The organism is Duganella sp. AC917 (assembly GCF_979258245.1).
In genome coordinates this window covers 2,922,891-2,979,240 of sequence record NZ_OZ409848.1, presented here as the reverse complement: position 1 = coordinate 2,979,240, position 56,350 = coordinate 2,922,891, and the positions used below count along the sequence as shown (strand labels likewise).

At 62.1% G+C, this 56,350-nt stretch carries 51 protein-coding genes and 2 tRNA genes (2 of these 53 only partly in view); 32 read left to right on the top strand and 21 right to left on the bottom strand.

What is annotated here, in order from left to right:
- Positions 1-151, top strand: partial view of a PilZ domain-containing protein gene (locus ACZ0BA_RS12815; RefSeq protein WP_463451649.1) — the 3' portion only. It extends 134 nt beyond the left edge of the window; only the last 151 of its 285 coding nucleotides appear in the window; the start codon falls outside the window, past its left edge; it ends in the stop codon at positions 149-151.
- Here the strand turns inward: ACZ0BA_RS12815 and ACZ0BA_RS12810 are convergent.
- Positions 148-1,332, bottom strand: coding sequence for a citrate synthase family protein (locus ACZ0BA_RS12810; RefSeq protein ID WP_463451648.1), 1,185 nt, complete (start codon positions 1,330-1,332; stop codon positions 148-150). The genes ACZ0BA_RS12815 and ACZ0BA_RS12810 overlap by 4 nt on opposite strands.
- A 90-nt stretch (positions 1,333-1,422) precedes the next feature.
- Between ACZ0BA_RS12810 and ACZ0BA_RS12805 the strand changes: the two genes are divergently transcribed.
- From ACZ0BA_RS12805 to ACZ0BA_RS12795, 3 genes are all read left to right on the top strand, one after another.
- Positions 1,423-2,817: a CoA transferase gene (locus ACZ0BA_RS12805; protein ID WP_463451647.1), complete on the top strand. Its 1,395-nt coding sequence runs from the start codon at positions 1,423-1,425 to the stop codon at positions 2,815-2,817.
- Between the two features lie 74 nt (positions 2,818-2,891).
- Positions 2,892-4,274, top strand: coding sequence for a flagellar filament capping protein FliD (gene fliD, locus ACZ0BA_RS12800; protein ID WP_463451646.1), 1,383 nt, complete (start codon positions 2,892-2,894; stop codon positions 4,272-4,274).
- Positions 4,275-4,367: 93 nt separating this feature from the next.
- A complete protein-coding gene (locus tag ACZ0BA_RS12795; protein WP_463451645.1) occupies positions 4,368-5,480 on the top strand; it encodes a polyamine ABC transporter substrate-binding protein in 1,113 nt (370 codons plus the stop codon).
- A 269-nt stretch (positions 5,481-5,749) separates the two neighbouring features.
- Here the strand turns inward: ACZ0BA_RS12795 and sixA are convergent, their stop codons facing one another.
- Together sixA and ppk1 are read right to left on the bottom strand one after the other, a co-directional pair.
- The gene (sixA, locus tag ACZ0BA_RS12790) at positions 5,750-6,217 is read right to left on the bottom strand and encodes a phosphohistidine phosphatase SixA (protein ID WP_463451644.1); all 468 of its coding nucleotides are present in this window, start codon (positions 6,215-6,217) and stop codon (positions 5,750-5,752) included.
- A gap of 71 nt (positions 6,218-6,288) precedes the next feature.
- Positions 6,289-8,388, bottom strand: coding sequence for a polyphosphate kinase 1 (gene ppk1, locus ACZ0BA_RS12785; protein WP_463451643.1), 2,100 nt, complete (start codon positions 8,386-8,388; stop codon positions 6,289-6,291).
- A gap of 316 nt (positions 8,389-8,704) precedes the next feature.
- Here ppk1 and pstS point away from each other — a divergent pair, with 316 nt between their 5' ends.
- The 7 genes from pstS (at position 8,705) to phoR (ending at position 15,425) form a co-directional block, all read left to right on the top strand.
- Complete coding sequence (pstS, locus tag ACZ0BA_RS12780) at positions 8,705-9,751, top strand: phosphate ABC transporter substrate-binding protein PstS (RefSeq protein WP_463451642.1); 1,047 nt, start codon at positions 8,705-8,707, stop codon at positions 9,749-9,751.
- Between the two features lie 151 nt (positions 9,752-9,902).
- Complete coding sequence (gene pstC / locus ACZ0BA_RS12775; protein ID WP_463451641.1) at positions 9,903-10,910, top strand: phosphate ABC transporter permease subunit PstC; 1,008 nt, start codon at positions 9,903-9,905, stop codon at positions 10,908-10,910.
- The gene (gene pstA, locus ACZ0BA_RS12770) at positions 10,907-11,797 is read left to right on the top strand and encodes a phosphate ABC transporter permease PstA (RefSeq protein ID WP_463451640.1); all 891 of its coding nucleotides are present in this window, start codon (positions 10,907-10,909) and stop codon (positions 11,795-11,797) included. The genes pstC and pstA overlap by 4 nt, the downstream gene beginning before the upstream one ends.
- A 41-nt stretch (positions 11,798-11,838) precedes the next feature.
- Positions 11,839-12,642: a phosphate ABC transporter ATP-binding protein PstB gene (gene pstB / locus ACZ0BA_RS12765; protein WP_463451639.1), complete on the top strand. Its 804-nt coding sequence runs from the start codon at positions 11,839-11,841 to the stop codon at positions 12,640-12,642.
- A gap of 32 nt (positions 12,643-12,674) precedes the next feature.
- Entirely contained in the window at positions 12,675-13,391 is a 717-nt protein-coding gene (gene phoU, locus ACZ0BA_RS12760) for a phosphate signaling complex protein PhoU (RefSeq protein ID WP_090320873.1), read from the top strand.
- Positions 13,392-13,399: 8 nt separating this feature from the next.
- Positions 13,400-14,089, top strand: a complete 690-nt coding sequence (locus ACZ0BA_RS12755) for a response regulator (RefSeq protein ID WP_315401530.1) — start codon at positions 13,400-13,402, stop codon at positions 14,087-14,089.
- Positions 14,090-14,111: 22 nt separating this feature from the next.
- Positions 14,112-15,425 carry a phosphate regulon sensor histidine kinase PhoR gene (gene phoR / locus ACZ0BA_RS12750; RefSeq protein ID WP_463451638.1) on the top strand — a complete coding sequence of 438 codons (1,314 nt, stop codon included), beginning with the start codon at positions 14,112-14,114 and terminating at the stop codon, positions 15,423-15,425.
- Positions 15,426-15,701: 276 nt separating this feature from the next.
- On the opposite strand, the gene ACZ0BA_RS12745 is transcribed toward phoR, so the two are convergent.
- The 5 genes from ACZ0BA_RS12745 to ACZ0BA_RS12725 form a co-directional block, all read right to left on the bottom strand.
- Complete coding sequence (locus ACZ0BA_RS12745) at positions 15,702-17,585, bottom strand: AI-2E family transporter (RefSeq protein ID WP_463451637.1); 1,884 nt, start codon at positions 17,583-17,585, stop codon at positions 15,702-15,704.
- A gap of 184 nt (positions 17,586-17,769) precedes the next feature.
- On the bottom strand, positions 17,770-18,066 hold the full coding sequence (locus ACZ0BA_RS12740; RefSeq protein ID WP_463451636.1) for a hypothetical protein: 297 nt from the start codon (positions 18,064-18,066) through the stop codon (positions 17,770-17,772).
- A gap of 130 nt (positions 18,067-18,196) precedes the next feature.
- Positions 18,197-18,538 (bottom strand): YkvA family protein, encoded by a 342-nt coding sequence (locus tag ACZ0BA_RS12735; RefSeq protein WP_463451635.1) that lies wholly within the window; start codon positions 18,536-18,538, stop codon positions 18,197-18,199.
- A gap of 110 nt (positions 18,539-18,648) precedes the next feature.
- Positions 18,649-19,524, bottom strand: a complete 876-nt coding sequence (locus ACZ0BA_RS12730) for a lysostaphin resistance A-like protein (RefSeq protein ID WP_463451634.1) — start codon at positions 19,522-19,524, stop codon at positions 18,649-18,651.
- Positions 19,525-19,574: 50 nt separating this feature from the next.
- The gene (locus ACZ0BA_RS12725) at positions 19,575-20,369 is read right to left on the bottom strand and encodes a MipA/OmpV family protein (protein WP_463451633.1); all 795 of its coding nucleotides are present in this window, start codon (positions 20,367-20,369) and stop codon (positions 19,575-19,577) included.
- Positions 20,370-20,537: 168 nt separating this feature from the next.
- Here ACZ0BA_RS12725 and ACZ0BA_RS12720 point away from each other — a divergent pair, with 168 nt between their 5' ends.
- Complete coding sequence (locus tag ACZ0BA_RS12720) at positions 20,538-21,200, top strand: glutathione S-transferase family protein (RefSeq protein ID WP_463451632.1); 663 nt, start codon at positions 20,538-20,540, stop codon at positions 21,198-21,200.
- Positions 21,201-21,269: 69 nt separating this feature from the next.
- Here ACZ0BA_RS12720 and ACZ0BA_RS12715 read toward each other — a convergent pair whose 3' ends face one another.
- Positions 21,270-21,800, bottom strand: a complete 531-nt coding sequence (locus ACZ0BA_RS12715; protein ID WP_463451631.1) for a phasin family protein — start codon at positions 21,798-21,800, stop codon at positions 21,270-21,272.
- Positions 21,801-21,959: 159 nt separating this feature from the next.
- Positions 21,960-23,279, bottom strand: a complete 1,320-nt coding sequence (locus tag ACZ0BA_RS12710; RefSeq protein WP_463451630.1) for a M24 family metallopeptidase — start codon at positions 23,277-23,279, stop codon at positions 21,960-21,962.
- A gap of 74 nt (positions 23,280-23,353) precedes the next feature.
- Between ACZ0BA_RS12710 and ACZ0BA_RS12705 the strand changes: the two genes are divergently transcribed.
- Positions 23,354-24,133, top strand: coding sequence for an alpha/beta fold hydrolase (locus ACZ0BA_RS12705; RefSeq protein WP_463451629.1), 780 nt, complete (start codon positions 23,354-23,356; stop codon positions 24,131-24,133).
- Between the two features lie 49 nt (positions 24,134-24,182).
- Here the strand turns inward: ACZ0BA_RS12705 and ACZ0BA_RS12700 are convergent, their stop codons facing one another.
- Positions 24,183-27,500 (bottom strand): discoidin domain-containing protein, encoded by a 3,318-nt coding sequence (locus ACZ0BA_RS12700; RefSeq protein WP_463451628.1) that lies wholly within the window; start codon positions 27,498-27,500, stop codon positions 24,183-24,185.
- A gap of 158 nt (positions 27,501-27,658) precedes the next feature.
- Between ACZ0BA_RS12700 and ACZ0BA_RS12695 the strand changes: the two genes are divergently transcribed.
- From ACZ0BA_RS12695 to ACZ0BA_RS12665, 7 genes are all read left to right on the top strand, one after another.
- Positions 27,659-28,579: a patatin-like phospholipase family protein gene (locus ACZ0BA_RS12695; protein ID WP_463451627.1), complete on the top strand. Its 921-nt coding sequence runs from the start codon at positions 27,659-27,661 to the stop codon at positions 28,577-28,579.
- A 46-nt stretch (positions 28,580-28,625) separates the two neighbouring features.
- Positions 28,626-29,036 carry a GlcG/HbpS family heme-binding protein gene (locus ACZ0BA_RS12690; RefSeq protein ID WP_463451626.1) on the top strand — a complete coding sequence of 137 codons (411 nt, stop codon included), beginning with the start codon at positions 28,626-28,628 and terminating at the stop codon, positions 29,034-29,036.
- A gap of 425 nt (positions 29,037-29,461) precedes the next feature.
- Positions 29,462-29,878, top strand: a complete 417-nt coding sequence (locus ACZ0BA_RS12685; RefSeq protein WP_463451625.1) for a type II toxin-antitoxin system HicB family antitoxin — start codon at positions 29,462-29,464, stop codon at positions 29,876-29,878.
- Between the two features lie 256 nt (positions 29,879-30,134).
- Complete coding sequence (carA, locus tag ACZ0BA_RS12680; protein ID WP_463451624.1) at positions 30,135-31,298, top strand: glutamine-hydrolyzing carbamoyl-phosphate synthase small subunit; 1,164 nt, start codon at positions 30,135-30,137, stop codon at positions 31,296-31,298.
- The gene (gene carB, locus ACZ0BA_RS12675; protein ID WP_463451623.1) at positions 31,299-34,529 is read left to right on the top strand and encodes a carbamoyl-phosphate synthase large subunit; all 3,231 of its coding nucleotides are present in this window, start codon (positions 31,299-31,301) and stop codon (positions 34,527-34,529) included.
- A gap of 91 nt (positions 34,530-34,620) precedes the next feature.
- On the top strand, positions 34,621-35,097 hold the full coding sequence (gene greA / locus ACZ0BA_RS12670; RefSeq protein WP_090320927.1) for a transcription elongation factor GreA: 477 nt from the start codon (positions 34,621-34,623) through the stop codon (positions 35,095-35,097).
- Positions 35,097-35,579: a DUF4149 domain-containing protein gene (locus ACZ0BA_RS12665; RefSeq protein WP_463451622.1), complete on the top strand. Its 483-nt coding sequence runs from the start codon at positions 35,097-35,099 to the stop codon at positions 35,577-35,579. The genes greA and ACZ0BA_RS12665 overlap by 1 nt, the downstream gene beginning before the upstream one ends.
- Before the next feature lie 69 nt (positions 35,580-35,648).
- Here ACZ0BA_RS12665 and ACZ0BA_RS12660 read toward each other — a convergent pair whose 3' ends face one another.
- Positions 35,649-36,119: a YhbY family RNA-binding protein gene (locus ACZ0BA_RS12660; protein ID WP_090320933.1), complete on the bottom strand. Its 471-nt coding sequence runs from the start codon at positions 36,117-36,119 to the stop codon at positions 35,649-35,651.
- 43 nt (positions 36,120-36,162) lie between these two features.
- Here ACZ0BA_RS12660 and ACZ0BA_RS12655 point away from each other — a divergent pair, with 43 nt between their 5' ends.
- The 6 genes from ACZ0BA_RS12655 to ACZ0BA_RS12630 all read left to right on the top strand — a co-directional run bounded on the left by ACZ0BA_RS12655 (position 36,163) and on the right by ACZ0BA_RS12630 (position 41,572).
- A complete protein-coding gene (locus ACZ0BA_RS12655) occupies positions 36,163-36,855 on the top strand; it encodes an RlmE family RNA methyltransferase (protein WP_463451621.1) in 693 nt (230 codons plus the stop codon).
- A 210-nt stretch (positions 36,856-37,065) separates the two neighbouring features.
- The gene (gene ftsH, locus ACZ0BA_RS12650; RefSeq protein WP_218147367.1) at positions 37,066-38,949 is read left to right on the top strand and encodes an ATP-dependent zinc metalloprotease FtsH; all 1,884 of its coding nucleotides are present in this window, start codon (positions 37,066-37,068) and stop codon (positions 38,947-38,949) included.
- Between the two features lie 82 nt (positions 38,950-39,031).
- Positions 39,032-39,871, top strand: coding sequence for a dihydropteroate synthase (folP, locus tag ACZ0BA_RS12645; protein ID WP_463451620.1), 840 nt, complete (start codon positions 39,032-39,034; stop codon positions 39,869-39,871).
- 41 nt (positions 39,872-39,912) lie between these two features.
- The gene (gene glmM / locus ACZ0BA_RS12640; protein WP_463451619.1) at positions 39,913-41,265 is read left to right on the top strand and encodes a phosphoglucosamine mutase; all 1,353 of its coding nucleotides are present in this window, start codon (positions 39,913-39,915) and stop codon (positions 41,263-41,265) included.
- 82 nt (positions 41,266-41,347) lie between these two features.
- Positions 41,348-41,424: transfer RNA gene (locus tag ACZ0BA_RS12635), tRNA-Pro, on the top strand.
- 71 nt (positions 41,425-41,495) lie between these two features.
- Positions 41,496-41,572: transfer RNA gene (locus ACZ0BA_RS12630), tRNA-Arg, on the top strand.
- Between the two features lie 41 nt (positions 41,573-41,613).
- Here the strand turns inward: ACZ0BA_RS12630 and ACZ0BA_RS12625 are convergent.
- The 3 genes from ACZ0BA_RS12625 to ACZ0BA_RS12615 form a co-directional block, all read right to left on the bottom strand.
- Positions 41,614-41,820: a hypothetical protein gene (locus ACZ0BA_RS12625; RefSeq protein WP_463451618.1), complete on the bottom strand. Its 207-nt coding sequence runs from the start codon at positions 41,818-41,820 to the stop codon at positions 41,614-41,616.
- A 22-nt stretch (positions 41,821-41,842) separates the two neighbouring features.
- Complete coding sequence (locus ACZ0BA_RS12620) at positions 41,843-42,073, bottom strand: hypothetical protein (protein WP_463451617.1); 231 nt, start codon at positions 42,071-42,073, stop codon at positions 41,843-41,845.
- An 804-nt stretch (positions 42,074-42,877) separates the two neighbouring features.
- Positions 42,878-44,830, bottom strand: coding sequence for a CocE/NonD family hydrolase (locus tag ACZ0BA_RS12615; RefSeq protein ID WP_463451616.1), 1,953 nt, complete (start codon positions 44,828-44,830; stop codon positions 42,878-42,880).
- 319 nt (positions 44,831-45,149) lie between these two features.
- Here ACZ0BA_RS12615 and ACZ0BA_RS12610 point away from each other — a divergent pair, with 319 nt between their 5' ends.
- Complete coding sequence (locus ACZ0BA_RS12610; RefSeq protein ID WP_463451615.1) at positions 45,150-45,737, top strand: FxDxF family PEP-CTERM protein; 588 nt, start codon at positions 45,150-45,152, stop codon at positions 45,735-45,737.
- A 54-nt stretch (positions 45,738-45,791) separates the two neighbouring features.
- On the opposite strand, the gene ACZ0BA_RS12605 is transcribed toward ACZ0BA_RS12610, so the two are convergent.
- A complete protein-coding gene (locus ACZ0BA_RS12605) occupies positions 45,792-46,685 on the bottom strand; it encodes a LysR family transcriptional regulator (protein WP_463451614.1) in 894 nt (297 codons plus the stop codon).
- Between the two features lie 103 nt (positions 46,686-46,788).
- On the opposite strand from ACZ0BA_RS12605, the gene ACZ0BA_RS12600 reads away from it, so the two are divergent.
- Positions 46,789-47,646, top strand: a complete 858-nt coding sequence (locus ACZ0BA_RS12600) for a type 1 glutamine amidotransferase domain-containing protein (RefSeq protein ID WP_463451613.1) — start codon at positions 46,789-46,791, stop codon at positions 47,644-47,646.
- A gap of 76 nt (positions 47,647-47,722) precedes the next feature.
- Positions 47,723-48,346 carry a flavin reductase family protein gene (locus ACZ0BA_RS12595; protein ID WP_463451612.1) on the top strand — a complete coding sequence of 208 codons (624 nt, stop codon included), beginning with the start codon at positions 47,723-47,725 and terminating at the stop codon, positions 48,344-48,346.
- A 15-nt stretch (positions 48,347-48,361) separates the two neighbouring features.
- Here ACZ0BA_RS12595 and ACZ0BA_RS12590 read toward each other — a convergent pair whose 3' ends face one another.
- Positions 48,362-49,444 carry a type II asparaginase gene (locus tag ACZ0BA_RS12590; RefSeq protein WP_463451611.1) on the bottom strand — a complete coding sequence of 361 codons (1,083 nt, stop codon included), beginning with the start codon at positions 49,442-49,444 and terminating at the stop codon, positions 48,362-48,364.
- A 138-nt stretch (positions 49,445-49,582) separates the two neighbouring features.
- On the opposite strand from ACZ0BA_RS12590, the gene ACZ0BA_RS12585 reads away from it, so the two are divergent.
- Positions 49,583-49,942 carry a hypothetical protein gene (locus ACZ0BA_RS12585; protein WP_463451610.1) on the top strand — a complete coding sequence of 120 codons (360 nt, stop codon included), beginning with the start codon at positions 49,583-49,585 and terminating at the stop codon, positions 49,940-49,942.
- Between the two features lie 34 nt (positions 49,943-49,976).
- Here the strand turns inward: ACZ0BA_RS12585 and ACZ0BA_RS12580 are convergent, their stop codons facing one another.
- A complete protein-coding gene (locus tag ACZ0BA_RS12580) occupies positions 49,977-51,041 on the bottom strand; it encodes a patatin-like phospholipase family protein (protein WP_463451609.1) in 1,065 nt (354 codons plus the stop codon).
- Between the two features lie 164 nt (positions 51,042-51,205).
- Here ACZ0BA_RS12580 and ACZ0BA_RS12575 point away from each other — a divergent pair, with 164 nt between their 5' ends.
- A complete protein-coding gene (locus ACZ0BA_RS12575; RefSeq protein ID WP_463451608.1) occupies positions 51,206-51,724 on the top strand; it encodes a hypothetical protein in 519 nt (172 codons plus the stop codon).
- Between the two features lie 10 nt (positions 51,725-51,734).
- On the opposite strand, the gene ACZ0BA_RS12570 is transcribed toward ACZ0BA_RS12575, so the two are convergent.
- The 3 genes from ACZ0BA_RS12570 to ACZ0BA_RS12560 form a co-directional block, all read right to left on the bottom strand.
- On the bottom strand, positions 51,735-53,882 hold the full coding sequence (locus ACZ0BA_RS12570; protein ID WP_463451607.1) for a TonB-dependent receptor plug domain-containing protein: 2,148 nt from the start codon (positions 53,880-53,882) through the stop codon (positions 51,735-51,737).
- Between the two features lie 111 nt (positions 53,883-53,993).
- Positions 53,994-55,607 carry a peptidoglycan DD-metalloendopeptidase family protein gene (locus ACZ0BA_RS12565; RefSeq protein ID WP_463451606.1) on the bottom strand — a complete coding sequence of 538 codons (1,614 nt, stop codon included), beginning with the start codon at positions 55,605-55,607 and terminating at the stop codon, positions 53,994-53,996.
- Positions 55,604-55,999 carry a BlaI/MecI/CopY family transcriptional regulator gene (locus ACZ0BA_RS12560; RefSeq protein ID WP_463451605.1) on the bottom strand — a complete coding sequence of 132 codons (396 nt, stop codon included), beginning with the start codon at positions 55,997-55,999 and terminating at the stop codon, positions 55,604-55,606. The genes ACZ0BA_RS12565 and ACZ0BA_RS12560 overlap by 4 nt, the downstream gene beginning before the upstream one ends.
- Before the next feature lie 290 nt (positions 56,000-56,289).
- Here ACZ0BA_RS12560 and trhA point away from each other — a divergent pair, with 290 nt between their 5' ends.
- Positions 56,290-56,350, top strand: partial view of a PAQR family membrane homeostasis protein TrhA gene (gene trhA, locus ACZ0BA_RS12555; RefSeq protein ID WP_463451604.1) — the beginning only. Its footprint extends 557 nt past the window's final position; the window shows 61 of its 618 coding nt (coding positions 1-61); it begins with the start codon at positions 56,290-56,292; its stop codon lies off the right edge, out of view.

Below are 56,350 nucleotides of genomic sequence, written 5' to 3'. Positions count from 1 at the left end.
CGAGCTTTTCCTGGATGGCAAAGGCCAACTGGTCAGCAGCCGCGCCAAGGTCACGTATTGCATCTTCAGCGGCGATCATTTCAAGATCGGTTATCAGTTCGTCAATCCGGACGCCGCCACCACCAGCGTCGTCAACAAGTTCATCCGCTAAACCGATCCCTCGGCCGGCCCGACGTACCGGGCGCGCGGCCTGATCGGCCGGTTGGCTTGCACCTGCTCCAACGCATGGGCGAGCCAGCCGACGCACCTTCCCAACGCAAACAACACGAACGGCGCCTCGTCCGGCAGCCCGCACGCCGCCGCCAGCGCCGGTAGCGCGAAGTCGACGGTTGGCAATTCGCCCGCCTGCGCCTCGGCCTCGGCCGCCAGATCGGCGTACGGTTGCAGTGTCGGTAGCGCTTTCAACATGGCGCGGGCGCGCGGGTCGCCTTCCGGATAAAGCTGGTGGCCGAAGCCGGGCAGCGGCCGTCCGCTCGCCAACCATTGCGCGATCGCGTCGCGCGCGCCGGCCTTTTTGGCGCAGGCCAGCAGCCGGGCAAACTCGGCCGGCGCGCCGCCATGCAGCGGGCCGCTGAGCGTGGCAAAGCCCGCCAGCACGCCTGCCGCCAGCGAGGCGCCGGTCGAGACCGCGACGCGGGTGGCGAAGGTGGAGGCGTTGAGCTCGTGGTCGGCCATCAGCACCAGCGCGCGGCGGACCGTGTCTTGTTGCGACGCGCAATGCCAGGCGTGGGCCAGGCGGGCGCTGATGCTCAGGCTGGCGGCACCGTCTGGCAGTGGCCCTGCGAAGGCTTCGGTGAGCGTGAACAGGATGATGGCGGCGTCGGCGTGCAGGTCTTGCGTTGGCCGTGCCAGCGAGGATGGCGCATTGGCGGCAAGGCTTGCCAGCGTGAGCAGTCCGGTAGCGAGGGCGCCCGGTTGCGCCGCTCCGTTGCCAAGCGCGTGGACTGTGGCCGCCGTCGTCGTACGGGCGGCTTGTATTGTCGATGGCGCGCATTGCCAGAGCAGTGCGGCGATGTCTTCCAGCGTCGCGCTGTCCGCCAATTTTGTTGCGTCGTGTCCGCGATATAGCAACTTGCCTTCGGTTGCCGTCGATATCGACGATGGCAGTACCGGGTCGCCCCATTGCATGGCTTGCGCCGATACCGCGTCGATCTTGCGCCGGCCGTTGGCGCGCTTGGCCATGCGCAGCACGTCGTCGCGGTGGTACAGGCTGCGGCGCGGGTCGGCGTCGTCGGCCTTCGCGCGGATTTTGCCCCGGCTGACGTTCGCGTACAGCGTTTGCGGACGGACGTTGAGGATGTTCAGGGCTTCGTTGGCGGTCATCCAGACCATAAGCGCTTCCTATGTTGACGGTTCAAGTCAAGATTGACGCGTGACGTTTGCGGGTTCAAGCTTGCCAGCATATCAAGTTCTGGAGCCAACATGTCTGCTATCTCTCGCCACATGCTACAAGCAGCGGCCTCGGCGCTGGCGCTGCCGGACGACGCGCCGGACGCCGTGTGCTTTGAAGGAAGCGGCGCGTTGCCGTCATATTATGCGGTCACCGATCTGGCGGCCGCGTCGGTCGGCGCGGCGGGCCTGGCGCTGCGGCATTTGATGCTGGCGCAGGGCGGCAATGCGGCGCCGGTGCAGGTCGATCGCCGCCTCGCTTCGCTATGGTTCGGCTGGTCGCTCCATCCGATCGGCTGGGAGCGCCCGCCGCTGTGGGACGCGGTGGCCGGCGACTATGCCACCGCCGACGGCTGGATACGCCTGCATACCAACGCCATCCATCACCGCGACGCGGCGCTGGCGGTGCTCGGTTGCGCGGTCGATCGCGACGCCGTGGCACGAGTGGCTGCCGGATGGCGCGGCGACGAGCTGGAAGCGGCGGTGGTCGCCAATGGCGGCTGCGCGGCGATGATGCGCTCGGCTGCGGAATGGGCTGCGCATCCGCAGGGCGTCGCGGTCGCCGCCGAACCGTTGATTGCGTTCGGGACGCGGCCGCTCGCTGGCGCCGCAGCCGCGCGCGGTTGGGTCGGCGCGGCCACGCCGGAGCGGCCGCTGGCGGGATTGAAAGTGCTGGACTTGACGCGTGTGCTCGCCGGTCCGGTTGCCACGCGTTTTCTGGCCGGTTATGGCGCGGACGTACTGCGCATCGATCCACCCGACTGGAACGAGCCGGGCGTCATTCCCGAGGTGACGCCGGGCAAACGCTGCGCTCGGCTCGACCTGCGCCAGCCGGTGGACCGCGCGAGGTTCGAGGACTTGCTGGCGACGGCGGATGTGCTGGTGCACGGCTATCGCCCGGCCGCGCTGGAGCGATTGGGCTACGGGGAGGAATTCCGCCGCGCGCTCAATCCGGGACTGGTCGACGTTTGCCTGGACGCTTACGGCTGGACCGGCCCGCTGGCCGGGCGGCGCGGTTTCGATAGTCTGGTGCAAATGAGTTCCGGCATCGCTGACCATGGCATGCGCATGCAGGGCGCCGGCAAGCCGGTGCCGCTACCGGTCCAGGCGCTGGACCATGCCACCGGTTATCTGATGGCGGCGGCGGTGCTGCGCGGTTTGCTGGGTCGTCTGGCGGAAAACCGGACGATGGGGGCGCGGCTGTCCTTGGCGCGTACCGCCAGGCTGCTGACCGATGCCGCGCCCGAGGCTGGCGCGCAGCCCTTGGCGGCCGCTGGCCAGGCCGATCTGTCGCCAAGCGTCGAACATACGGAGTGGGGCGCGGCAAGGCGTTTGTTGCCGCCGCTGGTCGTCGGCGGCGCGGCGATGGCGTGGGACCGGCCGGCATCCTCGCTCGGATCCGCCGCGCCGGCATGGATAGCGAGGTAATTCCCGTTCTGTTCGGCGTATCGGTTATCCTGTCCATATTGCATACTATGTAATCATCCAGGCAGGAATACACCATGGCGACCTCCATCAACTCCGCAACCAGCACCGCCAGCACGGCGGTTTCGAGCGACATCTACAAGCGCGTCGAGCAGACCATGACGTCGCAGAATGGCGCCGCGACCAAGCTTAACGCCACGCTGGCGCGCGACCAGACCAAGTTGTCCGGCCTCGGCCAGCTGCAAAGCGCGCTGGCCGACTTCCGCACGCTTGCCGCCAGCCTGACCGGCAGCGGCTTGAGCACCAGCGCGGCCAGTTCGGCCAAAACTGTCCTGACGGCCACCTCGACTGGCGCGGCCAAGGCCGGCACCTACGCGATCGACGTCAAGCAGCTGGCGCAGGGCCAGTTCCTGACCAGCGAGGAATTCACCTCGGCCACCACAAAGATCGGCAGCGGCGCCGCCACCACCGTTAAAATCGACTTCGGCACCGCAGGCGGCGCCAAGGGCTTTGTCACCAACGGCACGGCCAGCAGCAAAACCATCACTATCGACAGCACCAACAACACGCTCGAAGGCATGGCCGCCGCGTTCAAGGCGGCCGGCGTGGACGTCAAGGTGGTCAAGGGCGACGACGGCAAGTTTTCGCTGGGTATCGCCGGCGAGAGCGGCGCGGCCAACAGCATGCGCATCAGCGTCAGCGGCGACGCCGCGCTCAAGGGCCTGCTGGCATTCGATCCCGACGGCGCGCAAAAGCTGAAGCAGACCACGGCGGCGCAAAACGCCATCCTGACCGTCGACGACAAGGAAGTCACCAGCCCGACCAACTCCTTGGCCAAAGACAACGGCATCGCCGGCGCGACCTTGACGCTGACCGGCACCGGCAAGTCCGACGTGACGATCAAACAGGATTCGAGCCAGATCGGCGCCAACCTGAAGTCCTTCGTGGCCGCCTACAACGACCTGAACAAGAAGTTGCAGACGCTGCAGCAGGGCGCGTTGAAGGGCGACACCGCCATTGGCCAGGTCGTCAGCCAGATGAGCATGCTGCTGAAGACGGGCGGCGGCGGCGTGTCGGTCTCGGCGTTGAGCGCGGCCGGCGTCAGCCAGGATGCCAAGGGCAATATGGTGGTCGACGACAAGAAGCTGCAGGCGGCGTTGACGGCCGATTCGTCGGCCGTGGCCAAGCTGTTCACCAACGACGGCAAGGGTATCGCCGACCTGATGTCGTCCAAGGCGTCGGCGTTCACGTCCTCGACCAGCGTGATCAGCAAGGAAGCCAAGCAAATGAATACCGAAATCGCCAATATCAGCGGCAAGCGCGCGGTGCTGACCAAGGCGCTGACGGCGCAGGCCAACGCGCTGGTGGCGCTTTACTCGGCGCAGGCCCAGACCGGCGCCGGCAGCGCGGTCAACGGCTCAGGCGGCGGCACCGGCACGCTGTTCGACATGCTGGGCTGACGATCGGGGTGTATTTCTAACGAACTCCTTGCGTGGAAACGGTGGATGCCCGATCATCACGGGTTGTGTATGAATCCACTTTTCGGAGGTGCTATGGCAGGGAAGTTCGTTGGCGCGGCGCTGGTCGCCGCAGGTTTGATGGCCGCCGTGGGGCAGGTCGCCGCCCAGGCGCCCGAGGAAAAAGTCCTCAACATCTATAACTGGTCCGATTACATCGCGGAAGACACGGTTAAAAACTTCGAAAAAGAAACCGGCATCAAAGTCCGTTATGATGTTTTCGACAACAACGAGATTCTCAATTCCAAGCTGGTGGCCGGTAAATCAGGTTACGACATCGTGGTGCCGACCGCGCCGTGGGCGCGTCTGCAAATCGAAGGCAAGCTGCTGCGCAAGCTGGACAAGTCGAAGCTGCCGAACCTGAAGAACCTCGATCCGGCGATCCAGGCCAAGCTGGCCAGCATCGATCCGGCCAACGAATACCTGGTCGACTGGCTGTGGGGCTATACCACGGTCGGCATCAACGTCAACAAGGTCAAGGCCGCGCTGGGCAACCTGCCGATGCCGGAAAACGCCTGGGACCTGCTGTTCAAGCCTGAATACGTGTCCAAGCTGAAATCGTGCGGCGTATCGTTCCTGGATTCACCGTCGGAGGTGTTGCCTGCCGCATTGATGTATCTGGGCAAACCGGCGTACTCGAAGAACGCCGGCGACTACGCCGAAGCCGGCAAGCTGTTGACGGCGATCCGTCCCAGCGTGACGTTGTTCAGCTCGTCCGGCTATATCAATGATCTGGCCAACGGCGCCGTTTGCGTGTCGCTGGGCTGGTCGGGCGACATCAATATCGCCCGCCAGCGCGCGGTCGACGCCAAGAACGGCAATGTGATCGAGGCGCTGATACCCAAGACCCCGGCGGCGTTGATGTTCGACACGATGGCGATTCCGGCCGACGCGCCGCATCCGAACAACGCGCACTTGTGGATCAACTACATCATGCGTCCGGAAGTGCATGCCAGCCTGACCAACAAGGTGTTTTACGCCAACCCGAACTCGGCCAGCTTGAAGTTCGTGCGCAAGGATATCGCCGGCAACAAGACGATTTTCCTGTCCGATGCGGACAAGCGGCGCATGGCCGCGCCGGAAGCGGTGCCGGCCGATATTCGCCGCGTGATCACGCGCACCTATACCAAGTTCAAAACCGGCCGATAAGTGTAGCGAGCCCTTGTAAACGAACATCGGCGCCAAGATTGGCGCCGAGCGGGCTTCTGATGAAGCGGAATGCTATTCGTGATAGCGGTCGGTCAGTTTCTGGCTGCTGCCTACGGTTTCCTGCACCAGTTCGTAGACAACAAGGGCGATCATTCCTCCGAAGATCCCCATCGTGAGCAAGGCAAACATCGTATCCTCCCTCTGGTAGTGACCATTTAACTTTAGCAGGTCATTGCCGCTTTGCAAGCTCGACAATGACTTCGCCGTCGCTATTTCACCACCAGATCGGCCGCCATCACCGCCTTCAGGTAGACGCTCATGGCGTTGCCCGGATCGCGCTGCGCGAACCACCACGCGCTGGCCTTGCGGATATCCCATTCCAGGTCGTCGCCCGTCAGCAGCAGCGAGGCGACCTGGCCCAGCGTCGGCTGATGGCCGACCACCAGCACTGAATCCTTGCCGCCGGGCCAGTTGGCCGCCTTCAGGATATCGGCCGGATCGGCGCCCGGCGCCAGATCGCTATGGATTTTGTATTTGCGTCCCAGCGCCTCGACCGTCTGCAAGGTGCGCACGGCGGGGCTGGCCAGGATGCGGCAGCTGTCGGGCAACTGCGAATCGAGCCATTGCCCCATGCGGCGCGCCTGCTTGACCCCCTTGGTCGTCAACGCCCGTTCCAGATCGGACATGCCGGGCGCCGCATCTTCGGCCTCCGCATGCCGCCATAAAATGAGATCCATGCTTTTCTCCTGACTATCATTAGAAAAAGATCCCAGCGGCGGACCTTCCGGCCCGCCATGCGTTGTTCTTGTTATCCGTCGCCGAGCGTGGCGCCCGGCGTGCCCAGCGTGTCCATCAGATGCTGCTGCGCGCTGAAGCCGACCTGCTTGGCGCGCGTCTTGCGGCGCTGATAGTGTCCGTCGGCTTCCAGTTCCCACGCGTTGACGTTGTCCTTCAGATACGGATTCAAGCCCTCGGCCAGCACGCGCCGCTTGAGGGTTTTATCCAGGATCGGGAACGCCACCTCGATGCGGCGGAACAGGTTGCGGCTCATCCAGTCGGCGCTGGAGAGCATCACGTCGTGCGCCAGATCGTTGCGGAAATAATATATGCGGCTGTGTTCCAAAAAGCGGCCGATGATCGAGCGCACCCGGATGTTTTCCGACAATCCGGGCACGCCAGGCTTCAGCGTGCAGGCGCCGCGCACGATCAGATCGATCTTGACGCCGTCCTTGGACGCCGCGTACAGCGCGCGTATCACCGATTCGTCCACTAGCGCGTTCATCTTCACAATAATACGTCCGGGCCGACCGGCGCGCGCGATACGCGCCTCGTTGCGGATGCACTTGATGATTTCGTTCTGCAGCGCGAACGGGGCCAGCCACAAATGCGTCAGGCGGTGCGGCTTGGTCAGGCTGGTCAGGTGGATGAACACCTCGTTGACCTCCTGCGCGATGCCCGAGTGGCAAGTGAGCAGGCCGAAGTCGGTATAGAACTTGGTCGTGGTCGGATGGTAGTTGCCGGTGCCGAGGTGGGCGTAGAAGCGCAGCTTGCCTTCTTCGCGGCGGATCACCAGCGCCACCTTGGCGTGGGTTTTCAGGCCGACCACGCCGTACACCACCTGCGCGCCGGCCTGTTCCAGCTTGTCGGCCCAGTTGATGTTGGCCTCCTCGTCGAAGCGCGCCTTCAGCTCGACGATGACGGTCACCTCCTTGCCCAGGCGCGCGGCCGTGATCAGCGATTCCATCAGGTCCGAATTCATGCCGGTCCGGTAAATGGTTTGCTTGATCGCCACCACGGACGGGTCCAGCGCGGCGCTGCGGATGAAATCGATGACGGTCTGGAACGACTGGAACGGGTGGTGCAGCAGGATATCGCCCTTGCGCAGCGCGGCGAAAATATCGGCGCTGCCCGGCTTTTGCGCGATGCCGGGGAAGAACGGCGGGAAGCGCAGCGCCGGATTGTCGACGTGGTCCATGATCTCGGTCAGGCGCACCAAGTTGACCGGGCCGTTGACGGCGTACAGGCGGCTCTGGTGCAGGCCGAACTGGTCGAGCAGGAATTGCGACAGTTCCGGCGGGCAGTTCTTGGCCACTTCCAGCCGCACCGAGGTGCCGAACTGGCGGCCCTGCAACTCGCCCTTGAGCGCCTGGCGCAGGTTCTTGACCTCGTCCTCGTCGACCCACAAGTCGCTGTCGCGGGTGACGCGGAATTGCGAATAGGCGATCACTTCGCGCCCTGCGAACAGGTCGGAGATGTGCGCGTGAATGATCGACGACAGCAGGCAGAACGACACGCCGCCGCTGTCGGACAGCTCGTCCGGCAGGCGAATAACGCGCGGCAGCACGCGCGGCGCCTTGACGATGGCGATCGCGGTGCCGCGGCCGAAAGCGTCCTTGCCGTTGAGCGAAACGATGAAATTGAGACTTTTATTGACGACCTGGGGGAAGGGGTGGGCCGGATCGAGGCCGATCGGCGTCAGCAGCGGCCGTACTTCCGTGTCGAAATATTCCTTGACCCATGCGCGCTGCGCTTCGTTGCGCTCGTTGTGGCGCACCAGATGGACGCCGTTGGCGGCCAATTCCGGCAACACATCCTGGTTCAGGATCTCATATTGATGCTCGACCAACACGTGACATTCTTCGCAGATACGCGACAGCGTGGCGATCAGGGCGGGGTGGTTGGCCAGCGAGCCGTCCAGGCTGCCGGCTGCCAGCAGGCTGGCCACGCGCACCTCGAAAAACTCGTCCAGGTTGCTGCTGGCAATACACAGATAACGCAGGCGTTCCAACAAGGGGATGCTCTTGTCTTCGGCTTGCGCCAGCACCCGCCGGTTGAACATCAGTTGCGACAGTTCCCGGTCCAGAAAAGCAGAGTTCTTATTTACTTCAGCATGCAAGTCAGGCTTCATGTCTATTTAATCACTTTGCAGATGGTGTAATTCTAGCCTGTATCGACAGAATAATGATTGCAACAGTGTAAATACAAAATATGACAACTCTGTGACAAGTGCTGTCATAAATGGCGCCGGGGCTTGTCACAATTGTGACAGGAGGGCGTCACATTGGCTCGTCATTTGATGACATCTTAGCGCTTCTCATAGGGAGAATGCGGCCCAAAACATGGACACATGGTTATTTCCGAGATTTTTTTGGCATGTCATAAACCTGTCATATTGCCCCGGTAGACTGCGCAGCATCCTAACCTGTCATAACAAAGGACTTGAAATGCGAATCAAACAACTGATCTCTTCCCTGGTAGTGGGCGTGTCTGCCGTGATGGCATTCTCGTCGGCCGCCACCGCCGCCGATATGACCGGCGCCGGCGCCACCTTCCCGTACCCGATTTACGCCAAGTGGGCCGAGCAGTACAAAGCCTCCACCGGCAATGGCCTGAACTATCAGTCCGTCGGTTCGGGCGCTGGCATCAAGCAGATCAAGGCCAAGACCGTCGACTTCGGCGCGTCGGACATGCCGCTGAAAGCGGAAGACCTGGACGCCGAAGGCCTGATGCAGTTCCCGGCCATCATGGGCGGCGTGGTCACCATCGTCAACCTCGACGGCATCACCCCTGGCCAGCTGAAAATGACCGGCCAGGTCGTCGGCGACATCTACCTGGGCAAGATCACCAAATGGAACGCGCCTGAAATCGCCGCCATCAATCCGGGCGTCAAACTGCCAGCGGAAGACATCACCGTGGTGCACCGCGCCGACGGTTCGGGCACCTCGTTCCTGTTCACCGATTTCCTGTCGAAAACCAATCCTGAGTTCAAGACCAAAGTCGGTTCGGGCACCGCCGTGAAGTGGGTCGTCGGCGTCGGCGGCAAGGGCAACGAAGGCGTCGCCGCCAACGTTCAGCGTATCAAGGGTTCGATCGGCTACGTCGAGTGGGCGTACGCCAAAAAGAACAAGATGTCGCACACCCAGCTGAAGAACAAGGACGGCAACTTCATGCAGCCTGACGACGAGTTCTTCAAGGCCGCCGCCGCCAATGCCGAGTGGACCAAGACCCCGGGCTTCGGCGTCGTGCTGACCGACCAGGCTGGTAAAAACTCTTGGCCGATCACCGGCGTGTCGTTCATCCTGATGCACAAGGTGCAGGCCGACGCGGCCAAGGGCAAGGAAGTGGTCAAGTTCTTCGACTGGGCCTTCAAATCGGGCGGCAACGCTGCCGTCGAACTGGACTACGTTCCACTGCCGGCGTCGGTCATCAAACTGGTGCAGGACTCCTGGAAAGCCAACCTGAAAGACGCTTCGGGCAAGGCCATCTACTAATCCTGACTCCCTTCGCCGCCCGGCAGTTTCACGGCGGCGAGGGGGTTAGCCTGCTGCGCCCAACCGGACGCAGCAGGCTAGCCTACATCAACGAGATAACAATATGAGCGCTGATATCACTTCCACGCCACGTCCAAAACCGGAGCAGTCGATGCACACCAGCACAGCCCAGTCGAACCAGGCGACCGCTGCCGAGCAAGCTGCCACGCAAGCGATGCACCGCACCATGCGCAACCAGCGCATCCAGGATTTCTTCTTCCACAAAATCACGATGGTGTTCGCGCTGTCGGTGCTGGCGGTGCTGCTTGGCATTATCATCTCCCTCATGGTCGGCGCCTGGCCGGCCTTCAAGGAGTTTGGCCCGGCCTTCATCACCACCGTCGAGTGGGACCCGGTCAACGATAAATATGGCGCGCTGATCGCCATCGTCGGCACCCTGGCCACGTCCGGCATCGCGCTGCTGATCGCCTTCCCGGTCAGCTTCGGCATCGCCTTGTTCCTCACCGAAATCTGCCCGGCCTCGCTGCGCCGTCCGCTTGGCACCGCCGTCGAGCTGCTGGCCGGCGTGCCGTCGATCATCTACGGCATGTGGGGCCTGTTCGTGTTCGCGCCGCTGTTCGGCGACCACGTGCAGCCTTTCCTGAAAGCCGTGCTGGGACCGCTGCCGATCATCGGCCCGTTCTTCAGCGGCCCGACCATGGGCATCGGCATCCTGACCGCCGCGCTGATCCTGGCCGTGATGATCATCCCGTTCATCTCGTCGGTGATGCGCGACGTGTTCGAGATCGTGCCGGCCGTGCTGAAGGAATCGGCGTACGGCCTGGGCTGCACGCGCTGGGAAGTGGTGCGCAAGATCGTACTGCCTTACACCAAGACCGGCGTGGTCGGCGGCGTCATGCTCGGCCTGGGCCGCGCGCTCGGCGAGACGATGGCCGTCACCTTTGTCATCGGTAACGCCAACAAGCTGTCGTTCTCGCTGTTTGCCGCCGGTAACTCGATCGCGTCCACGCTGGCCAACGAATTTGCCGAGTCGGACACCGTGCTGCACACGTCGTCGCTGTTCGCGCTGGCACTGATCCTGTTCGTTATCACGTTTATCGTTCTGTCCGCCGCCAAGCTGATGTTGGCCGGCATGTCCCGCAAGGAAGGCATCAAATGAGCCAAGCCGCTATCCACACCGCCACCAATGTGCCGGCCCCGGTCAACAAGGTCTACCGCAAGCGCCTGCTGAGGCACCGCATCGGCATCGCGCTGTCGGTGTTCGCCATGACGATCGGCCTGGCCGTGCTGGCCTGGATCCTGATCACCCTGATCATCAAGGGCTTTGGCGCACTGAGCGTCAACATGTTCACGCAAACCACGCCGGCGCCGGGCAGCGAAGGCGGCGGTCTGGCCAACGCCATCTTCGGCAGCTTCATGATCGTCGGCCTGTCGACGTTGCTGAGCACGCCGATCGGCATCCTGGCCGGCATTTACCTTGCCGAGTACGGCGAAGAGAACAAGATCGCCTCGATCACCCGTTTCGTCACCGACATCATGCTGTCGGCGCCATCGATCGTGATCGGCATGTTCGTCTGGGCCATGTACGTGGCCACCACCAAGCATTACTCCGGTTACGCCGGATCGATCGCGCTGGCGCTGATCGCCATCCCGGTCGTGGTGCGCACCACCGACAACATGCTGCGCCTGGTACCGAACAGCCTGCTCGAAGCAGCCTTCGCCCTCGGCGCGCCGCGCTGGAAGGTGGCCATGCTGGTGCGCCTGCGCGCCGTCAAGGCCGGCGTCATCACCGGCGTGCTGCTGGCAGTGGCCCGCATCTCCGGCGAAACCGCGCCGCTGCTGTTCACCGCCCTGAACAACCAGTTCTTCAGCAAGGACATGAATGGCCCGATGGCCAACCTGCCGGTGGTGATCTACGGCTTCGCGATGAGCCCTTACGACAACTGGCGCGACCTGGCCTGGGGCGGCGCGCTGCTGGTGACCTTTAGCGTGCTGGCGCTGAATATCGTCTCGCGCACCCTGTTCAGCCAGAAAATCCCGAACTAACGCATCGGCACACCCTTCGACCACTAGAAAAGCGATCGACCATGAATACGCAACTGAGCCCAGAAAACACCGCAGCCATGAACGGCAACAAGCGCAAGACCATTGAAATCACCGGATTGAATTTCTTCTACGGTAAAACCCAGAGCCTGACCAACGTCAACCTGGACATCCACGAGCGCCAGGTGACGGCCTTCATCGGCCCGTCCGGCTGCGGCAAGTCGACCTTGCTGCGCACCTTGAACCGCATGTACGACCTGTACCCCGGCCAGCGCGCAGAAGGGTCGATCATGTACCGCGGCCGCAACATCCTGGAAGAGGGCCAGGACGTCAACATGTTGCGCGCCAAGGTCGGCATGGTGTTCCAGAAGCCGACGCCGTTCCCGATGTCGATCTACGACAACATCGCCTTTGGCGTGCGTCTGTACGAAGACCTGTCGAAGGGCGAGATGGACGAGCGCGTCGAATGGGCGCTGAAGAAAGCCGCGCTGTGGGGCGAGGTCAAGGACAAGCTGACCAAGAGCGGCCTGTCGCTGTCGGGCGGCCAGCAGCAGCGCCTGTGCATCGCGCGCGGCGTCGCTGTCAAACCGGACGTGCTGCTGCTCGATGAGCCGACCTCGGCGCTGGACCCGATCTCGACCTCGAAGGTCGAAGAGCTGATCAGCGAACTGAAGCAGGATTACACGATCGCCATCGTCACCCACAACATGCAACAGGCCGCGCGTTGCTCGGACTACACCGCCTATATGTACTTGGGCGAACTGGTGGAGTTCGGTGAGACCGATCAAATCTTCATGAATCCGGCCCGCAAGGAAACCCAGGACTACATCACCGGCCGCTTCGGCTGATTGCATTTATAATATCGGATACGGAGAAGAATATGATCGGTGAACATTCATCCAAACAGTACGACAACGAACTGGAAGCCATCCGCTCCAAGGTATTGCTGATGGGCGGCATCGTCGAGACGCAATTCCTTGACGCCATGACCTGCTTCCGCATCGGCAACCCCGAGCGCGCCGACCGCGTGATGCGCGAGGACGACACCGTCAACCAGCTGGAAGTGTCGCTCGACGACGCCTGCAGCCACCTGATCGTGCGCCGCCAGCCGGCCGCCAACGACCTGCGCACCATCATGGCGACGATCAAGGTCATCACCGACCTCGAGCGCATCGGCGACGAGGCCACCAAGATCGCCCGCACCGCGAAAGCCCTGCATGCGCGCGGCGCCGTCACCGTCAACCATTACGAAATGGTGCGCGGCATCGCCAACAACACCAGCGACATGCTGCACGACGCGCTCGACGCGTTCGCCCGCAACGACGGCAAGCAGGCGTTGCAGCTGATCGCCCAGGACGCCGTGATTGACCACGAGTTCCGTTCGATCATGCGCAACCTGATCACTTTCATGATGGAAGACCCGCGCACCATCTCGGCCGCGCTCGATACGCTGTGGGTCGCCAAGGCGATCGAGCGCATCGGCGATCACGCCAAGAACATCGCCGAATACGTTATCTACGTCGTTGAAGGCAAGGATATCCGTCACACCAAAACCGTGCAGCCGATCCCCGACGACGTTCCGGCGCAAAGCGAGTAAAACAAGAAATGGCATCTGATAAAACCACTGTATTGATCGTAGAAGATGAACCGGCGATTGTCGAACTGGTGACGTTCTCGCTGCGCGAGGCCGGCTGGAACTGCTGCGCGGTGCAAAGCGTGGGCGAGGCCTGGGACTTCATCCAGACCCGCACGCCGCAATTGATTCTGCTCGACTGGATGCTGCCGGACCAAACCGGCCTGCGCCTGCTGGCGCGCATCCGCTCGGACCGCCAGTTCAACGAGATCCCGGTGATCATGCTGACGGCCAAGAGCATGGAAGAGGACAAGTTGGCTGGCCTGAACAGCGGCGCCGACGACTACGTCACCAAGCCGTTCTCGCCGCGCGAGCTGCTGGCGCGCGCCAAGGCACTGTTGCGCCGCAAGAGCCCGGAGCACGCGCAGTCGGCCATGCGCGCCGCCAATGTCATGCTTGACCCGGTCAGCTGCACGGTTTCGATGGACGAGCAGAAGATCGACATCGGCCATGCCGAATACAAATTGCTCAAGTTCCTGCTGGCGCATCCGGAGCGCGTGTTTTCGCGCAGCCAGCTGCTCGACAAGGTGTGGGGCGACCACGTCGTGATCGAGGAACGCACGGTCGACGTCCATGTTTTGCGCTTGCGCAAGGCCTTGAAGGAAGCGGAGCATTTGATTAAGACCGTGCGTAGTGTAGGCTACATGCTTTCGGAAAAATAAGTTTCATCATTAAGTCTCAAAAATGAATCCAAAACTGGTGTTCTGGGTGCCGGCAGCATTGCGCACCGCTCTTATTCTGGCGGTGTGTGGCTTGCTGGGCTGGATGTTCGGATGGACGACCGGCCTGGTGGTCGCCCTGGTGGCGATGCTGGTGATGGTGTTCGTCCAGCTGTCCTACCTGTACCAGCTGAGCAACTGGATGGACGATCCGCAAAGCGCCAAGCTGCCGGACGGCTGGGGCGCGTGGACCAACATCTTCTCGCGCCTGTACCGCATGCGCCGCGACGACGAAAAGAACCAGGCCGAGCTGACCGAATGGCTGGCGCGCTTCCGCCAGGCCATGCACCTGTTGCCGGACGGCGTGGTCATCATGGACGATGTGCTGTTCCTGGAATGGTGCAACCCGGCCGCCGAAAAGCATCTGGGCCTGACGCACGAGCGCGACAAGGGCATGCGCGTGACCAATCTGGTGCGCAACCCGGACTTCATGGATTACATCATCCTCGGCCGCTACGAGCAGCCGCTGACGATCAGCTTCCGCGAGCGCAAGCTGATCGTGCATATCATTCCGTTTGAAAACCGCCGCCAGATTCTGGTCACGCACGACGCCACCGAGACCGAGCGAATCGAAGAGATGCGCCGCGACTTCATCGCCAACGCGTCGCACGAGTTGCGCACGCCGCTGACGGTGATCGTCGGCTTCCTCGAGATCGCCGCGTCGGAGGGGCTGGATGCGGCCACGCGTTCGGCGCACCTGAAGCTGATGACGGAGCAGGGCCACCGCATGCAACACCTGATCGAGGACATGCTGACCTTGTCGCGGTTGGAGTCGGTGGATTATCCGATGCGGCCCGAACAGGTAGACGTGCGCAAGCTGATGGAGCAGGTGCTGCGCGACGCCCGCGCGCTATCGGCCGGCAAGCACGAGATCACGATGGACTTCGACGGCCCGGACATCATGGGCAGCTACGAGGAATTGCACAGCGCCTTCGGCAATCTGGCGTCGAACGCGGTGCGCTACACGCCGGCCGGCGGCAGGATCAACCTGGTCTGGCGCGAGTTCGATACCGGCGTCAAATTCAAGGTTGAGGATACGGGCATCGGCATCAGCCCCGAGCACATCTCGCGATTGACGGAGCGCTTCTACCGGGTCGACAAGAGCCGCTCGCGCGAGACGCAGGGTACCGGACTGGGCCTGGCGATCGTCAAGCACGTGCTGCTGCGCCACGGCAGCACCTTGCAGATCAAATCGGAAGCCGGCAAGGGCAGCAGCTTCATCGTTTGCCTGCCGAAGACGGCTACTGTGCAGCGCCAGCCGGAGTTGATGCTCAACTAGGGCTGGACATGGCCGACTACACTGAATTGATCCGCTCTGCGTTGCCGGTCGTGCGTGCCGTAGTGAATGCCTCTTGAAGCTCAGGGGGCAAGGCGTTAAAGTCCACACGCTGAGCTTTCAGTTCTGCGCGGAGCCTGTTAGCGTCGCCGAATGCTTTGACCGTTCGTGCCGCAAGATCGAAACCCTCCGGCAATTGTTGCATTGTGAAATAGGTAGGCATTGTTTGGTGTCAAGCATTACAGCTTTGCCGCGTGTGACGTGTGCTCACCAAGTGATTTACGGTGCCCGCCCGCCCAACGCTTTCACGCAACTTTGCAGCGCGTCCTCGAACGAATGGGCGACATGATCGGCCTGTTCGAACGTGAACTCCCGTAAATCCGGGTTCTCAAACGGGCTCGGCAACAAGACCGCGAACTGTTTGCAATGCGGCAGGCTTTCGCGGAATTTCTGTATCGCCAGCTTCAGCTTGTCGCGGTTGTTGAGCGGGTCGATGCTGACCAGGCACACGATCGACACCAGCTCCGGCGACGCTTCCGGTGGCGCCGGTTCATCCAGATCTTCCATGCTCATGCTGCGAGCGTCGATCTTTTGCTCGCGCAGCACACGCACCAGGATCTCCGTGGCCAGCTCGTCGAACTGGCCGTCGAGGCCGATCGTCAGCACCAGGCTGCCGGGCGGCACGTCGAACGATCCTTGCCACTCGCCGGTCGCCGAGATGCGGCTGTCGCGCAACTGGCGGCCGATGCCGACGCCGGCCAGCGCCGAGACGGTTTTCCTTTTCCTCCACCACTTCGGGTTGCCGCTCAACGCTTCGATGACGGCGATCACGGCGGCGCTGACTTTCACTTCCTCCTCGGGCGTGATGGCGTTGTCCTTCAGGTCGAAATGCGCCAGGTGCAGCGCCGGCACCAGCACGCCGTCGCAGTAGGCGGCAAGCGACTTGTGCTGCATGTAGCGCTTGGCGCTGGCGACGATTTCGTGGGCGTCGCCGGACAGGATGCGCTGGTAGAAATTCTGCGGCATCGTCAGCGCCGGCAGTTCGCCGAACATAATCTCAAGCACCTTGAGCGCGCGGATGTAGCGGCCGGCCACCACCAGGCAAAGGGTCAGCGGTGTCGACAGCACCAGGCCGACCGGTCCCCAGATCGCGCTCCAGAAGATTGCCGCCACCACCACCGACAGCGGCGACAGCCCGGTCGTGTGGCCGTACAGCTTGGGCTCGATGGTTTGGGCGACGATGATGTCGACCACCAGGAACCAGCCGACCGTCATCAGCGCCAGCGACCAGCCGGGGTCGATGGCGGCGGCCAGCAGCGTGGCGCAGAACGCGGCCATCCAGAAGCCCACATACGGAATGAAGCGCAACACGGCCGCCATCGTGCCCCACAACAGCGCCTGCGACAGGCCGATGACGCTCAGGCCGATCCAGATGGCCAGGCCGGTGCAGGCGTTGACGGCGAATTGCGAGATGAAAAAGCGCGATAGCCGCTCGCCGGCGTCGTTGACGGCGATGGTGGTTGCTCGCAAGTCCTCGCCGCCGGCCAGGCGGATGAAGCGGTCGCGCAGCGATTCGTGTTCCAGCAAAACAAAGATCAGCACGATGAAAACGATGCCGGCCATTTCCAGCGGCGGCCAGACCGAGGCGATGATCTTGCCGAGTAGCTGCAAGGGCTTGAGCGCGGGTTCGTGGATTTCAACCGGGATCGGCGCGCGGCTCGATCCGGGCAGGCCGCTTTGGCCTTCGAGTGGTGCGCCGGGACCTTCCTGCGTGAAGTGTTCGATCAGTTGGCCGGCCGGTCCGCCCAAGCTGCCGATGGTGCCGCGCGTAAGGCTGTCGAGCGCTTCGACCTTGGCGGCGATGGTGTCCTGGTATTGCGGCAGGCTGGCGCCGAGGCGGCCGACCTGCGAAATGATCACCGCGCCGATCATCACCAGCGCGGCGGCGACGATCAGCACGCCGGTCAGCACCGAGGCAGTCTGGCCGAGGCCGATGCGGCGCAGCGAGCGCACGAACGGCGCGATCAGGAAGCTGAAGATGAAGGCCAGCGTGATGGGGATGATGACGTCGCGGCCGAAGTACAGCAGGCCCAGCACAACGGCCGTTCCGACCAGGCCGACGACGGCGTTGGGCAATGCGCGGGTGGGAAGGGGATCTGACACCGTGTTCCTTGAAGTGATCTGCGAAGCGCGGGCCTGTGGAGCCTGCTTTTCGAGCCTAAATTAAGGGGTGTCGCGTGTCAATGGTTCTTACGTAGTTTGATGCAAGCCGCTCGTTGGCGCCGGGGTGGGGATCAATGCGCAGCGCGTCATCCGCCATCCGCCATCCATGATCGGCGCTAACAGGTCACGTGGTGCTGCGACGCAGGTAATTGACCGGCGTCGAAATCGGCAGGTCCGATACGGTGACGGAGTTGGCCAGTGCCACCTGATCCGCCTCGCGCAGCTTGGCGTTGGGCGCCAGCACGCGCTCGATCACTTGCGGATTGATGTTAATGCTTTGAAGAAACTCAACCGCACTTTCGGTGCCGATATCGCGTTGGACTTCCAGCGCTTGCCGAACGATGAACTCAAGCGAGTGCCAACCTGCGGTCTCTGAAGTTTCGGCCGGGCGGCTTTGACGTCTGTCGTGCTCTGGACTCATGTCGTGCTCCTTGCAACAGGGGGTTTGAAACGCGGTGAACAAATTCAAGTGAAGCCAATTGTAGCCTAACTCTTGGCCGCGCAACACCTCGCATTGCGACGATTTGCGCAGCCTCTACACTCCTAAATAGCTAGTCGCCGAACCACTGTTGCAGCGTCTCGCGCGCCTTCTGCACGTGCTCGTCCTTGATGTAGACGGCCACGGCGGCGGCGGCCGCGATCAGCACGCCGATATCGTCGGTGTAACCGATGGCCGGCAGCAGATCCGGGATCGCGTCGATCGGCGAGATGAAGTAACCCAGCGCGCCATAGATGGTGGTCTTGGCCCAGCGTGGGGTATCCGGATCGGTGGCCGAGTAGTACATTTTCAGCGCCTGTTCGAGCACTTTGCGGCCGGCGTTTTTCGCCTGCCCCTTTACCTTGTTCCAGAAGCCGGCATCGGAATACTCCGACGCGTACTCGGTCTTGGCCATATCTGTTCTCCCTGAAGCGCACGTTGAACTGCTTGTTGACAGCCAGTGTAGCGTGCGCGGACGGAAAGCTCAAAACAGTAGAGAACGGCGGCCGCGTATTACCCGCGCATTCAGCGTAGCGCGGGATAGGTGAAGGCGATGAAATGGGCGGCGTTGAGGGCGATGTGCAGGAAAATCGGCGCCTCGATGCGCTGGGTGGCGTGGTAAGCGTAGGCATAGCCGAAGCCGGCGACCGTGGCCAGCAGCGCATACGGCGCGCCGCCTGGCAGGTGGACCAGACCGAACAGCAGCGCCGAGCAGACCAACGCAATCCATTTGCCGTAACGCCAGCGCGCCAGCGCCGCCGCCAGCCGGTGTTGGAGGAAGCCACGGAAAAAGGCTTCCTCCGCCACCACGGTGAAGAACAGATTGACGGCGATAAATTGCATCGTCAATTGCGACAGTTTGAAGTCCGGGCGCACCGCGCCGATGGCCGTGGCCAGGCCGAGCACCGCCACCAGGGTGGCCAGCAGCACCGGCAGGGATTGCCTGAGCACGCCGCCGAATTCGCTCCACGTACGCGCCCGGCTGCACAGCAAGGCCAGCAGGATAAGGCCGACCGCGCCCTTGTCGAAGTTGGCGTACTGCGTGAACGGCGCCGCGCCGGGGGAAATGGTGACCGCGTCGATGACCACCGCATTGTTGAATCCGGGGAGCTTATGGATCGCCAGCGCCAGTGCCAGCACCGTTGTGACCACACCGAAGATCACCCGCACATATTGCTGCGGCGCGCGCGCCGTCATATATGCCGACCCGGCCAGCGCCGCCAGCGCGACGACGGCCGGAGCCCGCAGCACGCCGGCCGCCATGCCGAACACGAGCGCCGCGGCAAATACCGCCAGCCACGACGAGAAGCTCGTCCGGCCGAGCGAGACAGGTTTGGACCATGCCGCGCAGATCGCGGCGGCAAGCAGAATATAAGAGATGAAAGTGGTGTCGGAGATCATTGCGCGAACGGTTTAATTTTCGCGCAATAGTATCACCTGGGCAACCTCAATCAAAACTTATAGCTGATGCCCGTCATCAGCATCGGCGTCGTTTTGCGCTTGGTCAGCGGGCTGTCGGCGGCGTCGCCCACCAGATGCGTGAAGCCGATGGCGGTGTGGGTCGACCAGCGCTTGTCGATCACGTGGTCCCAGCTGACGGCGGCGCTGACGGTCTCGAAGCCGGACCTGGCCTGGTACGCCTTATAACCGGAGCGGACACTTTGCGCGCCGGTGACGCCGAAGTAGGTTTGCATGTGCTTGTTGTCGCCGTAGACCGCCGAGCCGCCCAGGCCGACCTGGTCGTTGGTGCCGCTGTACAGCGGCATCGAGGCGCCGAGGGTATAGGTGGAACCGTTCTCGCGTTTGCCGACGGCCTGCGTGGTGCCCAGGCTCAGGCCGACCTTGCCGAGCTGGTAGCTGGCCGTCAGCACGGCCTGCAAGCCGCCGTCGATCTCGCCCATGCCGCGCAGCGCGTCGGACCCGGCGGCGAAGGTGCGCTTGTGCTCGTCGCGTGCGCCGCCGTAGGTCAGCGCGCCGCTCAGGTTGACCGCGCCGACGTTGGTTTGATAGCCCAGGCCGCGCCGGGTGCTGATGAAGAAGCCGTTGGCGTACGTGCGTTCGAGGAAAGGCACCGGCACCACGCGGCTGTCGTCGCTGCCGGCGTATTCCGGCACGTAGGCCACGCCCAGGCCAACCATCAGGCTGTCGCCTTCCGGTGCCTCGGCGGCGTTGCTGTTGGCGGCGATGGCGCACAAGGAGGTCAGGGCGAGGGCGAGGGCGAGCTTGAGATTGAGGGCGTGGCGCATGATGGTTATCCTCTCGGTGGTGGTTCGAGGTCCGCCGGTGCGTGGGTGCCCGGCTCGGAACGGGCTGAAGTGTGGCAACATTTACGGTTCGCCGCTATCGGCTTGGCTGAAGTATCATTTGCTGAATTCTCAGGTATCGCGTGGCGATGCCGGCACCCAGGAGCTGACATGTCTTTGACCCTTTACTACCATCCGCTGGCCTCGTTTTGCCACAAGGTGCTGATCGCGCTGTACGAAAACGGCACGCAATTCGACAAGCGCATCATCAACCTGGGGGAGGAGAGCGACCGCGCCGAACTGCAGGCGATGTGGCCACCGTGCAAGTTCCCGGTGATCCGCGACCACGAGCGCACCCGCGACGTGCCGGAGACCTCGGTCATCATCGAGTATCTGGACCGCTATTTCCCGGGCGAGAAACCGCTGATCCCGGCCGACTGGGACGCGGCGCTGGATGTGCGACTGTGGGACCGTTTTTTCGATAACTATGTGCAGGAGCCGATGCAGACCATCGTCAACGGCCATCTGACGGGCCTGCAGTGCGACCAGACCAAGGAGCGCACCAAGCTCAAGACCGCCTACAAGATGATCGAGAAGCGCATGACAAGCAGGGTATGGATGTGCGGCGACGACTTCAGCATGGCCGACTGCGCGGCGGCGCCGGCGCTGTTCTATGCCAGCACGATATTGCCGTTCCCGGAGGAGTACAGCCAGTTGCAGGCGTATTTCGAGCGGCTGGTGATGCGGCCGTCGTTCAGGAGGGTGTTGGAGGAGTCGAAACCGTATTTCTCGTTATACCCGTTCGTGCAGGATATTCCGGACCGGTTTTTATAAGGTTTGGTAGGGCGGATTAGCGCGCAGCGCGTAATCCGCCATGAGCCGTCGACGGCGCCGTCTCGGCTTTTAGCTCTTGTTGCCCTTGTTTTCGTCGCTTTGCATGGAAGCCGGCTGCTGCATCGCGCTGTTCTGCGCAGCGACCTGCGCGAATTGGGTCGCCTGGTCGAGGATTTCCTTGCCGGCGGCTTTCTGCATGCGCAATTGCTGGTCGGTCTGGGCGGCGGCCTTCTGCGTCACCACGTCGGCCAGTTCGGTGGCGGTACGCGCCGTCTGCGGCACGTGCTGCTGCGCGACCTGGTTGATGGTGGTCTGGAAGTCACTGGTGATCTTGACCAGTTGCTGTTGATAGGTCTGCAGCTTCTGCGCGACCGCCTCGACAGACGAACCGGTTTCGGTGCGCTCGGTAGGTGGCGTCAGCATTGCCGTTTGCAGCATTTGCGTGGAATCCTGCATCCAGCTGCGGCTGAATTGCAGGTTCACTTCTGCAAGTTCGCGCATTGTCTGCACCATGGCAAGCGACACATCGTTAAAGTACGCGATACGTGCTTCGATGTGATTTTTTGCTGCTGGCGAAACGGTTTCCACAAACGAATTCATGTTGATCTCCTCATCCAAAATAGCGGCCAAAATGTGAGACGACACAGGCGCTTTGGCCGGACGCCGGATGCGATATTCTCTCAGGTGTGGAGGAAATTTGACACACCAGAGCCTGTCGGCACTGTTCGTTTTGTCCAGCCAATAAATGCTATACGGTATTCAATTGGCGAAAGCCGCGCCGCCACTGGCGCGCGGGATCAAATACATGTTTTTTTGCCGGCCGTCGAGGTAGCGAATGCCCGCCTCGTCGAAGAACGCGTCCTCTTCCAACATGATATTGACCGGCGCCGGCCAGCCCTGTACAACCGACGCCGCGCTCAGTTCTATCGAGTAGGCGGTGCGGTGGCGCAGCGCCTCGTCGCCGCTGCCCGGCACGCCGTTCTGCATGTCCCACATGCCGATGGCCGCGCCGGCGGCGTGGCCGTGATAGCCCAGCGGATGGCTGTAGATGGTCGGTTTGATGCCCTCGGCGCGCGCTTGCGACAGCGCGCCGGCCAGCATCTGGTTGCCGCTGCGCCCGGCCTTGAATTGCGCCAGCAGGATGTCCTGCAGCCGGTTGGCCTGGGCAAAGGCCTGTGTCAGCGCCGCCGGCGGGGCGTTCTCGCCCGGCTTGAGCACATACGCGTGTTGCTGCACGTCGGTGTTCAGCCGCAGATAAGTGATGCCGATATCGACGTGCAGCAGGTCGCCCGGCACGATCACGGTCGGATCGGCCAGGCCTTTGCCGCTGCGCTGGATCTCGACCGACGGGTGGAACCAGGTGTCGTAACCCAGATCGCGGATCTTCTGGCGGAACCACCACACCACGTCGTCGGTGGTGGTGATGCCCGGCGTGATGACGCGCTCGGAAAAGCCTTCGTCGATGATCTTGTGGGTGGCGTTGACCAGTTGCGGATAGATCTGCATTTCGCGCTCGCTGCGCGTTTCGAGCCAGCGGATCGCCAGTGGCTCGGCCGAGACGACCTTTTGCTGGTATGCCGTCGGCAGCGCTTGCAGCAGTTCCACGTAGTCGGTATGGTCGATGCCGTCGGCGTGGCCGAAATGGCGCGACGTGTTCAACGCTATCTTGCTGGGATTACGCGTCTTGACGATGTCCGCCAGCGCGTCCCACTGGTCCGGGAATTTTTTCATGTCCCAGGCGGCGGCGATGCGCTTGCCGACCGCATAGCGCGCCACGGCCAGCTTTTCCACCGTTTTCTTGACCGGATCGCGGTGGAACACAATGATCGTTCGGCGGCGGGCGTTGAGCCACTCGGCCGGCAGCATGGTCTTGAGCACCGGGTCCTCGTTGTACTCGCGCGAGACCAGCACCCACATGTCGATGCCGGTCTGCTCCATCATTCCGGGCAGCAGATTGTCCAGCCGGTCGGCCAGCAGTTCGTTGACGACGGTGGCCTGGTCGCGCGGCGAAAGCACGGCGGCGTGGCAGGCGGTGGACAGGAGCAGGGGGAGGGCGAGTGCCAGGATATATTTTTTCATGCTCAGATGTTGACGGCAGATTACAATGAAGTCAACGATTTGCATACCAACTGACCAACCTGGAGGATCACCGAGTGCAGGCACCCACGATATTCTATTTGCATGGCGGGCCGGGTCTCGGCACCGCGTTCGAGCGCCAGCGCTATCCGGATGCCGACAACGTGCACTGGTGGCAGCAGCCGTCGGCCGTCTCGTGCGCCACGCGCCCGTATCAGGATTTGCTGGCCGCCACCGTGGCCGAGTTCCGGCTCAGCGTCGACATGCTGGGCGGGCCGATGACGATCATGGCCAGCTCCTTCGGCGCCCATCTGGCGGTGCACCTGGCGCGCCAGATGCCGGAATGTATCGCCCGCATCGTGCTGCTGGCGCCGACCTTCGATCCGGAAGGGGCGGCGTTGCGGCTGGCGCGCCACGGCCTGGCGCTGCACGCCGGGGATGCCAACGCCGGCAAGCTGGTGGCGGCGCTGGCGGACTACGAGGCTTCGCCGGGCCGCGCGCGGTTCTGGGACGTGATGGGCGCTTTGTGGCTGCTGCCGAACGTGCCGTCGTTGTACTTCGGTCCGAACTCGGGGGACGAGCCGCAGGTGTTCGCCTATCTGCTGCAGCAGCCGGGCGTGTTCGACGGGCCCTCGTCGGTGGCGACGTCGGACGATTTTTCCGCCAGCGCCCCGGTGCCGGTGCGCAGCCCGTATGCGGGGCCGGTGTCGGTGCTGTTTGGCGAGTTCGATCCGATGATCGACCCGGCGGTCGATGGGCCGATCTGGCAGAGCGTGTTCCCGCAGGCCGTCGTACGAACGCTGCCGACCGGGCATTTCCCGCTGCTGGAGCTGTCGATTGAGGCTTGTCTGGCGTAGTGGTTAAGTGTTGTCGGCGGCTCGCCGATGGCGGATTACGGCGTTCCGCCTAATCCGTCCTACGTGGTTTTTTGGCTGGGCGTGCTTCTTGTGCCGGGGCGATGTTCTCGTCGATGTCGCTCGATGCCGAGCGCACCCGCTGATAGGTCACGCCGCCGCTGTTTTCGGGTAGCGCGGCGCCGGTGTAGAGCACCGCCAGTTCGGCGATGGCGGCCGTGTTGTCGCTGCCGAAGCCACTGAGCGCGGTAAAACGCAGCTGGCGTGCGCTGACGTTCCTGCCGAATTCGATGCGTTGTTGGTCGTACGTCGACACCAGCGTTCCTCTTTTGAGCTCTTGCCAGGTGTCGCCGTCGTTGCTGTTCTCGATCAGGTACTCGCGCACGTCGCCCTCGTGGTCGCGGTGGTTCTGGCGCGGCATCAGCAGCAGGCCGGAGAACGAGGCCGGGGCCGGGAAGCTGAGCGTGAGCGTTTGCGGCGTGCGCGGCGCCGCTTGCGTGCCGGCGGTCCAGAAAGTGTTCGGGTCGCCGTCGATGGCGTTGGCCGGGTTGTTGCCGCCGCTGGCCGTGGCGCCCAGCTTTTTCATCACCAGCGTGTCGAACAGCGCCTTGCGGAAGTCGGCGGCGCCGATGGCTGTCTGCGGGTTGAAGCTGTCGCTGGCCATGTAGTCGAGCACCGATTTGCGCAGCTGGCGCGCGACGATGCGCTTATCCAGATTGTTTTCCAGGTCCGGGCTTGCGACCATCAGCCGGCCGTTGCCGACCTTCGCCTCCAGCAGCAGGCCCAGTTTGAAGTTGCGGTTCCAGTCATCGACCGGTTGCACGATCGGCTGCAGCGCGGGCGGCAGCTTGTCCAGATTGATGGTGCGCGTGCCCTTGATCAGTTCCGACCATTGCCAGTCGTTGAAGCGGTCGGTGGGGAACTGCGTCAGCGCCGGATGCTTGTTGTCGATCCAGACGCCAAGCGTGCGGCTCCACGCAGGGTTCATCAGGCGGTTCCAGAACACCGGCACGCTGTCGAGCGGCGGGCCGCTCCAGTCCAGATCCGGCGCCAGCGGCAGGAACAGCACCTTGCCGCCCGTCGCAAGGGCCGCTTCGGCGGCCGGCCAGCTGTGCGTCACCAGTACGTCGGCCGGTTCCGGCGCGCTGATTGTCGACGGGTAGAGCCAGATGTTCCAGTCGTTTTCAGCCAAGGGATCGGTGGCCGCGCCGACGCCGACCACCAGCCGGTATGCCTGCGGCGCCTTCAGCTGCGCCAGCGGCAGCCGGATTTGCCCGAGCGGGATGTTCTTGCCGATCTCGATCGTCCGGCGTGCGAATTCTCCGCTGGCGGCGACGCGGCCGGTGGCGTCGATCAGCTTCCACCAGGGCTGCGCGTCGGTCAGCGCGACGGCGCCGAAATGGGCGATCTCCACGTCCGCCGTCAGCGTTTCGTCGGTGCCGTAGGTGCGCTTGAGCAGGCGCGCCAGCGGCACGGTCTGGCCGTTGAAGCGCCGGAATTCCTCGGCGGTCGCATAGCCTTTGGGCTCCCAGAACGTGTCCAGGATGCCGACCAGCGCCGTGCCCTGGCCCAGATAGTCGTGCAGGTCGAGTAACTGATAGCCCATCAGACCCGGCGTGCGCAGGTTCGCTTCGATCTCCTCCTTGTAGGCCTGCACCTGGAATTTGCCCGAGGCCCAGGCGAAGTCCTTGTTGCGGGCGGCCATGCCGTGGCGCGCCAGCGAGTCGCGGAAGATCTCATAATTCCCGGGGCGCAGATAGCCCCTGAATTTGCGAATGATGTCGTAGTCGGGATAGGCCGCCCACTGGCCAGTTTCGTGCGAGACCACCGGCACGTTGACGCCGGCCAGCGAAGCGCCGTAATCGCGGCCGAACCAGCCCTTGTCGCCGCGCAGCGGCTTGGGGCCGATACGCTGCATCGACAGGAAATCGGTGCCGTCGGCCAGGCCGGGTATTTCTTTTTCAGTGTGCCCGGTGCCGTTGGAGTAGAGCCGGCGCGGATCGGCCTTGCGGTAGTGGGCGATCCAGACGTCGAAGGATTCCTTCCATCGGCCTTTCGGTTCGTTGGCGGGGCTGAGCAGAATGAAGGATGGATGATTGCCGTACGCCTTGATCATGCGTTCGGTCTCCTCGTACAGCATCTTGTCCATCGCGGTGCCGGGCGAAATTTCGTTCCACATGCCCGGTTCCGGTTGCAGGTACACGCCCAGTTCATCGGCCGCCTGGAACGCCGCTTCGGGCGGGCAGAAGGAATGGAAGCGTATGTGGTTGATGCCCCAGTCCTTGTTGATCTGGATGATTTTGCGCCAGTAGGCGACGTCGGTCGGCGGATAGCCGGTCAGCGGAAAATCGCCGCCGTGATGGGTGCCGCGCAAAAACAGCGTGCGCCCGTTCAGCCGGAACTCATTGCCCCTGGCGGCGATCTGCGCGAAGCCGAAGCTGACGTCGCGCGTGTCGGCGGCGCCGGCACCCCTGAGTTGAAGGCGGATGTTTTGCAGCGCGGGCGTGAATTCGTCCCAGGTTTGCGTGTTGGACGGGAAGCGCACGTTGATCTCGGCGCTGCCGCCTTGCGCGCTCCATTTGACTTTGTGCGCAACGCCATTGGCCGTGACGGTGCCGCTGCCGGCGCGGCCGCCGGCGTTGCCGATGATGATGTTGACGCGCGCGGTTTTGTTTTTCACATCCGGATAGACCTGGACATTGTCGAGCCATACCGGCGAGGTGGCGCGCAATTCCATTTTGCCGACGATGCCGTTCCAGCTCATGCCGAGTGAATCGGAGACGCTGTGGGCGTCGGGCCGGTACGCCATCAGCATGCGGTTATCGACGCGGACGGAAATGCGATGCCGTCCCGGCGCCAGCAGGCCCAGATCGTATTCGTGTTCCGCCACCAGACTGAGATTGCTGCCGACCTTGCGCTCGTCGATCCACAAGGTCGATCCCCAGCGCGGACGTTCAAGGAACAAGGCGACGCGCTTGCCGCGCCAGCCGGCGGGAACGTCGATGTCGCGCTGGTACCAGGCGGCGCCCAAATAGTGCTTGGGCGGCTGCGACAGGAACGGGACTTTCACGTTGCCGGCGGTGGTGTGGGTTTTGTAGTCGTCGCGCTGGTCCCAGTTCTTATCGTACAACGACAGCACCCATGGCGTTTTGGCGGTGATGTCGTCGCCGTAGCCCTGCGCCTGCAGGATGCCGGGGAGGGCGATGCCGTCCTTGAGGTCGCGGGTAAACCAGGACTGGCTCACACCCTCGTCGTTGCGGTCCATGGCGAAACGCCACTCGCCGGACAGGTCGCGCGTTTCGGCCGCCTGCAGGAAGCCGTGGGCGCAGAGGGAAAGGCAAAGGAGGGCCAGGGCGAGGGTACGGAGCATGGAGTGCCTTGCGAAACGAGTGTTGCCCGAGTTTATCAAGCAATTCAGCCAATTTACATGCGGCCTTCAGTCAAAAGCGTGCGCGTTTGGCGTCGTGCGGGCCTATTCAGTTACAATCTGCTGCGCGAAATCAGCCACTATAGACACTACACCAACACATGCAACTACGCCGTCTTACCCTTGCCGCTTTAGCCACCTTTGCCGCAACCGCCATCGTCGGCTGCAAAACAGCACCAGTCATCGACACGCCGGTGCAGCCGATCGCCGTGCCGGAGCCACTACCGCCGCGCAAGATCAAGATCGGCCTGGCGCTGGGCGGGGGCGCCGCGCGCGGCTTCGCGCATATCGGCGTGATCAAGGCGCTTGAGGCGCAGGGCATTTACCCGGACATCGTCGTGGGCACCAGTGCTGGCAGCGTGGTCGGTGCGCTGTATGCGGCCGGGAACACCGGCTTCCAGCTGCAAAAACTCGCCTTCGACATGGACGAAGCGGCAATCTCCGACTGGGCCATGCCGTTGTTCGGCAAAAGCACCGGCGTGTTGAAGGGCGAGGCGCTGCAGGCCTACGTCAACAAGGCCGTCAACAACCAGCCGCTGGAAAAGCTCAAGGTGCCGTTCGGCGCGGTGGCGACGGATTTGAAGACCGGCCAGCCGATTCTTTTCCAACGCGGGAATACCGGTATGGCGGTGCGGGCATCGTCGTCGGTGCCGGGCGTGTTCCAGCCGGTGACGATCAGCGGCCGCTCGTATGTCGACGGCGGCTTGGTGGCACCGGTGCCGGTGCGCTTCGCGCGCGACATGGGCGCGGACTTCGTCATCGCCGTTAATATCTCCACGCAGGCGGACGTGCAGGCGACCGTCAGCTCGGTGGACGTGATCATGCAGACCTTCAGCATCATGGGTCAGCGTATCAACCAGTATGAATTGAAGGACGCCGATATCGTCATCGCGCCGAGTCTGGGCAAAATGGCCGGCAACGACTTCGCCGGCCGCAACCAGGCCATCCTGGCGGGCGAGCAGGCGGCCGCGCTGGCCATGCCGCAGATCAAACAGAAGCTCGAGGCGCGGCGCAAACCGTAGGCTTTACAATGACCGTTCAATAATAAAGAAGACTTGAAGGAAGACCATGCAAACCAAACCATATCTGTCGCTTGCCGACGTCAAGAAAATCGCCGCCGCCGCCGAGGCTGAGGCTGTCGCCAACAAATGGGCGGTCGTGATCGCCATCGTCGACGACGGTGGCCACTTGCTGTGGCTGCAACGCCAGGACGGCGCCGCGCCGCTGTCGTCGCACATCGCCCCGGCCAAGGCGCGCGTGTCGGCGCTGGGTCGCCGCGAATCGAAGATTTACGAAGATATGATCAACAACGGCCGCGTCTCGTTCCTGAGCGCGCCGGCTCCGCAGACCGACGGCATGCTCGAAGGCGGCGTGCCGATCATCGTCGACGGCCACATCATCGGCGCCGTGGGCGTCTCGGGCGTGAAATCGGCGGAAGACGCGCAGGTCGCCAAAGCCGGCATCGCAGCACTGATTTAAGCTGGGTTTTGCGCCCGCAGCGACGTAGGAATGCCGTTTGGCTCAATGCCAAGCGGCATTTTTTATTGGAGAATCGCGCCAGCATGTAATTCGCATGCCTATAATGTGATATTGCCTGCGATATCGCCGCGATGTCATCACACCCAACCATCTGGCTAAGATTAAAAGAACGTTGTTGGAGTTAAATCGTTCGCCCAGTGCCATCAAGGCTAGCGTATTGGCCGGGCTTGCTCAAGAACTTGGGCGAGCGCTGTCCATTCGGGGAAAGGAGCCGACCTATGTCCGCAACGTGCAGCCCAAGCTACCGTTTCCATTAAGTATTCCAAGGCACGCCGTGGATGTACGTGTCGGGACGGCGAAAAGTATCATTAAGTCATTGTTGAAAGATGTGGCCGTTTGGGAAGCCTACATGCAAGGGGATATTGATGAAGATTAGTGATGAAGAAATCTCTGCGGTTCTGGCCCGTCCTTATGTCCGAAATATGCTGCCAGATGGGGACGGCGGCTACACCGTGACCGTTCAAGAGTTTCCAGGGTGCATAGCTGAGGGTGATACAGCCGAGGAAGCGCTGCGAAATTTCGACGCGGCAGCCACCTCATGGATCGAAGCGGCGGTGGCCAGCGGCGTTGTGATCGCCGAGCCGGTCGAGCCGCCTGTCTATAGCGGACGCATCGCCTTGCGCATTCCGGGTGGGCTGCATCAGGACGTCGCGCAGCTGGCGCGGATCGACGAATGCAGTATTAATCAATTGCTGAGCGTTGCGATCGCCGAATACATCGGGCGCAGGCGGGGGCGGCCTTTGCAGCCGGCACAGAAGAGCAGGGCGCCAGCCGCGCGATGAATCGCTGACGCCGATCTTGCAACGAAATAAATGCGCTGATCGAGGCGGAAAATTTTGCCCCTGTTTCGCCGGCTCTCCATTGCCAAGCAGGGCGGATTTGGTTATAATTCAAAGGTTTAGCCAATCTCACCTCTACCGTAGCCGACCACCACTCATCCATATTCAATCTGACCTTCTACCCCGGCCTGCGACGGTGGGGGATGCACGACGGTCGTCTGACGTGGCGCTGCTACGGTAACTTTATCAGGAGTTACCCTTGCCGCCATTTTTTTCTGGCCCCGCCGTTCCAGCCATATTGGCCCTCGCTGACGGAACCATTTTCAAAGGTTTTTCAATCGGCGCCGCCGGCCACACCACCGGGGAAGTCGTCTTTAACACCTCCATGACCGGCTATCAGGAAATCCTGACCGATCCCAGCTATTGCCGCCAGATCGTCACCTTGACGTATCCACACATCGGCAACACCGGCGTCAATCCAGAAGACGTCGAGTCCTCGAAAGTCCATGCGGCCGGCCTAATCATCCGTGACCTGCCGCTGTTGGCGTCGAACTTCCGCTCCACCCAGTCGCTGGCCGATTACCTGAAGGCCGAGAACATCGTCGCCATCGCCGGTATCGATACCCGCAAACTGACCCGCATCCTGCGCGAAAAAGGCGCACAATCCGGCGCCATCCTGGTCGGCACGCAGGGCAACGAGCCGTCCACCGCGCAAGCGCTGGAACTGGCCCGTTCCTTCCCCGGCCTGGCCGGCATGGATTTGGCCAAAGTCGTCTCGACCAAGACCGCCTATGAGTTTACCGAAGCGGAATGGGAACTGGGCGAAGGCTACGGCAAAGTGGCGGAGCCCAAATTCCACGTGGTCGCCTACGACTACGGCGTCAAGCGCAACATCCTGCGCATGCTGGTACAACGCGGCTGCAAAGTGACCGTGCTGCCCGCGCAAGCCACCGCCGCCGACGCGCTGGCGCTGAACCCGGACGGCGTGTTCCTGTCGAACGGTCCTGGCGATCCCGAGCCGTGCGATTACGCGATCCAGGCCACCAAGGAACTGATCGACAAAGGCATCCCGGTATTCGGCATCTGCCTCGGTCACCAGATCATGGCACTGGCCTCCGGCGCGAAAACGTTGAAGATGAAGTTCGGCCACCACGGCGCCAACCACCCGGTGCAGGACCTGGACAGCAAGAAGGTGATGATCACCTCGCAGAACCACGGTTTCGCCGTGGACGCCGCGACCTTGCCAGCCAACACCCGCGTAACCCATAGCTCGTTGTTCGACGGCTCGCTGCAGGGCTTCGCCCGCACCGACAAACCGGCGTTCTGCTTCCAGGGCCACCCTGAAGCGTCGCCCGGCCCGACTGACGTCGCTTACCTGTTTGACCGCTTCATCGACATGATGGAAGCAACGGAGAAAAAGTAAATGCCTAAACGTATAGACATAAAAAGTATTCTGATTATTGGCGCTGGTCCGATCATTATCGGCCAGGCTTGCGAGTTCGATTATTCCGGCGCCCAGGCCTGCAAGGCCCTGCGCGAAGAAGGCTACAAAGTCATTCTGGTCAACAGCAATCCGGCGACCATCATGACCGATCCTGAAATGGCCGATGTGACCTACATCGAGCCGATCACGTGGCAAGTCGTCGAGAAGATCATCGCCAAGGAAAAGCCGGACGCGATCCTGCCGACGATGGGCGGGCAGACGGCGCTGAACTGCGCGCTGGACCTGCATCGCCACGGCATCCTGGACAAGTACAAGGTCGAGCTGATCGGCGCCACGCCGGAAGCCATCGACAAGGCCGAAGACCGCTCCAAGTTCAAGGACGCGATGACCAAGATCGGCTTGGGCTCGGCGCGCTCGGGCGTCGCCCACTCGCTGGACGAGGCGTGGGCCGTGCAGCGCGACGTCGGCTTCCCGACCATCATCCGTCCGTCGTTCACGATGGGCGGCAGCGGCGGCGGTATCGCCTACAACGAAGAAGAATTCGAGGCGATCTGCAAACGCGGCCTGGAAGCATCGCCGACCAACGAGCTGCTGATCGAAGAATCGCTGCTGGGCTGGAAAGAGTACGAGATGGAAGTGGTGCGCGACAAGGCGGACAACTGCATCATCATCTGCTCGATCGAAAACCTGGACCCGATGGGCGTGCACACCGGCGACTCGATCACCGTGGCGCCGGCGCAAACGCTGACCGACAAGGAATACCAGATCATGCGCAACGCCTCGCTGGCGGTGCTGCGTGAGATCGGCGTCGACACCGGCGGTTCGAACGTGCAGTTCTCGATCAACCCGGCCGACGGCCGCATGATCGTCATCGAAATGAATCCGCGCGTATCGCGTTCGTCGGCACTGGCCTCCAAGGCCACCGGCTTCCCGATCGCCAAGGTGGCGGCCAAGCTGGCTGTCGGCTTCACCTTGGACGAACTGCGCAACGAGATCACCGGCGGCGCCACCCCTGCCTCGTTCGAGCCTTCGATCGACTACGTCGTGACCAAGATCCCGCGCTTCACGTTCGAGAAGTTCCCGACCGCCGACCACCACCTGACCACGCAGATGAAATCCGTCGGCGAAGTGATGGCGATCGGCCGCACCTTCCAGGAATCGTTCCAGAAAGCCTTGCGCGGCCTGGAAGTCGGTGTCGATGGCCTGAACGAGAAAACCAAGGACCGCGAGAAGATCGAAGAGGAACTCGGCGAGCCGGGTCCGGAGCGTATCTGGTACGTGGGCGACGCGTTCGCACAAGGCTTCACCTTGGAAGAAGTACACCAGCTGACCAAGATCGATCCATGGTTCCTGATCCAGATTAAAGAAATCGTCGACCTGGAACTGTGGATGGACACGCAGAAGCTGGAACAGCTGGACAAGACCGTGCTGTACAAGCTGAAGCAAAAAGGCTTCTCGGACCGCCGTCTGGCCTTCCTGCTGCAGACCGATGCCAAGGCCGTGCGCGCCCGTCGCCATGAGCTCAACATCCGTCCGGTGTACAAGCGCGTCGATACCTGCGCGGCCGAGTTCTCGACCAACACCGCGTACATGTACTCGACCTACGATGAAGAGTGCGAGTCCAATCCGACCGACAAGAAGAAGATCATGGTGCTGGGCGGTGGTCCTAACCGTATCGGCCAGGGTATCGAATTCGACTACTGCTGCGTGCACGCGGCGCTGGCGATGCGCGAAGACGGCTACGAGACCATCATGGTCAACTGCAATCCGGAGACCGTGTCGACCGACTACGATACCTCCGACCGTCTGTACTTCGAGTCGCTGACCCTGGAAGACGTGCTGGAAATCGTCGACCTGGAAAAACCGGTCGGCGTGATCGTGCAGTACGGCGGCCAGACGCCTTTGAAGCTGGCGCTCGACCTGGAAGCGAATGGCGTGCCGATCGTCGGCACCTCGCCGGACATGATCGACGCCGCCGAAGACCGCGAGCGTTTCCAGAAGATGCTGCAAAAGCTCGATCTGCGCCAGCCGCCTAACCGCACCGCGCGCACCGAGGCCGACGCCCTGGCGCTGGCGCAGGAAATCGGCTATCCGCTGGTGGTGCGTCCTTCGTACGTGCTGGGCGGACGCGCGATGGAGATCGTCCACGAGCAGCGCGACCTGGAACGCTACATGCGCGAAGCGGTCAAGGTATCGCACGATTCGCCTGTGCTGCTGGACCGCTTCCTGAACGACGCCATCGAGTGCGACGTCGATTGCATCTCCGACGGCGAGACCACCTTCATCGGCGGCGTGATGGAACACATCGAACAGGCCGGCGTCCACTCGGGCGACTCGGCGTGCTCGCTGCCACCGTATTCGCTGGCGCAGGACACCATCGATGAACTGAAGCGTCAAACCTCGCTGATGGCCAAGGGCCTGAACGTGGTCGGCCTGATGAACGTGCAGTTCGCGATCCAGAAGCAGGACGTGGATGGCGTATCGAAGGACGTGGTCTACGTGCTCGAAGTGAATCCGCGCGCCTCGCGCACGGTGCCATTCGTGTCCAAGGCGACCGGCCTGCAGCTGGCCAAGATCGCGGCGCGCTGCATGGTCGGCCAGACCCTGGCGCAGCAGGGCATCACGACCGAAGTCGTGCCGCCTTACTTCAGCGTCAAGGAAGCCGTGTTCCCGTTCGTGAAATTCCCCGGCGTCGACACCATCCTCGGACCGGAGATGAAATCGACCGGCGAAGTGATGGGTGTCGGTAAAACCTTCGGCGAGGCATTCGTCAAATCGCAGATGGGCGCCGGCGTCAAGCTGCCGAAGTCGGGCAAGGTGTTCCTGTCGGTGAAATCGTCCGACAAGCCGCGCGCTGTGAAAGTGGCGCGCGACCTGGTGGAAATCGGCTTCTCGCTGGTGGCCACCAAGGGCACCGCCGCCGTGATCTCGGCGGCGGGCATTCCGGTCACCGCCGTCAACAAGGTGGTCGAGGGCCGTCCGCACATCGTCGACATGATCAAGAACCACGAGATCGTCCTGGTGATCAACACCGTCGAAGAGAAGCGCAACGCCATCACCGACTCGCGCGCGATCCGCACTTCGTCGCTGGCCTCGCGCGTGACGACGTACACCACCATCGCCGGCGCCGAAGCGGCGGTCGAGGGCATTCGTCATTTGGACGAACTGCAAGTGTACGATTTACAAGGGCTGCATAAAACCTTACACTAAGGCTTAGCAGTACTTTTGAACCACAGAGCTCGCGCTGCAGTTGGCGTGGCCTCTGTGGTTTTCCATTGTAAAACCAGAGTAAATAAACAACATGACTTCAGTTCCACTTACCAAGTACGGCGCCGAGCTCTTGAAAGAAGAGCTGCACCAGTTGAAGACCAAAGAACGCCGTATCGTGATCGACGCGATTGCTGAAGCGCGTTCGCATGGCGACCTGTCTGAAAACGCCGAGTACGATGCCGCCAAGGAACGCCAGGCGTTCGTCGAAGGCCGCATCGCGGAATTGGAAGGTAAGCTGAGCGCCGCGCAAATCATCGATCCGACCACCCTGGACGCCGAAGGCCGCGTCGTGTTCGCATCGACCGTCGACCTGGAAGACCTGGAATCGGGCGCCAAAGTGACCTACCAGATCGTCGGCCTGGACGAGGCGGATTTGAAATTGAGCAAAGTGTCGGTGACCTCGCCGATCGCCCGCGCGCTGATCGGCAAGTCCGCCGGCGACGTGGTGGAAGTGCAGGCGCCGTCGGGCCCGCGCGAATACGAGATTCTGGAAGTGCGTTACATCTGATGTTACTTGCGCGTATCCGTTTGCTGGTCGCGACCTTGTGGGCAGGCAGTTTGTGGGCGATCGGCTATCTGGCCGCCCCGACCCTGTTCGCTACGCTCGCCGACCGCGTACTGGCCGGCACCATCGCCGCCAGTCTCTTCAATAATCTGGCCTGGCTGTCGATCGCTTGCGCGTCGATCATGCTGGTACTGATCTGGGTCAGCAAGGGGACCGAGACGGCCGGCATTTTCGCCGGCTCGGCGCGCAACTCCGAGGTCAAGTCGCGCAAAACCTTGCTGGCGGTGGTGTTGATCATGCTGGCGTGCACCCTGGTGTCGCACTTCGGCCTACAGCCGATGATGGGCGCGTTGCGTGCCGCGGCGGGGCCGGGCGGTGTGATGGAGTCGGCTGCCAAGAATGAGTTCGGCATCCTGCACGGCATTTCCAGCGGTCTGTTTTTAGTGCAGAGTTTGCTGGCCGCGTGGCTGGTGATCAAGCAGTAACTAAGTAATAACTGAGCAATAACGTGAACTTTCGTCCTTTCCCCGCCGGGGAAAGGACGATGCCCGGGTTTATTTCGAACCCAGAGCGCTCTTCTTCGAGGATTTCTGCTGTGGCTTGGCGCGCTTGATGTTGCCGCCCTGGGTCACGCGTTCATTCCCTTTCAACAGCACCTTGGTCACGGACGGACGTTTGGTGCCGCTCGGGCTAGGCTTGACGATGGTCACTTCGCGCAGGCCCTTGCCGGACGTCGAACGTTCCTTCGTGGTTTCCACTTTCGGGCGGTACAGGACCAGCAGTTTGCCGATGTGTTGCACCGGCGCGGCGTCCAGTTGCTCGCAGATGGTGTCGTACATGGCGGCGCGCGCTTCGCGGTCGTCGCCGAACACGCGGACCTTGATCAGGCCGTGCGAATCGAGGCCCAGGGCAATTTCCTTGAGGACGTTGGCGGTCAATCCCGCTTCGCCGATCAGGACGATGGGCTTGAGCGCGTGAGCTTCGGCGCGCAGGGCGCTGCGCTCAACGGGTGTAAGTTTTTGCATAATAAATTTTTAGTGGTTCCCTTAAAGGCAGTATTCTACGCGAATGAAGAAGAAGAAATTAAACAAAAACTGGTTGCACGACCACATTAACGACCCTTACGTGAAATTGGCGCAAAAAGAGGGCTACCGCGCCCGCGCCGCATTCAAGCTCAAGGAGATCGACGAGGACGAGCACCTGATCAAGCCCGACCAGGTCATCGTCGACCTCGGCTGCACCCCCGGCAGCTGGGGCCAATACGTGCGCCGAAAACTGGCCGGCAAGGATGGCGGCGGCATCAACGGCACCCTGATCGGCCTCGACATGCTGCCGATGGAGCCGATCGCCGACTTCCATTTCATCCAGGGCGATTTCCGCGAGCCGGAGGTGCTGCAGCAGCTGGAAGACCTCGTGAAGGGCCGAAAAGTTGACGTTGTGTTATCGGATATGGCGCCCAACCTGTCCGGCATCGCCAGCGCCGACGCCGCGCGCATGGAACATCTGATCGATCTGGCCATCGAATTCTCCCAGGCGCATCTGAAACCTAGTGGCTCCTTGCTGGTCAAATGTTTTAAGGACATGGGTTTTAACGACATCGTGTTGAAGTTTCGCCAAGAGTTTAAAACCGTGGTCCAGAAAAAGCCCAAAGCGAGCCGCGACAAATCGTCCGAGATTTTCCTGCTCGGCCGTGGTTTGAAAAACCCCACCGACGGCATGGTATCGGCCGTACCGCTCGATTCCGACCAATTCCGCCCTTGATGCTCTTGTTTTTTACCGCTCGGGCCGCACATCCAACAAGGAGTCGCACTTTTGTCTTGATCCGCGCCATAATTTGATCAAATAATGTGCCTTTCCGCTGGGTTTATACCCCCGCGCACGGGTGGGCTTCTGGCACCGCCTGCTTATTACGAGTAAAATCGGGTTTCTAGCCCTAGGTTAAAAGATGCGCCCCGCATCCAAGGAGTTTTCGTGAATAACATGTTTTCCAAATCAGCCATCTGGGTAGTCGTCGTACTGCTCCTGCTCATGCTGTACAAGCAGTTCGATAGCCATGGCGTTGCAGGCGGCGCCAAACCCATCGCTTACTCCGATTTGCTGGATGACGTGAAAGCCAAGCGCATCAAGGATGTCGTGATCGAGGGTGGCAACATCACCGCCACCCGCACTGACGACACCAAGGTGCGCACCACCGCCACGATCCTCGATCGCGGCCTGGTCGGCGACCTGCGCGACAACGGCATCCGTTTCGACGTGAAACCGCCCGAGGAGCCATCGTTCCTGCAACAAGTGTTCGTATCGTGGTTCCCGATGCTGTTGCTGATCGGCGTGTGGATCTTCTTCATGCGGCAGATGCAGGGCGGCGGCAAGGGCGGCGCGTTCTCCTTCGGCAAGTCCAAGGCGCGCATGATGGACGAGTCCAACAACACCGTCACCTTCGCCGACGTCGCCGGTTGCGACGAAGCGAAGGAAGAAGTCAACGAGATCGTCGACTTCCTCAAGGATCCGAGCAAGTTCCAGAAACTGGGCGGCCGTATTCCACGCGGCGTGCTGATGGTCGGTCCTCCAGGCACGGGTAAAACCCTGCTGGCGCGCGCCATCGCCGGCGAAGCCAAGGTGCCGTTCTTCTCGATCTCCGGTTCGGACTTCGTTGAAATGTTCGTCGGCGTTGGCGCCAGCCGCGTCCGCGACATGTTCGAGAACGCCAAAAAGCATTCGCCTTGCATCATCTTCATCGACGAGATCGACGCTGTCGGCCGTCACCGTGGCGCCGGCATGGGCGGCGGTAACGACGAACGCGAACAGACCTTGAACCAGTTGCTGGTCGAGATGGACGGTTTTGAAGCCTCTTCCGGCGTGATCGTGGTCGCCGCGACCAACCGCGCCGATGTGCTGGATAAAGCGCTGCTGCGTCCGGGCCGTTTCGACCGTCAAGTGTCGGTCGGCCTGCCGGACATCCGTGGCCGCGAGCAGATCTTGAATGTGCACATGCGTAAAGTGCCGATCGGCACCGACGTCAAGGCCGACATCCTGGCCCGTGGTACGCCTGGCTTCTCGGGCGCCGACCTGGCCAACCTGGTCAACGAGGCTGCGCTGTTCGCCGCGCGCCGCAGCAAGCGTCTGGTCGACATGATCGACTTCGAGGATGCCAAGGACAAGATCTTCATGGGTCCGGAGCGCAAGTCGATGGTCATCCGCGAGGAAGAGCGCCGCAACACCGCGTACCACGAGTCCGGCCACGCTGTCGTCGCCAAGCTGTTGCCGAAGGCCGATCCGGTCCACAAGGTAACGATCATGCCGCGCGGCTGGGCCCTGGGCCTGACCTGGCAGCTGCCGGAGCACGATAATATTTCGGGCTACAAGGACAAGATGCTGGAAGAGATCTCGATCCTGTTCGGCGGCCGTATCGCCGAGGAGATCTTCGTCGGCCAGATGTCGACCGGTGCTTCGAACGACTTCTCGCGCGCCACCAAGGTCGCCCGCTCGATGGTCACCCGCTTCGGCATGTCCGACGCGATGGGTGTGATGGTCTACGAGGACAGCCAGAACGACGGCTTCTTCGGCGGCGCGTCGAAGACGATTTCCGAAGCGACGCAGCAAATGGTCGATGCCGAAATCCGCAACATCCTGGATCAGCAATACAAGCTGGCCCGCTCGCTGCTGGAAGCGAACCGCGATAAAGTCGAAGTCATGACCAAGGCGCTGCTGGAATGGGAAACCATCGACGCGGACCAGATCAACGACATCATGGCCGGCCTGGAGCCGCGCGCGCCGAAACCAGGCGTGACGATCCGCAAACAGCCGCCTAGCGATGGCGGCACCGGCGTGACGCCTAGCGTGACTGCACCGGCCTGATCAGTGGACCTGACGGTCCGCTAGCAGAGACAAGGGTGAGGAGAAATCCTCGCCCTTTTTTATTACCACTACCGTTTTCTTCATGCGATCCACACTTCAGTTCGGCCGATTCAACTACCCCTTGCACGGCGACGGCCTGCGCGCCCGCGTTATGGGCATCCTCAACGTCACGCCCGATTCGTTTTCCGATGGCGGCCATTACCAGTCGCTGGAATTCGCCATTTCGCATGCCGAGCAAATGATCCTCGATGGCGTCGACATCATCGACGTCGGCGGCGAATCGAGCCGCCCCGGCGCGCCGCCGCTGCCGCTGGAAGACGAGCTGCAGCGCGTGATGCCCGTGCTGTACGCCCTGCGCGACCAGGGGCCGGCGATTTCGGTCGATACCTACAAGCCGCAGGTGATGCGCGAAGCCATCATTGCCGGCGTCGATATGATCAACGACATCAACGGCTTTCGCGCGCCCGGCGCGCTCGAGGCGGTGCGCGACAGCGACTGCGCGCTGTGTATCATGCACATGCAATCCGACCCGCAACACATGCAGCTGGCACCGTCGTACACCGACGTGGTGGCCGAGGTTATCGCTTTCCTGCGGGAACGGATCGATGCCATGGTCGCATCGGGAATTGATCCGCGTCGATTGTGCATTGATCCCGGCTTTGGCTTTGGGAAGACGGTGGAGCATAATTACGCTTTACTCAGGGCCACAAGGCGGTTGATTGTGGAACTGGACATGCCGTTGCTGGCCGGCTTGTCGCGTAAATCGATGGTTGGGGCGGTCACCGGCAAGCCGGTCGAGCAACGGATGGCCGGCAGCGTTGGCGGCGCGCTGGCGGCTGTCGCGCACGGGGCGGTGATCGTCCGCGTGCACGACGTCGCGGAAACGGTCGACGCGCTCAAGGTTTGGCAAGCAGCACAATAACGACATCACAATAACAACATCGACGATAAAGAGCACACAACATGGCACGTAAATATTTTGGCACCGATGGTATCCGCGGTCTCGTTGGCGAATCGCCTATCACCCCCGACTTCGTTATGCGGCTCGGCTTCGCGGCCGGCAAGGTGTTGGCCGGCGTTCCGCGCACCGGCGGCAAGCGTCCGACGGTCTTGATCGGCAAAGACACGCGCATTTCCGGCTACATGCTGGAAGCGGCGCTGGAGGCCGGTTTCTCGGCGGCCGGCGTCGACGTCATGCTGGCCGGGCCGATGCCGACTCCGGCGATCGCCTACCTGACGCGCGCGCTGCGGCTGTCGGCCGGCGTGGTGATTTCGGCTTCCCACAACCCGTTCCAGGACAACGGCATCAAATTCTTCTCCGACCAGGGCGCCAAGCTGCCAGATTCGGTCGAGCTCGAGATCGAAGCGGCGCTGGACCTGCCGATGGTGTGCGTGCCGTCGGAAAAACTCGGCCGTGCCAAGCGCCTGGACGACGCCCAGGGCCGCTATATTGAATTTTGCAAGAGCACCTTCCCGAACGAGCTGGACCTGCGCGGCCTGAAGCTGGTGGTCGACTGCGCGCATGGCGCTGCCTACAACATCGCCCCGCACGTGTTCCACGAGCTCGGCGCGGAAGTGATTGCCATCGGCAATAAGCCGGATGGCTTCAACATCAACCTGGGCCACGGCGCCACCGCGCCGGACGCGATGGCGGCAGCGGTCCGCGCCCATGGCGCCGATCTCGGTATCGCCCTGGATGGCGACGCCGATCGCCTGATCATGTGCGACGCCAACGGCCGCCTCTACAACGGCGACGAGTTGCTGTACCTGATGGTCATGGACCGCATGGCCACCGGCCCGGTTGCTGGCGCGGTCGGTACGCTGATGACCAATATGGCGGTCGAGGTCGCGCTGAAAGAGAAGGGCGTCGGCTTCGCCCGCGCCAAGGTCGGCGACCGCTATGTGCTGGAAGTGATGCAGGAAAAGGGCTGGCTGCTTGGCGGCGAAGGCTCGGGCCACTTGCTGTGCCTGGACAAGCACACCACCGGCGACGGCATCATCTCGGCGCTGCAAGTGTTGTCCGCGCTCAAGCGCGCCGGCAAATCGCTGGAAGAGTGCACGGCCGAGCTGGTGCTGTTCCCGCAGACCCTGGTCAATGTGCGCGTCGCCCCGGGTTTCGACTGGACCAAGAACGCCGCCATGGTGGCCGAGAAGGAAAAGGTCGAGCGCGAACTGGAAGGCAGCGGCCGCGTGTTGATCCGCGCCTCCGGTACGGAACCTTTGATCCGCGTGATGGTCGAAGCACGTAACGCCAAGGACGCCGACTCGATGGCACAGCGTATCGCCGGCAAGGTGGAAGCACCAGTGGCGGCGTAAGGGTAGAGCTCGGTACAGGAATGAAGGATTAAGGTGGCCCTTTCATTGACGGCGGGGGCGCCAAGCGTTAGAATACTGTCTTCGGAGTGTAGCGCAGCCCGGTAGCGCACCTGGTTTGGGACCAGGGGGTCCAAGGTTCGAATCCTTGTACTCCGACCAAGAACTTTTAAAACGGGTTGTCTCTGACAACCCGTTTTTCATTTCCGCGACGAGTTCTCGTTGCGATATCTCTGCCCATAGCTCAGTTGGATAGAGCATCAGCCTTCTAAGCTGAGGGTCGCAGGTTCGATTCCTGCTGGGCAGGCCAAAACATTTCTAATCCCGTTATCTCACGCTGACCAGCACTATTCAATGAATGAATCTTGCTGCGGCGAATGCTACACCAGCGATAGCCACCGCTGTGCCGATAAACCATTTGAGCAGCGTGCCTTCCATCTTTGCAAGATCTTCTTTCGTTGCATAGTTCGATTTGACCACGGCGAGATCGATCTCTAAAGCGGAGAGTCGCTCCAGAATCGCAGGAGTGAATTCGATTTTGGATCTACTTTCTTCCATAACGGGATTCCTTGATAGGAAATTAATTAATGAATCTTGCAGCAGCGAAGACTAAACCAGTCATCGTTACCGCTGTCCCAACAAGCCACTTCAGTAATGTTACTTCTAACTTGGCTATATCTTCTTTAACTTTGGCAACATCTTCTTTTGTTGCGTAATTTGATTTGATCACGGCCAAGTCGACCTCGATAACGGTGACCCGTCCTAAAGTTTTTTCAGCCAGTAGTTCAAGCGATGAGGTTCGAGTTTCCATTCGATGGCTATCCCTCAATTAATGTCGAGACGGGGAGACGGCGCAGACGCGCTCGGCGGATTTCGAACGCATTTGCTGCCGAGCACGGCCTGTATGTAAGACTCTGTCTAGTCAAAAAAGTTCAGAGTCTAGATAAGGCACGCCGCGTGTGCTTGAGTATGCCAAAAATTAGTGTGTTTAAACCGATTTCTGGCGCGCTCGGTTTTAGAAAGGTAGGGGGGCGGTCCGCTGCACCCAGCGGCGAGCGCCGGGCAAATTCAAGTTCTTGCTGCTGCCGTGCCCGCCACGCTGTAAGCGCGGTCGAACACGTTCGCCCGTATAATTCACGCCGCCACGAACGTCAAAACGGCTGCCAAGCGATTTACTTATCCATAAATTGGCGGCAGGTTTTGCGTTAAAGTCGGCCGCCTACCCAGAATCGCTTGGCCAGATAGGAATAACCGGCCCATGTTTTCCAACCATTACCCAAGTCGCCATTGAATGTCAGTTCTATGCCTCTGGTACGTTGCGCACCGAGAGGTAAAAGCTGAAGTGTCAGCGGGTCGCTGGTTTAATATTGGTGCGTGTCAGCTGGAATATGAATACGCCAGCCGAGGCCCGACCATTAAATAAATCATATTTGGCGACCACTTCCTATTTGTGGTGTCCTCGGGCGCTATCTGCTCGCGACATTCTCTTGTTCAAACCGGTCGTAGCGAATGCCGGCTAGCGCTTTCCATTCGGCGCCAACGTCACCATATCCTGCAAATACGCGCCGGCGACTTGAAGATGCCCAAGTTATTCGACGTCGGCGCGCCGCCGGCGTCAGCGCGGCGTCGGCAACAGCTGCACCTCGATGCCCGAGTACATCGAGGGCGCGCGATAGATCCGTTGCGTGGCCTTTTGGAAGTCCTCTGGCTTGGCTTTCGGAATGTCGACAAACGTCTGTGGATTCAAATCCACCAGCGGGAACCACGAACTCTGGATTTGCACCATGATGCGGTGCCCGCGACGGAAGGTGTGGTTGACGTCGCTCATCGTGTAGTTGACCGCCTCCACTTTGCCGGGCGTGAACGGTTGCGGGGTCTCGAAGCCGTTGCGGAACTTGCCGCGCAGCGGATCGCCGCGCACCAGCTGTTGGTAACCGGCCATGGTCAGCGCCGGTTTCGGCACGTCGGTGTGGTGTTCGTCGCTCTGGCCGCTGTTCGGATAGCTAGCCGGATAGACGTCGATCAGCTTGACGACCCAGTCGGCGTCCGTGCCGGTGGTGGAGACGAACAGGCGCGGCTTGACGGGGCCGCTCAAGGTCACGTCCTCTTCCAGGACTTCACTGCGGTAGGTCAGCACGTCCGGCCGGGTAGAGGCGAAGCGCTGGTCGCCCACCATGTATTCCTTCGGTACGCCGGTCGCCGGATAGGCAGTGTAGGGCACCGGCTTGCGCGGGTCGGCGATATATTCGTCGAACGCCTGGGCGGCACCGGCCGCCGGCTGTTTCCAGTCGAGCGTGCCGTTCGGACCCAAATACAAGGTGCGGGCCTGGGCCTGCTTTGGCGGCCACGCGGCGTAGTTGCGCCAGACGTTGCTGCCCGTTTCAAATGCATACACTTCCGACACATTGTTGTTCGGCACCCCCTTCAGATGCTGCTCGAAGAACGGGAATTCGATCTTGCTGCGGAAGTAGTCGCCCGTCTTGGAGTCGAACTGCACATTGCCCAGGCTTTTGCCGTCGTTGCGGTTCCAGCCCCCGTGCGACCACGGACCCATCACCAGGCCGCTGTAGATGCCGGGATTGTTGCGCTTGATTGTGCTGTACGTGGTCAGCGGGCCCTGCAGGTCCTCGGCGTCGTACCAGCCGCCCACCGTCAGCACGGCCGCCCTGATGTTTTTCAGATGCGGCGCGATATCGCGCGCTTTCCAGAAGTCGTCGTAGGTCGGGTGCTCGATGTTAGGCATCAGCAGCGCGCGCTGGTTGGCCGTCATTGTGTTGGTAATGTTCGACAAGGTCAGGCGCGACAGGAAGAACTCGTAGGCGTCGGCGGTGCCGTAATCGAAGCGGGTCCAGCTTTTCGGCAGCGGTGTCGGGTTGGGCACTTCGACGAAAGCGGAATAGAAATCGAAGTTCGCCGACAGCATAAAGGCGCCGCCGTGATACGAATCGTCGTTCATGTACAGGTTGGTGACCGGCGCCTGCGGCGAAGCGGCCTTGATGGCCGGGTGCGAATCGATGATGCTGGCCGAGGTGTAAAAGCCTGGATACGAGGTGCCGAGGATGCCGACTTTCCCATTGTTGTTGGCGACGTTTTTCAACAGCCATTCAACAGTGTCATGCATGTCCTCGCTCTCGTTGCCTTCGCCTTTGGCGCGCTTGGGGTTGACGTGCGGCGTCATCTCCTGCCACTTGCCCTCGGACATATAACGGCCGCGCACATCCTGCTGGACGAAGATATAGCCGCTTTGCTCGAACTCGGGCGACGGCCCGACGTGGTCCGGATAGAAATCGACGCCGTAGTGCAGCTCGTCGTCGATCTCCACGCCGGCGCTGTAGGGCGTGCGCTCCATCAGAAAGGGGTAGCGCTTGCTTGCATCCTTGGGCACGTAGACGGCGGTGAACAGCCGCACGCCGTCGCGCATCGGAATGCGGTATTCGTACTTGGTGTAGTGCTCGCGCAGATTGTATTTGGCCGGGGCGTCGACAGCAGCGGCAGCAATTGGGAGGCTCAGTCCGCCCAGCACGAGCGCGTTGAGAGCAAAGGCGAGGGCGGTAAGACGCGATTTCATGGATTCCTTGTGATCTGTAAGGCAAAGATGCATAAGTGTAATACCAGTGGATAACTTTGGCTGCGACTAATTTGCGCAGAAGCATATTTCCTTTTAAAAACATCGACTTGGCGGATGGGCTTGGGGCTTGTTAACAGCCTTATCCACAGAATTTGTTAACAACCAGTCGCAGTACAATATTGACAATAATTTGTACTTTTCGACACTTATGTTGGTTAGCGCACAGTTGGCGTGGAGACAAAACTATATTCTCCGAATCACCGAATAAGGGTGTTCGGTAACTCTAATTGCATAAACATTAATTACTCCGGAAAACAAAATGAAAATCAAAAATATCTTGCTGGCATCGATGATCGCGGGCGCTAGCCTGTTCGGCTCTGCCGCTTTTGCTGCGAACGTGGGACAAACCGTCAGCATCAATCTGGATAGCGATGGCGTCGGCGGTTACAACGCTCACTTCGGCAACACCTACGGCAGCGCCGACACCACCAACACCTTCACCGACAAATATTTGTTCGTGCTGAACTCCAACTTCGATTCGTCCACTTCGCTGACGTCGAGCTATCTGGCATCGAGCACCGTCAAAGATCTGCAGATCACCTCGTTCAACCTGGTGAAGTATGATCCAATGACCAGCGCCGTGCTGGGTACCTACGCAGGCAGCAATGTCACAGGTGGCGGCGCACATCCGACCGACCGTTGGGAATTGACCGCGACCGGCCTGTCGGCAGGCAGCTATTTCGTCCAGGTTGACGGCCTCGTTGCCGGCAACGCCGGTGGCGCTTACGGCTCCGACCTGACCATCGCCGTTTCCGCAGTACCAGAACCAGGCACCTACGGCATGATGGCCGCCGGCCTGGGCCTGCTGGGCTTTGTCGCCCGTCGCAAGCAAGCTAACAAAGCTTAACCTAGGGTAGGTGTAGTCCGACGCGTCTGAGACTACGAACTCAGACGCGTTTTTTTATGGCCGCAAGCTATCGATCAGCGCCCGGCAAGCGGCGGACATGCGTCGATGCGGCGGATAAATCAGCGAAAACGGTTTGCTGCGGCCACCGAAGTCCGGCAACACTTCTACCAGCTGGCCTGCGCGCAGCCGTTCGTCGGCGACAAAGCGGTAGGTTTGGCAAATGCCCAGGCCTTGCTGCGCCAGGCTTACCACGCCCAACACATCATCGGCCACGCGCATGCGCGCCGGCGCCAGCCAATCGATATCCTTTCCATCCATGCGCAGCAGCCAGGGCGACAGCCGGCCGCTGCTCGGCATGGTGAACGGTAGACAGGCGTGGCGGCCCAGGTCCTCCAGCCCGGTCGGCACGCCCGCGCGCCGCAGATAGTCCGGCGACGCCACCAGGCAGACGTCGGCGTCACCGAGGCGTTTGGCCGCCATGCCGCTGTCGGCCAGCTCACCCAGCCGTATCGCCATGTCGTAACCTTCTTCGACCAGATCGACGTTGCGATTGGAAATGCTTAAATCGATCATGACTTTCGGATGCAGTTCCATGAACGGCCGCAGCAGCCCAGGTAGTCGGTAGTGCCCGTACGTGGTCGGCGCGCTGATGCGTATCGTGCCGGACAGCTCGCCGCCCTGGCCCTGAATGGCGCGCTCGGCGTCGGCGATCAGTCCGAACGCGCTGCGCGCCTGTTCCAGATACAAGGTGCCGGCTTCGGTCACGCTCAGGCGGCGCGTCGTGCGGCGCATCAGTTGCACGCCCAGTCGCGCTTCGAGCCGGGCCACCGCACGGCTGAGCACCGACGGCGTGGTGCCCAGCGCCACCGCCGCCGCGCTGATGGTGCCTTTGTCGATGATGGTCACAAACGCTTCCACATCCGCCATGTGATCGAATTGCCTTCCCATTCCCGCCTTTCAAGAACAAATGATTTGAGTTTCCGGTTATTTACACACTTTACAGTCATCAATAGAGTAGCGCTACTATCGATCACTTCACAGGAGCACTCATATGACAACTGCCATCCGAAAAGCCGCCGCCACTGCCACCTCGCTGCTGTTCAACCTAGCCGCGCTGGACGCCCATGCCGCCAACGTGCTGGTCGTGCTGTCCGACGCGTCGCAGCTTGAGCTGCGCGACAACCGCACCTTCGACACCGGCTTCTACGCCAACGAATTGATGCAGCCGGTTAAGAAGTTGCTGGACGCCGGCCACACTCTCACCTTCGCCACGCCGCTGGGCAAGGCGCCATCGCTGGACCGGCATTCGGTCGACAAGACGTACTTCGATAACGACGAGGCCAGCATGCAACAGTATTTGGCGTTGCTGGACAAGTTGCGCATTACGTCGGTGCAGCAATCGCCGGTCGTCAGCCTGGCGAGGGTGGAGCAGGGCGGTTACGCGCGCTACGACGCGGTGTACATTCCTGGTGGCCACGCGCCGATGCAGGATTTGCTGCACAGCACGGCGCTCGGCCGCCTGCTGCGCGACTTCCATGCGCGCGCCAAGCCGACGGCGCTGGTGTGCCATGGCCCGATCGCCTTGTTGTCGGCGCTGGATCAGCCCGGGCAGTTCACCCGCCAGATCGTATCGTCCGCTGCGGCTACGGCACCCGCGCCGGCGTGGATTTACGCCGGCTACCGGATGACCGTGATTAGCAATAGCGAGGAAGACGCGGCCAAGCCCATGCTGAATGGCGGCACGATGAAATTTCTGCCGCAGACGGCCTTGCAGCGCGCGGGCGGGGTCTACAGCAGCGGCGCCAACTGGCAAAGCAAAGTCGTGGTGGACCGGGAATTGATCACCGGCCAGAATCCAGCCTCGGCGGCAGCCGTCGCGGATGAACTGCTGGCACGTTTGACGCGCTGAGAAGCACGGCACGAGACGACGCCTTGTGCGAAAATCCGGCCATGGCGCCGCAGCGCGCCGCATTCACCGGAACCATATGAGCGAACGTTATTTTTATCAGCCATCACAGGGCCACGGCCTGCCGCACGATCCATTCAACGCCATCGTCGGGCCGCGTCCGATTGGCTGGATCTCCTCGCGCGGCGAGCAGGGCAACCTGAATCTGGCGCCCTACAGTTTTTTCAACGCCTTCAACTACACGCCGCCGCTGATCGGCTTTTCCAGCCAGGGCCGCAAGGACACGCTGCGCAATATCGAGCAGACCGGCGAGTTCGTCTGGAATCTGGCCACGCGCCCGCTGGCCGAGGCGATGAACGCCAGCTGCGCGCCGGCGCCGCCGGAGGTTGACGAGTTCGTGCTGGCGGGCCTGACGCCGGCGCCGTCGCGCATCGTCGCCGTGCCGCGCGTTGCGGAAAGTCCGGTCGCGTTCGAATGCAAATGTACGCAGATCATCCGCCTGCAAAGCGCGGCGGGGGAGCCGACCAATGGCTGGCTGATCATGGGGGAGGTGGTGGGGGTGCACATCGCCAACGAACTGCTGCGCGACGGCGTTTATGACACGGCCGGCTCGCGCACGATCTTGCGTGGCGGCGGCCCGGCCGATTACTTCGAGATTGGACCGGATAGCCTGTTCCGCATGCGGCGCCCAGACTATCCGTAGGGACAACAGGGCAGATTAATACGTGTAGAACATTTTCTGCACGGCCTTGCTGTCATTGGTTTTGGTCAATGCCAGCATCAGCAGGATGCGCGCTTTTTGCGGATTGAGCGTGTCGGCGGCAACGAAGTCCAGCTCGTCGTCGTTGGCTTCGCCGTTGCGCGCCAGGATGCCCTGGCCGACGCGGCTGGCACGCACCACCATCACACCCTGTTTGCGGGCCGCGATCAGTGCGTTTTTGACCGTGGCGGCCAGGCTGCCGTCGCCGACGCCGGCGTGGATGATGCCCTTGGCGCCCGCTGCGACCAGCGCGTTCAGCGCAACCGGGCCGACGTTGGCGTAGCCGTAGACGATGTCCACTTGCGGCAGTTTGTCGAGTTTGCTGATGTCAAATTCGGTCTCGGCGGTATGCTTGCGGGTCGACGCGCGGTAGAAATATGGCTTGTTGCCCTGGATGTAACCCAGCATGCCCAGTTCGGTCGTCTTGAAGCTGTCCGGCGTCGAGGTGTTGGTCTTGCTCACATCGCGGGCGCTGTGGATCTGGTCGGCCATGGCCACCAGCACGCCTTTTCCGGCGGCGTCGGCACTGGCGGCCAGCAGCACGGCGTTGTACAGGTTGATCGGGCCGTCGGCCGACAGCGCGGTGCCCGGGCGCATGGCGCCGACCAGCACCACCGGCTTGTTGCTTTTCACGACCAGGTCCAGGAAATAAGCGGTTTCTTCGAGCGTATCGGTGCCATGGGTGATGACGATGCCGTCGACGTCCGGCTGCGCCAGCAGCACGTTGACGCGCTTGGCCAGGGTCAGCCAGTGTTCGTTGGTCATGTTCTCGCTGGCGATCTGGAACACTTGCTCGCCCTTGACCTGGGCTACTTTCGACAGTTCCGGCACCGCCTTGATCAGGGTATCGACGCCGACGGTCGCCGCAGTGTAGCCGACCGTGGTCGTGCTGCTGGCGCCGCTGCCGGCGATGGTGCCGCCGGTGGCGAGGATGGTCACATTGGCCAGTTTGTCTGCTGCCTCCGCATAGCTACCGAGCAACAATGTGCAGGCCAGCAAGGCTTGATAGAAACGGGCGGGAATTTTATGGTTATGTAACATGCGATCTCCTGATCAAACTGTAAAGCTTGGGATAGTAACAAATACACAGTCTGTCAACAATGCAAGCTGTTGCGGCGTTACGGTTGACAGACCTGCTATATTAGAGGTGATTGAGGGAATTACAAAAGAGAAAACATTATGATTTTAGCAAACACCCTTCGCCGGGGTGCGGTGCTGTCGGTGGCGCTGGCGCTGCTGGCCTGTGTGACCGCATGCGGCAAGAGCCAGGCGCAGAAGCAGCAGGAAGAAGTCCTGACACTGACCAGTTTGGGCGAAAAATATGTGAAAGAAAAGATCCGCGACCCTGGCTCCGCGCAATTTCGCAACCAGTTCATCGGCAAGGGCGGCGCGCCCTGCGGCGAAGTCAACGCCAAGGACGCCTTCGGCACCTATATCGGGTTCCAGCGCTATATCTCGGTCGCGCGCGAGCTGACCCTGCTGGCGCAGGATGTCGCGCCGGCCGACTTCGAGGAATCGTGGCGCGAGCTGTGCCGCTAGCGCGTCGGCCCCGGTGGGCCGTCCTCCATCAGCGTCACACCTCGCGTAGCCGCTTGCTGTATTTGGTCGCGCGCCGCACCGGCGGATGCTGCCCGGCTGGATGCGCCAGCGCCTCGGTGGCCCGGTCATAGCCGTATTGCCACTGGTCGTTCATGTGCTGCACGAACGTGTCGTACGTGCGCGGCATCTCCAGCTCGATGCGGTTGCGGCGCCAGTGCAGCTTTTGCTGCAACTGCTGCTTGGCCAGCACCCGCGACACATCCGACGAATCGATGCGCAGGTCCGCCAGATGGGTATTGGCATAGCGCAGGCGCGCGTTGCCATTCAATCCCAGCACCGCGCGCCAGGCCGGTATCGAGAACACCTGGTCGAACGCCTCTTTGAACTCCATGATCACTTCCTCACCGAGCCGGCGCGCGATCTCGACCGGAAACAGATCCAGCACGCCGCCGATATACTCATCGCCGCCGTACTGGCGGCAACGGAAGTAGATCATGTCGGCGATGGAGATGCGGGCGGCCTCGGTGATCGGCACGCTGCCGTCGATCAACAGGTCGCTCGATACCGCGTGCTCGCCCCAGCGCGCGTCGCCTAGCGGCGAGTCCAAGCCGCGCAACGCGGCGGCGGCGCGCTCGCCACAGAACACGGTTTCGGCAAACAGCTTGCGTTGGCCGCGCGGCTGTCCCACTTCCGAAGGACCGAACAGCAGCTTGCCGCCGATGATGGCAACATCGACCTCCGGCGCGCCGCTGGCGGAAGGGAAGGGCAGCTGCGGCGGAATGTCGAACAGATAATCGCCGAACAGGTCCGGGATGACGGGCACGCTGGCCGGCGACAGCTTGCGCTTGGCGGCGCGCGCGAGGGTGCCGATCAGCGCCGCGTGGCGCGTCGATTTCAGGCCGCACCAGAAGTCGTACATATCGCGCGAAGCCAGCCAGGCGCGCTGCTCGCCGGGGTCGGGCAGATTGTGGATGATGGTCGCGGCGATGGCGCCGCCGCAGCTGGCCAGCAGGATGTCGGGCGCCTTGCCGGCCTGCCGCAGCGCCGCGTACATGCCGATGTAGATGCCAAAACGGAATCCACCACCGCCCATGACCATGCAACGTTTATACGGTTTATATACTTCTTGTAAAGGTTGAATTTGTGCGGGCGTCATGGATGAAACCTTACCACAGCACAGCGTTCAATCCGGCAATTTGATCTGGTCGATATTCGGGTGCCGCGCCGCTTGACGTTGTCGCCTGGGAGGCGAATCATATAGCGATGGACGATTTCCGATACATCGCGATAGAAGAAGCACTGCGCGCGCTGCAAGCGGGCAATGAGGCCGTGCATGCCGACGTAGTCCTGGTGCGCACAGACGTTGCAACCGTGCAGAGCACGGTTAACAGGCTTCAACTTGATGTGAACAAGCTCCAGAGTGATGTGGCCAAGGTTCAGAGCGATGTCGCCAACGTTCAGGGCGATGTCATTAAACTTCAGGGCGATGTCACCAAACTTCAGGGCGATGTCACCAAACTTCAGGGCGATGTCATCAACCTTCAAGGCGATGTTGCTTCTCAACAGACCTCCACGATGCAAATGCAAGCCGAGATCGCACTTTTGAATGGCAAGTTCGACATTTTCGCCGAACATTACGCTAAAAAGGTAGACGTCGAAATGATACGTACAGAATTCTACAAGGCGATGGAGGCCCAAACGTGGAGGCTGATCACGTGGATGAGCGTGGTTTGCTCCGGGCTAACGACCGCAGTCTATTTCATCGCCCGCAACGTCCATTAGTCCTTCGCCGTCACAGTTGATACTCCAGCATCACCCGCAAGGTGGCGCTACCGGGCGTCACCGTCACCCGGTGCCGCACGCTGTCGGCATCGGCGTAATCGTGCCACTCGGTCGAGGTTTGCCGCAGCAGATTGCTGCCTGCGATGCGCAGCTGGCTCTTCGCGTTGATTTTCCATAGCGCGTACACATCGAGTTCCCGCTTCGGACTGCTGCCCAACCGGACCTGCCGCGCCTGCCGCACCGGGCCGCCGGCCTGGTAATTCAAGTTGCCGCCGACCGTCAGCGCCGAGCCATCCGGGCGGTAGTCCGCGCCCAGATTGGCGGTGAACGGCGTCTGGCTCTCGAGCCGGTTGTCCGGTCCCGGCACATTGTCGACATGCGACCAGTTGCGTGCCAGGTTGGCGCGCAGGTCGATCGCCGGGGCGCCACGCAGCAAACGGCGCAGCGGCAGTTTGGCTTCCAGCTCCACGCCGCGCACACTGGCGTTACCGTTGTTGAACGGCGCCTCGATCCATACGCCATCCTGCTCGAACAGACGCGTGATCGTCACGTCTCGGATCCGCCGCAGATAGGCGCTGACGCTGACCAGCGCAGCGTCGCCCAGGTAGTGTTCATAGGCCGCGTCCACGCCCCACGCCAGTTCCGGACGCAGATTCGGATTACCCTGTTCATCGGGATTGGTAGGGTTATTGTTGTTGTCGATAGTGTAGCGGCGCGGTACCAGCTTGGCCAGCGGCGGCGCCTTGTAGGTGCGGCTGACGGCCAGCCGCAGCACGTCCTTGTTCGGCAGCGCATAGCGGGTTTGCAGCGACGGACTCCAGACCGCCGAGCGCGAGTCCAGCGCGTCGGGCGCGTTGGCCGCGTCGGCCCGGCTCGCGGTCTCGAGCCGCTCGTGGCGCAATCCCAGATACAGCGAATAGTTCTTGGTCGCTTCCCATTCGTCCTGCACGAAGAAGGCCACGCGGTTGACGTTGGCGCGGTAGTCGGCGTTACTGGCGCCGGTCTGTGCGCCGTCGGCATCGAACGTTGTTTCGTTACGGTCCTCGCTGCGCACGGCGCGGCTGACATCCCAGCCCAGCGCCAGCGCGTGGCGTTCGCCGACCGGGTGGCGATAAGTGCCGCTGGCCGTCACGCCGGTCTCCGACGGACCGGAATCGACCAGGTGCCGTGCTTTGGCATGTCCGTCGATGTCCATGCCGTGGAAATCGAAACTGCCGCTGCGCCGGTTGCTGTTCACGCCGATTTTCGTCTCCAGTTTGTCGCCATTGGAGATCTGGTGCGTCCACGTGACGTCGCTGCGCAGCATGACGAAGTCCGCGACGAAGTCGGCGTAGTTGCGCGGATACTCGCTGTTATCGCCGACGAGTGCCGTCTCGTCGGCGCGGTTTCGATTGTCGACCCGGCGCAGATTGGCGAAGCTTTGCCAGCTCACCGTGTCGCCACCGTCCAGCTTCCAGTTCAGGCGCGGCGTCAGCGTCAGCGAGTCGGTGCGTCCGGAATCGTTTTGCGGCGTGCGGCGCAGCAGTAGCACGGCGCCATTCGGGTCGCGCTGCTCCTCCCAGTCGGTAAAGGGCTTGTCGGTGTGCTTGCGCTGCACCGTCGCGGCCAGACTGTACGAGTAGCCTCCGCTTTGATCGGAAAGCTGGGCCGTCAGTGTTGGCGTGGTATGGCCGGCCTGGCGGGCGGCGCTGGCGCTGAGCGAACGCTGGCCGCGCTTGACCGCCTTTTTCAGGATGACGTTGATGGCGCCGGCCACCGCCTGATTGCTGAATTCCGCCGTCGCGCTGCGCATGATTTCTATCCGTTCGATCATCTCCGGCGCGATGGTGTCGAGCGAGAAGCCGGCCGCCACCGGCTCGCCGTTCAGCATGATCTGGGTGTAGCCGTTGCCCAGGCCGCGCATGCTGATGGCGCCGCCCTGGCCGGGCGTGCCGGAGATGCTGATGCCCGGCAGGCGCTTGAGCACATCGGACAGCGACTGGTCGCCCTGGCGCACCAGTTCCTCATGCTGGATGACGATGGCGGTGGTGGTTTCGCGCTGGCGCTGGTCGGCGCGGGCAGCGGTGACCTGCACTTGCAGCGTCGCGGGCAGGTCTGCGGCGCTGGCGCCGGCGGCGGAGATCAGCAGCAGGCCGCCGGCGATTCGGTGTAATGACATATCGGTTCCTTGAGGGTTGGCGCCAAATTTTGGGCGGCAGTTCGCCTTGCCGCAGCCTTGAAGGGCTGCGGCGTACCGGCAATGGATGATTGAAAAGGGGAGTGGCGGCGCTTAGTAGCCTTGTTGCTGGCGACGGACCTTGAGTGCGCGCCTGGTGGCGTGGGCATCCAGATCGGCAAGCACGTTTGCCGGATCGATCGTCCGGCCATCCTGACGCACTTCGAAATGCAGGTGCGGCCCGGTTGCGAAGCCGGTTTCTCCGACCGCGCCGATCACTTGTCCCGCGGCGACGCGATCGCCGGCCCTGACAGCGACGCTGTTCAAATGCGCATACAGCGTTTGCCGCGCGCCGGTGTCGATGATGACCGAGGTGCCGTAGCGGCCATTGTTTTCGGCCAACGCGCCGACGGCGGTCACCGTGCCGGCGGCGGCCGCGTGTATCGGCGTGCCTTTGGGCGCCGCAAGGTCGATGCCCTGGTGCGGCCTGTCCGAGACGTCGCGCCGCACGCCGAAGAAGCCGGACACGCGCATTCTATCGAGTGGATCGCGCCACATAATGGCGGCCGGCTGCGCGGAACCGACAACCGCCGGTGCGGCCGTGGCCTGGCGCTCGCTATTGAACGCCAGCGCCGGCTGCAGCAAGGCGCCCGTCGCCAGCACCGCCGCCATCAGTGCCGCGACGGTCCATGCGGCCACGGTGTTCAACGCCGGAAGCGAGGTTTTTTGCATATGCAGGATGCGCGCGGCGACGGTGTCGCCATGAATGCCGCCGAACGCCAGGCCGCCGCTCGGGAGCATCGTCGCCTGCGTCTTCCACTGTTGCAGCAGCGCGGCGGCGTAGCGCTTGCGCTGTTGCTGCGGACGGCCGGCCAGCACGCGTTGGTCGCACGCCAGTTCCAGCGCCCATGTCATCCTGGCGGCCAGCCAGCGCAGCGCGGGATTGAACCAGAATAGCGTTTGCAGCGCGGTCGACACGCACAGCCAGAACGGATCGCGCGCACGCCGGTGCTGCAGCTCGTGCGCGACGATCATCTGCTGCTGGTCGGCGCTGAACTCCCGCAGGTGGCGTGGCAACAGCAGCACCGGCCGGCGTAAGCCGATCAGCATGGGCGAGATTGCCGCCTCGGTTTCCATCACCGTCAGGCGCGAGCGCCCGATCTCCGACAATTGATCTTCGCTGAACGCGCCGTGCGCCAGCAACTCGCGCGGCGACAGCAAGCGCGCCGCCGCCAGCAACCGCCGCCACAGCACGTGTGCGCGCAGCAGTCGGGCCAGCGCGCCAGCCAGGCCGGCGGCGTACAACGCGGCCCACAACACAGGCAGTGCCACCGTCAGCGCGGAGGGCATTGTCATGGGCGGCGACGGGTGGTCGGCCGCGCCTGTCGCATCGTGCGGCGCGATGCCGGCATCGCCAGAGTGCTCCGCGTCGGCATGCGCGTCGCCGTCGCCGCCAACCTCCAGCGCCAGGCTGCGAATCGCCGACGACTCCCGGGCGCCGAGCGTGACGGCCGGCGCCACGCTGATTTGCCCGCCACGCGGCAGGAAGGGCAGCAGCGCCGCCAGGGCGACGACAATTTGCGCGGCCAGCCATACCGCGCGGCGGCCCGCGAGCGCCGGCCAAACGCGCAGCGCGGCGGTCAGCACCAAGTACATCGCCAGCCCGGCCAGCGCGCAGCTGACGCCGGCCAGCAGCCATTTGAACAGCATCACGTAGACGGCCATCATGGCTTGGACGCTTCGTCGTCGGGCCAATCGTGCAGCATCTGTTCCAATCGCGCCAGTTCCTGCTGATCGACCAGTTTGCTGCCGGTGAACATGGCGATCGGCAGTGGAGCGTCCATTTCCATTACGCGGCGGCCGAAGTCGTGCGCGAACGCCGCCAGCGTGCCGACTTTCTCCAGTTGCGCGCTGTAGACGTTGATGCCGTGGACGATTTGCACGCCGACCATGCGCTTTTCCAGCATGCGGTCCAGCGTTTTGCGGGTGGACGAGAACGACCACGCCAGTTCGTCGGCGGCGGCGTCGTGGATTTCGCGGGCACTGAGCGGCTGCTGCTTCCAGAGCGTTTTCAGCAGCGTCAGCTCGCTGACGGAGGGAATAGGGGTGTTGGCGGACATGGCGGGACCTTTATGCGACTATTGGGATGATTATGCGACACATGTCGCAAACGAGTCAATCGCCAAATGCATGAATTTGTAACATTGCTTTGAATTAATTCCTCATATGCTACGATTGAGTTTTTGATAACTGCAAATAAAGTGTGGTCGCCGCAGGTCGGACCGAAAGTAGCGCCGCGCGGACACATGGTTAAGCGCTGGTGAATGCGATCACGGCGGGCGTCGATGCGCTATACAATGCACCTGCCACAGCGATCCCTGCCGTGGCCACACCTGCATTGGAAGCACATATGTATTACGGAGAGCGCTTCAACAGCATCACGCACGTGATCGGCGCGGTGCTGGCCGCCA

What these genes read in the sequence shown, in the direction of transcription:
- ACZ0BA_RS12810 (WP_463451648.1), bottom strand. Translation starts at nt 1,332, where the DNA reads ATGGTCTGGATGACCGCCAACGAAGCCCTGAACATCCTCAACGTCCGT.
- ACZ0BA_RS12805 (WP_463451647.1), top strand. Translation starts at nt 1,423, where the DNA reads ATGTCTGCTATCTCTCGCCACATGCTACAAGCAGCGGCCTCGGCGCTG.
- fliD (WP_463451646.1), top strand. Translation starts at nt 2,892, where the DNA reads ATGGCGACCTCCATCAACTCCGCAACCAGCACCGCCAGCACGGCGGTT.
- ACZ0BA_RS12795 (WP_463451645.1), top strand. Translation starts at nt 4,368, where the DNA reads ATGGCAGGGAAGTTCGTTGGCGCGGCGCTGGTCGCCGCAGGTTTGATG.
- sixA (WP_463451644.1), bottom strand. Translation starts at nt 6,217, where the DNA reads ATGGATCTCATTTTATGGCGGCATGCGGAGGCCGAAGATGCGGCGCCC.
- ppk1 (WP_463451643.1), bottom strand. Translation starts at nt 8,388, where the DNA reads ATGAAGCCTGACTTGCATGCTGAAGTAAATAAGAACTCTGCTTTTCTG.
- pstS (WP_463451642.1), top strand. Translation starts at nt 8,705, where the DNA reads ATGCGAATCAAACAACTGATCTCTTCCCTGGTAGTGGGCGTGTCTGCC.
- pstC (WP_463451641.1), top strand. Translation starts at nt 9,903, where the DNA reads ATGCACACCAGCACAGCCCAGTCGAACCAGGCGACCGCTGCCGAGCAA.
- pstA (WP_463451640.1), top strand. Translation starts at nt 10,907, where the DNA reads ATGAGCCAAGCCGCTATCCACACCGCCACCAATGTGCCGGCCCCGGTC.
- pstB (WP_463451639.1), top strand. Translation starts at nt 11,839, where the DNA reads ATGAATACGCAACTGAGCCCAGAAAACACCGCAGCCATGAACGGCAAC.
- phoU (WP_090320873.1), top strand. Translation starts at nt 12,675, where the DNA reads ATGATCGGTGAACATTCATCCAAACAGTACGACAACGAACTGGAAGCC.
- ACZ0BA_RS12755 (WP_315401530.1), top strand. Translation starts at nt 13,400, where the DNA reads ATGGCATCTGATAAAACCACTGTATTGATCGTAGAAGATGAACCGGCG.
- phoR (WP_463451638.1), top strand. Translation starts at nt 14,112, where the DNA reads ATGAATCCAAAACTGGTGTTCTGGGTGCCGGCAGCATTGCGCACCGCT.
- ACZ0BA_RS12740 (WP_463451636.1), bottom strand. Translation starts at nt 18,066, where the DNA reads ATGAGTCCAGAGCACGACAGACGTCAAAGCCGCCCGGCCGAAACTTCA.
- ACZ0BA_RS12735 (WP_463451635.1), bottom strand. Translation starts at nt 18,538, where the DNA reads ATGGCCAAGACCGAGTACGCGTCGGAGTATTCCGATGCCGGCTTCTGG.
- ACZ0BA_RS12730 (WP_463451634.1), bottom strand. Translation starts at nt 19,524, where the DNA reads ATGATCTCCGACACCACTTTCATCTCTTATATTCTGCTTGCCGCCGCG.
- ACZ0BA_RS12725 (WP_463451633.1), bottom strand. Translation starts at nt 20,369, where the DNA reads ATGCGCCACGCCCTCAATCTCAAGCTCGCCCTCGCCCTCGCCCTGACC.
- ACZ0BA_RS12720 (WP_463451632.1), top strand. Translation starts at nt 20,538, where the DNA reads ATGTCTTTGACCCTTTACTACCATCCGCTGGCCTCGTTTTGCCACAAG.
- ACZ0BA_RS12715 (WP_463451631.1), bottom strand. Translation starts at nt 21,800, where the DNA reads ATGAATTCGTTTGTGGAAACCGTTTCGCCAGCAGCAAAAAATCACATC.
- ACZ0BA_RS12710 (WP_463451630.1), bottom strand. Translation starts at nt 23,279, where the DNA reads ATGAAAAAATATATCCTGGCACTCGCCCTCCCCCTGCTCCTGTCCACC.
- ACZ0BA_RS12700 (WP_463451628.1), bottom strand. Translation starts at nt 27,500, where the DNA reads ATGCTCCGTACCCTCGCCCTGGCCCTCCTTTGCCTTTCCCTCTGCGCC.
- ACZ0BA_RS12695 (WP_463451627.1), top strand. Translation starts at nt 27,659, where the DNA reads ATGCAACTACGCCGTCTTACCCTTGCCGCTTTAGCCACCTTTGCCGCA.
- ACZ0BA_RS12690 (WP_463451626.1), top strand. Translation starts at nt 28,626, where the DNA reads ATGCAAACCAAACCATATCTGTCGCTTGCCGACGTCAAGAAAATCGCC.
- ACZ0BA_RS12685 (WP_463451625.1), top strand. Translation starts at nt 29,462, where the DNA reads ATGAAGATTAGTGATGAAGAAATCTCTGCGGTTCTGGCCCGTCCTTAT.
- carB (WP_463451623.1), top strand. Translation starts at nt 31,299, where the DNA reads ATGCCTAAACGTATAGACATAAAAAGTATTCTGATTATTGGCGCTGGT.
- greA (WP_090320927.1), top strand. Translation starts at nt 34,621, where the DNA reads ATGACTTCAGTTCCACTTACCAAGTACGGCGCCGAGCTCTTGAAAGAA.
- ACZ0BA_RS12665 (WP_463451622.1), top strand. Translation starts at nt 35,097, where the DNA reads ATGTTACTTGCGCGTATCCGTTTGCTGGTCGCGACCTTGTGGGCAGGC.
- ACZ0BA_RS12660 (WP_090320933.1), bottom strand. Translation starts at nt 36,119, where the DNA reads ATGCAAAAACTTACACCCGTTGAGCGCAGCGCCCTGCGCGCCGAAGCT.
- ACZ0BA_RS12655 (WP_463451621.1), top strand. Translation starts at nt 36,163, where the DNA reads ATGAAGAAGAAGAAATTAAACAAAAACTGGTTGCACGACCACATTAAC.
- folP (WP_463451620.1), top strand. Translation starts at nt 39,032, where the DNA reads ATGCGATCCACACTTCAGTTCGGCCGATTCAACTACCCCTTGCACGGC.
- glmM (WP_463451619.1), top strand. Translation starts at nt 39,913, where the DNA reads ATGGCACGTAAATATTTTGGCACCGATGGTATCCGCGGTCTCGTTGGC.
- ACZ0BA_RS12625 (WP_463451618.1), bottom strand. Translation starts at nt 41,820, where the DNA reads ATGGAAGAAAGTAGATCCAAAATCGAATTCACTCCTGCGATTCTGGAG.
- ACZ0BA_RS12620 (WP_463451617.1), bottom strand. Translation starts at nt 42,073, where the DNA reads ATGGAAACTCGAACCTCATCGCTTGAACTACTGGCTGAAAAAACTTTA.
- ACZ0BA_RS12615 (WP_463451616.1), bottom strand. Translation starts at nt 44,830, where the DNA reads ATGAAATCGCGTCTTACCGCCCTCGCCTTTGCTCTCAACGCGCTCGTG.
- ACZ0BA_RS12610 (WP_463451615.1), top strand. Translation starts at nt 45,150, where the DNA reads ATGAAAATCAAAAATATCTTGCTGGCATCGATGATCGCGGGCGCTAGC.
- ACZ0BA_RS12605 (WP_463451614.1), bottom strand. Translation starts at nt 46,685, where the DNA reads ATGGGAAGGCAATTCGATCACATGGCGGATGTGGAAGCGTTTGTGACC.
- ACZ0BA_RS12600 (WP_463451613.1), top strand. Translation starts at nt 46,789, where the DNA reads ATGACAACTGCCATCCGAAAAGCCGCCGCCACTGCCACCTCGCTGCTG.
- ACZ0BA_RS12595 (WP_463451612.1), top strand. Translation starts at nt 47,723, where the DNA reads ATGAGCGAACGTTATTTTTATCAGCCATCACAGGGCCACGGCCTGCCG.
- ACZ0BA_RS12590 (WP_463451611.1), bottom strand. Translation starts at nt 49,444, where the DNA reads ATGTTACATAACCATAAAATTCCCGCCCGTTTCTATCAAGCCTTGCTG.
- ACZ0BA_RS12585 (WP_463451610.1), top strand. Translation starts at nt 49,583, where the DNA reads ATGATTTTAGCAAACACCCTTCGCCGGGGTGCGGTGCTGTCGGTGGCG.
- ACZ0BA_RS12580 (WP_463451609.1), bottom strand. Translation starts at nt 51,041, where the DNA reads ATGGTCATGGGCGGTGGTGGATTCCGTTTTGGCATCTACATCGGCATG.
- ACZ0BA_RS12575 (WP_463451608.1), top strand. Translation starts at nt 51,206, where the DNA reads ATGGACGATTTCCGATACATCGCGATAGAAGAAGCACTGCGCGCGCTG.
- ACZ0BA_RS12570 (WP_463451607.1), bottom strand. Translation starts at nt 53,882, where the DNA reads ATGTCATTACACCGAATCGCCGGCGGCCTGCTGCTGATCTCCGCCGCC.
- ACZ0BA_RS12565 (WP_463451606.1), bottom strand. Translation starts at nt 55,607, where the DNA reads ATGATGGCCGTCTACGTGATGCTGTTCAAATGGCTGCTGGCCGGCGTC.
- ACZ0BA_RS12560 (WP_463451605.1), bottom strand. Translation starts at nt 55,999, where the DNA reads ATGTCCGCCAACACCCCTATTCCCTCCGTCAGCGAGCTGACGCTGCTG.